Origin of the sequence: Bartonella rhinolophi (genome assembly GCF_036576165.1) — a bacterium.
Taxonomy (GTDB): domain Bacteria; phylum Pseudomonadota; class Alphaproteobacteria; order Rhizobiales; family Rhizobiaceae; genus Bartonella.
The window spans coordinates 1-57,671 of record NZ_JBAFWY010000003.1; the positions used below are offsets into that span (position 1 = coordinate 1).

42 protein-coding genes, 2 tRNA genes, 1 other RNA gene and 2 pseudogenes (1 of these 47 running past the window's edge) are annotated in these 57,671 nt (G+C 37.4%); 17 read left to right on the forward strand and 30 right to left on the reverse strand.

Features of this window, described 5'->3' with window-relative positions:
* Positions 1-307: 307 nt before the first annotated feature.
* The 4 genes and pseudogenes from V5N67_RS03045 to ilvA form a co-directional block, all read right to left on the reverse strand.
* A pseudogene (locus V5N67_RS03045) lies at positions 308-779 on the reverse strand (late control protein); the annotation flags it as partial.
* A gap of 358 nt (positions 780-1,137) precedes the next feature.
* A complete protein-coding gene (locus tag V5N67_RS03050; RefSeq protein ID WP_332060438.1) occupies positions 1,138-2,532 on the reverse strand; it encodes a DEAD/DEAH box helicase in 1,395 nt (464 codons plus the stop codon).
* A gap of 291 nt (positions 2,533-2,823) precedes the next feature.
* Positions 2,824-3,354 carry a hypothetical protein gene (locus V5N67_RS03055; RefSeq protein WP_332060547.1) on the reverse strand — a complete coding sequence of 177 codons (531 nt, stop codon included), beginning with the start codon at positions 3,352-3,354 and terminating at the stop codon, positions 2,824-2,826.
* A gap of 45 nt (positions 3,355-3,399) precedes the next feature.
* The gene (gene ilvA, locus V5N67_RS03060) at positions 3,400-4,665 is read right to left on the reverse strand and encodes a threonine ammonia-lyase IlvA (protein ID WP_332060439.1); all 1,266 of its coding nucleotides are present in this window, start codon (positions 4,663-4,665) and stop codon (positions 3,400-3,402) included.
* Between the two features lie 169 nt (positions 4,666-4,834).
* Here ilvA and V5N67_RS03065 point away from each other — a divergent pair.
* Positions 4,835-4,920: transfer RNA gene (locus V5N67_RS03065), tRNA-Leu, on the forward strand.
* Positions 4,921-5,162: 242 nt separating this feature from the next.
* Here the strand turns inward: V5N67_RS03065 and V5N67_RS03070 are convergent.
* From V5N67_RS03070 to V5N67_RS03080, 3 genes are all read right to left on the reverse strand, one after another.
* Positions 5,163-6,035, reverse strand: a complete 873-nt coding sequence (locus V5N67_RS03070; protein ID WP_332060440.1) for an outer membrane protein — start codon at positions 6,033-6,035, stop codon at positions 5,163-5,165.
* 680 nt (positions 6,036-6,715) lie between these two features.
* Positions 6,716-6,988 (reverse strand): hypothetical protein, encoded by a 273-nt coding sequence (locus V5N67_RS03075; protein ID WP_332060441.1) that lies wholly within the window; start codon positions 6,986-6,988, stop codon positions 6,716-6,718.
* Positions 6,982-9,363: a mechanosensitive ion channel domain-containing protein gene (locus V5N67_RS03080; protein WP_332060442.1), complete on the reverse strand. Its 2,382-nt coding sequence runs from the start codon at positions 9,361-9,363 to the stop codon at positions 6,982-6,984. Before V5N67_RS03080 ends, V5N67_RS03075 begins: the two co-directional genes overlap by 7 nt.
* A gap of 631 nt (positions 9,364-9,994) precedes the next feature.
* Between V5N67_RS03080 and secD the strand changes: the two genes are divergently transcribed.
* The 3 genes from secD (at position 9,995) to V5N67_RS03095 (ending at position 15,345) form a co-directional block, all read left to right on the forward strand.
* Entirely contained in the window at positions 9,995-12,505 is a 2,511-nt protein-coding gene (gene secD / locus V5N67_RS03085; protein ID WP_332060443.1) for a protein translocase subunit SecD, read from the forward strand.
* 107 nt (positions 12,506-12,612) lie between these two features.
* Positions 12,613-14,358 carry a cation:proton antiporter domain-containing protein gene (locus V5N67_RS03090; RefSeq protein WP_332060444.1) on the forward strand — a complete coding sequence of 582 codons (1,746 nt, stop codon included), beginning with the start codon at positions 12,613-12,615 and terminating at the stop codon, positions 14,356-14,358.
* Positions 14,359-14,391: 33 nt separating this feature from the next.
* The gene (locus V5N67_RS03095) at positions 14,392-15,345 is read left to right on the forward strand and encodes a lysylphosphatidylglycerol synthase transmembrane domain-containing protein (RefSeq protein WP_332060445.1); all 954 of its coding nucleotides are present in this window, start codon (positions 14,392-14,394) and stop codon (positions 15,343-15,345) included.
* A 694-nt stretch (positions 15,346-16,039) separates the two neighbouring features.
* Here V5N67_RS03095 and V5N67_RS03100 read toward each other — a convergent pair.
* Positions 16,040-17,611 (reverse strand): TerC family protein, encoded by a 1,572-nt coding sequence (locus tag V5N67_RS03100; RefSeq protein WP_332060446.1) that lies wholly within the window; start codon positions 17,609-17,611, stop codon positions 16,040-16,042.
* A gap of 470 nt (positions 17,612-18,081) precedes the next feature.
* Between V5N67_RS03100 and V5N67_RS03105 the strand changes: the two genes are divergently transcribed.
* The 3 genes from V5N67_RS03105 to V5N67_RS03115 all read left to right on the forward strand — a co-directional run bounded on the left by V5N67_RS03105 (position 18,082) and on the right by V5N67_RS03115 (position 20,659).
* Positions 18,082-18,157 (forward strand) — tRNA-Lys (locus V5N67_RS03105).
* A gap of 818 nt (positions 18,158-18,975) precedes the next feature.
* Positions 18,976-19,182 (forward strand): hypothetical protein, encoded by a 207-nt coding sequence (locus V5N67_RS03110; protein WP_332060447.1) that lies wholly within the window; start codon positions 18,976-18,978, stop codon positions 19,180-19,182.
* Positions 19,183-20,422: 1,240 nt separating this feature from the next.
* Positions 20,423-20,659: a GNAT family N-acetyltransferase gene (locus V5N67_RS03115; RefSeq protein ID WP_442879237.1), complete on the forward strand. Its 237-nt coding sequence runs from the start codon at positions 20,423-20,425 to the stop codon at positions 20,657-20,659.
* A gap of 534 nt (positions 20,660-21,193) precedes the next feature.
* Here V5N67_RS03115 and V5N67_RS03120 read toward each other — a convergent pair.
* The gene (locus tag V5N67_RS03120) at positions 21,194-21,391 is read right to left on the reverse strand and encodes a hypothetical protein (protein WP_332060448.1); all 198 of its coding nucleotides are present in this window, start codon (positions 21,389-21,391) and stop codon (positions 21,194-21,196) included.
* A 163-nt stretch (positions 21,392-21,554) separates the two neighbouring features.
* Here V5N67_RS03120 and V5N67_RS03125 point away from each other — a divergent pair, with 163 nt between their 5' ends.
* Positions 21,555-22,955 (forward strand): amino acid permease, encoded by a 1,401-nt coding sequence (locus tag V5N67_RS03125; protein ID WP_332060449.1) that lies wholly within the window; start codon positions 21,555-21,557, stop codon positions 22,953-22,955.
* A gap of 83 nt (positions 22,956-23,038) precedes the next feature.
* On the opposite strand, the gene ilvC is transcribed toward V5N67_RS03125, so the two are convergent.
* The 10 genes and pseudogenes from ilvC to V5N67_RS03175 all read right to left on the reverse strand — a co-directional run bounded on the left by ilvC (position 23,039) and on the right by V5N67_RS03175 (position 35,608).
* Complete coding sequence (gene ilvC, locus V5N67_RS03130) at positions 23,039-24,058, reverse strand: ketol-acid reductoisomerase (RefSeq protein WP_332060450.1); 1,020 nt, start codon at positions 24,056-24,058, stop codon at positions 23,039-23,041.
* Positions 24,059-24,748: 690 nt separating this feature from the next.
* On the reverse strand, positions 24,749-25,483 hold the full coding sequence (locus tag V5N67_RS03135; RefSeq protein ID WP_332060548.1) for a pyridoxine 5'-phosphate synthase: 735 nt from the start codon (positions 25,481-25,483) through the stop codon (positions 24,749-24,751).
* Between the two features lie 78 nt (positions 25,484-25,561).
* A complete protein-coding gene (locus V5N67_RS03140; protein WP_332060451.1) occupies positions 25,562-26,683 on the reverse strand; it encodes an ATP-dependent DNA helicase in 1,122 nt (373 codons plus the stop codon).
* A 298-nt stretch (positions 26,684-26,981) separates the two neighbouring features.
* On the reverse strand, positions 26,982-28,781 hold the full coding sequence (locus tag V5N67_RS03145; protein WP_332060452.1) for an acetolactate synthase 3 large subunit: 1,800 nt from the start codon (positions 28,779-28,781) through the stop codon (positions 26,982-26,984).
* Between the two features lie 192 nt (positions 28,782-28,973).
* Positions 28,974-29,900 (reverse strand): tRNA (adenosine(37)-N6)-dimethylallyltransferase MiaA, encoded by a 927-nt coding sequence (gene miaA, locus V5N67_RS03150; protein WP_332060453.1) that lies wholly within the window; start codon positions 29,898-29,900, stop codon positions 28,974-28,976.
* Positions 29,901-30,460: 560 nt separating this feature from the next.
* Positions 30,461-31,963, reverse strand: coding sequence for a Do family serine endopeptidase (locus V5N67_RS03155; RefSeq protein WP_332060454.1), 1,503 nt, complete (start codon positions 31,961-31,963; stop codon positions 30,461-30,463).
* Between the two features lie 150 nt (positions 31,964-32,113).
* Positions 32,114-33,048: pseudogene (hflC, locus tag V5N67_RS03160) on the reverse strand (protease modulator HflC).
* Between the two features lie 3 nt (positions 33,049-33,051).
* Positions 33,052-34,197 carry an FtsH protease activity modulator HflK gene (gene hflK, locus V5N67_RS03165; RefSeq protein WP_332060549.1) on the reverse strand — a complete coding sequence of 382 codons (1,146 nt, stop codon included), beginning with the start codon at positions 34,195-34,197 and terminating at the stop codon, positions 33,052-33,054.
* A 62-nt stretch (positions 34,198-34,259) separates the two neighbouring features.
* Positions 34,260-34,817, reverse strand: coding sequence for a dihydrofolate reductase (locus V5N67_RS03170; RefSeq protein WP_332060455.1), 558 nt, complete (start codon positions 34,815-34,817; stop codon positions 34,260-34,262).
* Entirely contained in the window at positions 34,814-35,608 is a 795-nt protein-coding gene (locus V5N67_RS03175; protein WP_332060456.1) for a thymidylate synthase, read from the reverse strand. The genes V5N67_RS03170 and V5N67_RS03175 overlap by 4 nt, the downstream gene beginning before the upstream one ends.
* Before the next feature lie 253 nt (positions 35,609-35,861).
* On the opposite strand from V5N67_RS03175, the gene V5N67_RS03180 reads away from it, so the two are divergent.
* Positions 35,862-37,166, forward strand: coding sequence for an MFS family transporter (locus V5N67_RS03180; RefSeq protein ID WP_332060457.1), 1,305 nt, complete (start codon positions 35,862-35,864; stop codon positions 37,164-37,166).
* 87 nt (positions 37,167-37,253) lie between these two features.
* Here V5N67_RS03180 and V5N67_RS03185 read toward each other — a convergent pair whose 3' ends face one another.
* Positions 37,254-37,559, reverse strand: a complete 306-nt coding sequence (locus V5N67_RS03185; protein ID WP_332060458.1) for a DUF2853 family protein — start codon at positions 37,557-37,559, stop codon at positions 37,254-37,256.
* A gap of 94 nt (positions 37,560-37,653) precedes the next feature.
* On the opposite strand from V5N67_RS03185, the gene ssrA reads away from it, so the two are divergent.
* The 5 genes from ssrA (at position 37,654) to V5N67_RS03210 (ending at position 41,651) form a co-directional block, all read left to right on the forward strand.
* Positions 37,654-38,012, forward strand: a transfer-messenger RNA (tmRNA) gene (gene ssrA / locus V5N67_RS03190).
* A gap of 164 nt (positions 38,013-38,176) precedes the next feature.
* Positions 38,177-38,725, forward strand: coding sequence for an SspB family protein (locus V5N67_RS03195; RefSeq protein ID WP_332060459.1), 549 nt, complete (start codon positions 38,177-38,179; stop codon positions 38,723-38,725).
* Between the two features lie 12 nt (positions 38,726-38,737).
* The gene (locus tag V5N67_RS03200; protein WP_332060460.1) at positions 38,738-38,920 is read left to right on the forward strand and encodes a DUF4169 family protein; all 183 of its coding nucleotides are present in this window, start codon (positions 38,738-38,740) and stop codon (positions 38,918-38,920) included.
* Between the two features lie 12 nt (positions 38,921-38,932).
* Positions 38,933-39,184 carry a ribbon-helix-helix domain-containing protein gene (locus V5N67_RS03205; RefSeq protein WP_332060461.1) on the forward strand — a complete coding sequence of 84 codons (252 nt, stop codon included), beginning with the start codon at positions 38,933-38,935 and terminating at the stop codon, positions 39,182-39,184.
* Positions 39,185-39,314: 130 nt separating this feature from the next.
* Positions 39,315-41,651, forward strand: a complete 2,337-nt coding sequence (locus V5N67_RS03210; protein WP_332060462.1) for an ATP-dependent helicase — start codon at positions 39,315-39,317, stop codon at positions 41,649-41,651.
* 62 nt (positions 41,652-41,713) lie between these two features.
* On the opposite strand, the gene V5N67_RS03215 is transcribed toward V5N67_RS03210, so the two are convergent.
* A complete protein-coding gene (locus V5N67_RS03215; protein WP_332060463.1) occupies positions 41,714-42,343 on the reverse strand; it encodes a DapH/DapD/GlmU-related protein in 630 nt (209 codons plus the stop codon).
* Between the two features lie 137 nt (positions 42,344-42,480).
* Here V5N67_RS03215 and V5N67_RS03220 point away from each other — a divergent pair, with 137 nt between their 5' ends.
* Genes V5N67_RS03220 through V5N67_RS03230 form a run of 3 tightly spaced genes read left to right on the forward strand, consistent with a single transcriptional unit; the run spans position 42,481 to position 45,805 of the window.
* Positions 42,481-43,062 (forward strand): SCO family protein, encoded by a 582-nt coding sequence (locus V5N67_RS03220; RefSeq protein WP_332060464.1) that lies wholly within the window; start codon positions 42,481-42,483, stop codon positions 43,060-43,062.
* A gap of 31 nt (positions 43,063-43,093) precedes the next feature.
* The gene (locus V5N67_RS03225) at positions 43,094-43,963 is read left to right on the forward strand and encodes a 50S ribosomal protein L11 methyltransferase (RefSeq protein WP_332060465.1); all 870 of its coding nucleotides are present in this window, start codon (positions 43,094-43,096) and stop codon (positions 43,961-43,963) included.
* A 15-nt stretch (positions 43,964-43,978) separates the two neighbouring features.
* Positions 43,979-45,805 (forward strand): aminopeptidase P family protein, encoded by a 1,827-nt coding sequence (locus tag V5N67_RS03230; protein ID WP_332060466.1) that lies wholly within the window; start codon positions 43,979-43,981, stop codon positions 45,803-45,805.
* A 288-nt stretch (positions 45,806-46,093) separates the two neighbouring features.
* Here V5N67_RS03230 and ligA read toward each other — a convergent pair whose 3' ends face one another.
* The 9 genes from ligA to murB all read right to left on the reverse strand — a co-directional run.
* Entirely contained in the window at positions 46,094-48,253 is a 2,160-nt protein-coding gene (gene ligA, locus V5N67_RS03235) for an NAD-dependent DNA ligase LigA (RefSeq protein ID WP_332060467.1), read from the reverse strand.
* 109 nt (positions 48,254-48,362) lie between these two features.
* Positions 48,363-50,030: a DNA repair protein RecN gene (gene recN, locus V5N67_RS03240; protein WP_332060468.1), complete on the reverse strand. Its 1,668-nt coding sequence runs from the start codon at positions 50,028-50,030 to the stop codon at positions 48,363-48,365.
* A gap of 6 nt (positions 50,031-50,036) precedes the next feature.
* Positions 50,037-50,930, reverse strand: coding sequence for an outer membrane protein assembly factor BamD (locus V5N67_RS03245; protein ID WP_332060469.1), 894 nt, complete (start codon positions 50,928-50,930; stop codon positions 50,037-50,039).
* Positions 50,931-51,098: 168 nt separating this feature from the next.
* On the reverse strand, positions 51,099-51,971 hold the full coding sequence (gene lpxC / locus V5N67_RS03250; RefSeq protein WP_332060470.1) for a UDP-3-O-acyl-N-acetylglucosamine deacetylase: 873 nt from the start codon (positions 51,969-51,971) through the stop codon (positions 51,099-51,101).
* A gap of 214 nt (positions 51,972-52,185) precedes the next feature.
* Positions 52,186-53,940, reverse strand: coding sequence for a cell division protein FtsZ (gene ftsZ, locus V5N67_RS03255; RefSeq protein WP_332060471.1), 1,755 nt, complete (start codon positions 53,938-53,940; stop codon positions 52,186-52,188).
* 69 nt (positions 53,941-54,009) lie between these two features.
* Complete coding sequence (gene ftsA, locus V5N67_RS03260) at positions 54,010-55,311, reverse strand: cell division protein FtsA (protein ID WP_332060472.1); 1,302 nt, start codon at positions 55,309-55,311, stop codon at positions 54,010-54,012.
* Entirely contained in the window at positions 55,308-56,216 is a 909-nt protein-coding gene (locus tag V5N67_RS03265) for a cell division protein FtsQ/DivIB (protein WP_332060473.1), read from the reverse strand. Before V5N67_RS03265 ends, ftsA begins: the two co-directional genes overlap by 4 nt.
* Positions 56,204-57,124 (reverse strand): D-alanine--D-alanine ligase, encoded by a 921-nt coding sequence (locus V5N67_RS03270; RefSeq protein WP_332060474.1) that lies wholly within the window; start codon positions 57,122-57,124, stop codon positions 56,204-56,206. Before V5N67_RS03270 ends, V5N67_RS03265 begins: the two co-directional genes overlap by 13 nt.
* Before the next feature lie 214 nt (positions 57,125-57,338).
* Positions 57,339-57,671, reverse strand: partial view of a UDP-N-acetylmuramate dehydrogenase gene (gene murB, locus V5N67_RS03275; protein WP_332060475.1) — the final stretch only. It continues 654 nt past the right edge of the window; the window shows 333 of its 987 coding nt (coding positions 655-987); the start codon falls outside the window, past its right edge; it ends in the stop codon at positions 57,339-57,341.

Consider the following 57,671-nt stretch of genomic DNA (forward strand, 5'->3'; position numbering starts at 1 on the left):
TAAGTTCCAATAACGCTTCGATTTTAAAATAATTAAACCGTGCACTACGATCCGTTGAAATGCAAAACGCGCGATTAACAACCTTACCACTAAAACCTAACCGCTGCAGATATAAAAACCGAAGAGCACACTCTAAATCAGTTAACGTAGATGAGTCTTACAGAGAGAGATGTTGAAACTCCTTCACGGCTACTGATCTGGAACTTCACCATATCCATAAATGGCTAATAATGGTGCTGTGACACCCGAAAAAATTTACCACATCGGCCTTAAGCGATCATTGATAATTTTTGCTGGTGGAATCAATTTGATCTGTGTGAACAACATAAGATAACGGTTTCTCATAGAACTCTGAGCTGATTTTTGCTTGGGAGCCATGGCGTTTGGCTAATGTCTCAACAATATCTCCAACGGTTTGGGAATCAAAATGCTTACTTGTCTGTTCCTTGATCTCTTTGCGCATCATGGAAGCACTCTTGCCACAGATGCGCAAGGTTTCTCCGTCACTACTACCAGAGCTCACAACAGATTCGACAATAAAACATCCCATCGAAGCACTGATGCTGTCCTCATAACCAAAGCTAACCTGTAGATCGCTTTTACTTTGGGGAATCTCTAAATCATTGCCGCTATCATCAAACTCTGCCTCGAATGTATCACATTCATTTTCCGCATGATCGATAATGGTGGCAGATAAAAGACATTGATAAAAAACCTCATGAACAAGTTTGTCACTCACTTTTTATTATAATAAAGGGGCATGTATACTTTAATCCCATAAGCGCCTCACCGTGCTTTTCTTATCAAGCACTGTAAATTCAGGTAGGAAAACACACAAACTACGGGGTAAAAACCGTATTAGGGTAACATAATATTACACCCTGCTCTTAAATTACAATGAATCTCCCACACAAATAACAAACTCATTCGATATTATCTCCAGAATTAAGAATGTGACACCAGCTAATTTATGGATATAAAAAGAAAATTTTGACCAATCATAATTTTCTCTTCATTATAAGGGGATATATGCGATAATGCTGTTTTAAAAGGAGCATTGTTCTATTTTTGTTGTCTCAAGTTCAAAATTGCAAAAAACAAAAAATTTTTCTCCTATATAGTTTCTAAACATTTGATTTAAGCTGCTTTTTTTACCGATTTACGAGAACGGAAAGATTTTGTACCTCTTATCACTGTTTTTTCTTTTTCGTATCTTTCGCTTGAAGATGGAGAATTTTTATTCTGTGACTGTGTAGCACTATTTTGGCGACTCAAAAGTCGCTTCTGACGTTTAGATTTTTTGAAACGACGTTCCTTACTATTTTCTTTACCATTTCCCTTTTCTTTATTTTTTAGTACAGATGGCTTTTTGGGAAACGCTGCAAACTGCACTGGAATGGATTCACGCACTATTTTCATACGAATCAATTTCTCTACGGCATGCAAGCGCGTCCTCTCTACTCCTTCATCAAAAAGTGTGATGGCATTACCAGATGCACCATTGCGTCCTGTGCGACCAATGCGATGCACGTAACTGTCAGCTTCATCTGGCAAGTCGTAATTAATAACATGGCTTATTTCTGGTATATCAATACCACGCGCCGCAATATCTGTCGCAACAAGAATCCGCACTGATCCTTCACGGAAAGCTTTTAATGCACACTGCCGAGCATTTTGCGATTTATTCCCATGAATCGTTGCAACAGAATACCCTACTCTTTCTAAACTACGTGTAACAGAATCAGCACCATGTTTGGTTCGGGTAAAAACAATAACCGAAGCGAAAACTGGATTTGTCAAAAGTTTAGCTAAAACACTCTTTTTTTCACCCATAGGAACGCAGTATATTTTTTGAGCGATGTCTGCAGCAGTAGTTCCTTGTGGAGCAACCTCTATTTTTACAGGCTCATTGAGCAGAGTATTTGCAAGTGCTGAAATTTCTTTCGGCATTGTTGCAGAAAAAAGCACTGTTTGACGCTCCTTATGCAAAAATTTTACAATTTTTTGTACGTCATTAATAAAGCCCATATCTAACATACGGTCTGCTTCATCCAGAACCAAAAAACGAGACTGGGAAAGATCAACGCACTTTTCACGAACAAGGTCTATTAAACGACCTGGCGTTGCTACTAAAATATCCACACCTGCTTCCATACGTTTAATTTGTTTTAAACGTGATACTCCACCAAAAATGAGGCATGTCGAAAGATGCGTTCCTTTTGCAACAATACGAATTGTTTCATCAATCTGAACAGCCAATTCACGCGTAGGAACCAAAATTAAAGCTCGAGCAGTTCTCGGACAGCGCTTATTACCCAAAGTCAAAATCTGACTCAAGACAGGTAAACTAAATGCCAAGGTCTTTCCAGAACCTGTCTGTGCAATCCCTAAAATATCGTGCCCTTTCAGCATCATTGGAATAGCTTGCTCTTGAATAAGTTTAGGTTTATTCATACCAGAAATGGATAAGTTCTTAATCAAAAGAGTAGACAAGCCCAATTTTATAAAACCATTTTCTCTATTTATATTCAAAATAAAACCTCTCTTCAGTTCAACAATTACTAAAAAATAATAAGCTGAACTCTACTTCAAGAATCCACATAATGGAGAGCTTGACATTTTAAACTTGCGGAACAACGCTTGAAATAGCAATCATGCAACCTACAAATAATTTAAAATAAGAATAAAGGTGCATAGATTTCACCTTACAAAGAACCAGCCATCCAATCCAAACACATTCACATGTACTATCGTGAGATTACAATAAAAAAGCAAGCACCTCGCAAGACATATTTATCATAGACAAGAAAAACAATACTTTAATCATTTATTTATTATCGTTTCCTTTGGTAAATATACTTTATCAAAACCAGGATAAATCTCAAGAAAAATTGGATTATGTATAGTTTTTTGACCCCCATAAATTAAATACCATTGCGTTTGATCGAAAATCGCCAAAGTCTTATATTGAATGATGCGATCTTTCGTCTCAATCGTAGTTGGAATCAAAGCATAAAAAGTACCGTTATCGGTTTGCAAATAATTTATACTTATTTCATCTAAATAATAAGCACCAGCAGGCAAATTTTCAAATTGAACACGCAGCTGTTTAAGAAAATTATTTCGTAAATCACTTTCTGTAGTATTTAATCGGCGCGCCATTTCTTTATAAAGCCGACTGGGCATATAAGAAAAAATAGATGAAAAGTTTTTACTTTTCACAGCATTATTAACATCAATAATTAAATTTGAAAGTTCAGCTTTTTGTATTGCTGTTGGCTCAATTGCTAAGCTCTGTTTGCCAAAATAAAAAAACAAAAACAAACTCAGCATGCAATAAAAAACAGATTTCATCGCTGTATCTCTTATTTCAACTGTTTCTATCAAAATTTTAACTGCTCAGATAACAAAATCAAATAATGTCTGATCATCCGTAATATCACGATAACGCCAACCTAATTCTTGAAACTTTTTTTCTAAAGAATAAAAATTATCGTATTTTTTTGTTTCAATTGCAACTAACACAGAGCCAAAACTTCTAGTTGATTTTTTAAGATATTCAAAACGCACAATATCATCATCTGGAGATAATTGAGCAAGAAAACTACGTAACGCACCAGGATGTTGCGGAAAACTGAAAATAAAATACTTTCTCAATCCCTGAAACCGCAGAGAACGCTCTTTAATATCTGGCAAACGCTCAAAATCAAAATTACCACCTGAAATAACGAGAATAATTTTTTTGCCCTTTATCTCCTGAGAAGAAATACTGTTAAGAGAATCAAGTGATAAAGCGCCAGCTGGTTCAAGCACTATACCTTCAACATTGAGCATCTCAAGCATTGTGGAACAAACGCGATTTTCAGGAACTGTGATAACAGAATCTGGTGAAAACTGTTTCAACATTGTGTAATTTAACGTGCCAATTTCCGCCACCGCAGCACCATCTACAAATGTATCAATATTTTTAAGTTTGACACGTTTTCCATTCTTCAAACAAGCAAGCAAACTTGCAGCACCTTGCGGCTCAACAAACTGAAGTTTTGTTTTCCAACCATATTCACGTAAAAATTTGCTCACACCACTAGCTAAACCACCTCCACCTACAGGTACAATCATCAAATCTGGCTCAGTATCTCCATTAAGTTTTTTCCATTGCACAACAGCCTCGCATAAGACTGTCGCCTGCCCCGTAATAATGCGAATATCATCAAATGGCGGTGCCATCACACCACCCCCCTCAGCGACAAAAGATTGCGCGGCAGCATAACATTGGTCAAACGTATTTCCAGTTAAACGGATATCAATAAACTCTTTACCAAAAATGCGTGTCTTATCAATTTTTTGTTGCGGAGTTGTCACAGGCATAAAAATCACGCCTTTACGTTTAAAATAGCGACAAACAAAAGAAACTCCTTGTGCATGATTTCCTGCTGATGCGCAAACAAATGCAGCATCTTGAGGTATCTTAGCAAGCATTTCTGAAACAAAATTGAAAGCACCACGAATTTTATATGATCTTACTGGTGTTAAATCTTCACGTTTCAGATAAATTTCTGCATCATACTTTTGACTAAGAAAATCATTTTTTTGAAGCGGTGTTTCAGCAAACACATTATGTAAAGCTGTCGTAGCCTTAGTTACGTCATGGATAAATTTGCTCATAACACCAACCATTTCATGCTACGTTAATATTATACAGGTTTCTTCTAGCCATAAAAACAATCATTAGCAATCACTGTCAGTCAAAAAATTACCAGAGAATGAAAAATTTTTCTCTCATTCATTAATTCTTGATTCAATGAAAAATATAGCTTATGAGAGAACTTTCATCGCGGACGTGATGAAATCGGTAAACATAGCAGACTTAAAATCTGCCGGTCTAAGACCTTGCGGGTTCAAGTCCCGCCGTCCGCACCATTTATATGAAATACGAATCATTCATTCTTTTTGAATTAGTGTTTTAATTACGCCAATGATCTCAAAAATCTTCATTTTTTAAAAGTGACGTTTTAGTAATTATTTCTCACTTTATCACGATCATTAAAAAATTGATGATCTCCTCTCAGCTATAAAGTAATATTTTATGGTATAAAAAATAAAGGCTCCATTAAAGATGGAACCTCTTAGAAATTTAATTTTGCAAAAATTAGGATTTATAATTAAAATTTGTAAGCTACACCCACACGAAAGTCATTAGTCTTGTAGCCAATTTCCATCTCATCTCCAAATTTCTTTTTACCAAAATCTGAATAACGATACTCTGCACGCACAATAACATCATCTGTTATTGCAAAATCAACACCACCACCAATAGCATAACCAATCATAGTCTTTGTATCATCTAGTGTACTACTAAAGCTATCGTCTCCTGTAATTGATACCGACAAGGTATCCTGAAACTGCCCATAAGCAATACCCCCAGAAACATAAGGCATAATACGACCTGCAGAAAAACCAACACGTCCCCGTGTAGCACCAGTCCATTTTTGTTTTAAAGTATGACTAAAAGTTATACGGTCTTCTGCCTCTCTCTGATCTCCAACAACTGGCAGAGAAACTTTGCTCGCTCCACTGTTTTCACCAGATTCGTCCCTTACAATCTGACTTCCATCAGATTCGCTGGTAATGGTGATAGTTTTTGTATTTTTCCTTCCAGACAAAAGCACATCCGTCTCAACCCCTAAGATAAAACCATTGCCAGAATCAACATTAGCACCTGCATAAAAACCACCTATAAAACCAGAAGGTTCAGGTACATATTTCTTCTCAAGTGGAACCCATTTTTTATTTTTACTATCTTCATTAGGAAAAAGAGGAATTTCCTTATCAGGAGTAAATGCAGAAACTTTACTCGAAAAGCCACCAACTTGACCTCCGAAATAAAATCCTGCCCAAGAAAAACTAGGAGAAGCAGCGTCTGTTGAAACTGGTAAAGCAACGCGTTCTGGCTGATGAGAAAGTACCACATCTGCTGCCTGCACTGCAGACGCTGAGAGAACAACAGATGCTGTTATTAAATATTTTAGCTTCATAATGATACCCGATTGTTGTTATTAAAATACCGATAAAATACATTACAAGTTAATATAAAGTATATTACAATTTTTTAAACACATAAAAAATGTAAAATATAATACAATTATCAACCTATATATTGTATAAAATTATCAAAATAAATTTTTAATCGTTTTTTTTGTGTAAAGCAATACCTTAAAATAATACAGATTATTTTTAACATATTGATATTTATAAAATAGGTTATAAATACACTATATAAAGCGTTAGAAAATAAATTAGCATGGACGCGTACATTTTTACTCGTAATAAATGGTCGCACCCATTGTCAAAATTTTATTGTAACCTTGGATGCAGCTAAAGCCGTGCACAAAAACCAATATATGGATAATGGCAATAACGCCTTAATGCCTTCAACCTGCAGCGTGCTTTATCTCATTAATAAATTTGTTTAAATATATATGTAAGTAAATTATAGTAGATATTATTATTTATATTTATAAGTTATAAAAATTCTTTTTCTTAAAGAGTAATCACACTTATTAAAAAGTTTTATTCAAAAAAAACAAAATATACTATTTATATAAAAAGTTAAAAATACCAATAATAATTTACTTTAATTAAAATAATATAATAGAAATTTTATTTTATAAATATTTTTTCAATAAAGTACATAAATAAAAAACTCTAAATAACTTTATTTAAAAAATGCTTTACCATTATTTATTTCTATATTATCCTCCGGCTTTATTGCAAAACGATCCTTATTGGGAAAAGTAATAAAACATCCCTTCGTACAGACTGTAGCAGTTTGATCAGCATTCAGAGAAATATTTGATAACGTGCTTCCTTCAGCAATGATAAGTGATTGTGCTTTTAAATCAGTATTCTTCACGGTTGCTGCAAAAACAACCATAGTTAAAATATTTAACAACATAGCTGCAATAAAAACATGAACATATTTTAGCATGCTAGGATTCCTTCCTCAGCGAAACGTTTATATAATACAAAACGAAGAGCATTAGCTACCTTAGAAGTAGAAGTAATGTTGGGCACGTAAATAGCCAAAGTAAATGAAAATTTCTTACTATCAAATGCAGTAAAATTTACCTGTGGCGCTGGACTTTTTAAAACACCCTCTGTAGCTGAAGCAATTTCTAATAAAATTTCCACAACGTGCTCTGGAGAAATATTGGATGAAACATCAACAGGGATATCAATCCGCCCTATTTTGGTACGTCGGGTCCAATTTGTTACATTATTATTGATGAGGCTTGAATTAGGAATAATAACAGTCTTATGTTGAAATGTTTCAAGTTCAGTTGCGCGCACATTGATTCGCTTGACAATACCACCTACAGATCCAGATTCTACGTAATCACCTAGTTTAAACGGTCTTCCAACCAAAATAATAAGACCAGATACAAAATTTTGAACAATATTTTGTAGACCAAAACCTATACCAAGCGAGAGTCCGCCAGCAATCAAGGCAAAATTTCTAAGATCCAAACCTGCCGTTGATAATCCTATCAAAACAGACACAACAATACCACCATAACTTATCACTGTTTTGATAGAATTACGCGCACCAGAATCAAGTTCTTCACGCACTAACACCATACCATCCAGCCAACTGATAAATCGGCGAACAAGGAACAAACAAGCAAAGAAAGCAACAATTCCTGTTGCAATAGAAATCAAAGAAATAGACACATTTCCAATTTGAAAACCAGTAACTAACTGCCACAACACTGCCTTCAAATCAGAATACGAAAACCCAAACTGAACAACAATTGGCATTGCACAAAATACAATAACAACTAAATTGAGAAAAATGCTAATAACAATTCCCAACTGATCCATAGTTCTCTTTTCTAAATGCAACCACTGCATTAAAGCTTGACCAGCGCTTGTTTTCATAAATTGGCCTTTAGATCCAATAGCTTGAGAACTTTTTATCCCCAAATACATTAAAACCAAAAATGCACTATCGATCACAATTTGTTGCATTATAAAACGTGCCAAACCGATATAACCCCAAAAGTCCATTACAATGAGCGATATCCCCAATACAATGAGAGGGACACGTATATAAAATGGCAAAAATAGTGGCTCTCTTTCTTCACTTTGAGAACCTCTACGTTTAAACTGCAGCGGCATAAATGAAATTATAAACAGCAATACCGCCACAACAAAAACAGCAATGAAACTTTTGAAAACTGTCAAAGAGAGAGAAGCGGAAACAACTTGATAAATACTATCAAAAACAGCATCAAATGCCAAAACTCCACCTAAAAAAGTGAGCAATATTACCAATTGTTTTGCCGCCAATGGTGCAATATTGATAAGTCGCATATGTGTCATGTTCGATGATAAAAGAACGACAGCTAAACGATTTATAAAAAAGATAAAAATAATTTGATGCCCAATCGCATGAAATACCGTTGTGAGTTTTCCTAAATCCAAACTAAAACTGCGAAACAAAAAAAACATGGAATAAACGCAAGCGATACATACAAGCGAAGGGAGAAGAATTGAAACAAAAGCGACTAATAAGCGCTGTAAATAAGATATTTCCTCATTACCATTACCGTTGGTAGCATGACGATATACACGTACAAGAGCTTTACGAGAAAAGTAAGAAAGACCACAAGCAATAAAAATTGGAATCAAAAAGGCAAGAAAAAGTTGTAGTAATTTGAAATGAAATACAAATTTCCACCAAGATTTTAACAGAAACACAAAATCAGATGAAGCTTCTCTAGTCTTTTCAATGAGGTGTTTAAACATTGATGTCGAAAACTCAAACTTGTACGTAAGTGTCCGTTTTAAAAGTTCCCGAGATTGAGCAGTCGCAAGTTCGGCCATTCTATTTGTAGCCAGAAATACTTCTTCAAACCGAAGCACTGTACCATTAATTTTAGCTCTTAGCTCTATCAAATTGGAGCGCTTTTGACTTTGACTGCTTAAGCTTTTTTGGTCATCATGAAGCTCTGTTATTTGATCCAGAAGTGCATTAATATCATTAAGAGGAGTACGCAAAATAAATGCTGCTTCTATAGCACGTCTACTGATATCTCGCGCTCGTAACCGCAACTCTGCTAAAGCATGTTCATCTTCTAACTCACGCTCAAAATCTTTTTTTAAAGTCTCTGTATCTTGTTCAAGAGTCTTGGCAATTGACTGCTGTTGTTCAATAATTTCATCAATTGAATGCGTAGTGAGTGATTGTTTAGCTATTGCATTTTGTGATATTAAATGCCCCCATGCACAAGAGCTAAATACGACAATAATCTTAAAAATGAAGAAAAGAATGCATAATCTCTTTTTAAAAAATGAATACATATCTGCCTTATATAAATATGAGCAATTCCCTCCTATTTTAAAATATGGCATGAAGCAAATATTTTCAACTTCCGCAAAATAATCTATAATGAATAACACTAAATTATAAAGCTTTCCCTCATCCTATAATACTGATAAAAGAAAGAATAATAGTAAGCTAAAATCATAAAATAAAGAAAGCGTTCTCGCATGTTTTTTTTGCACCTATATTGCAAAAAAGGAAATTTTCTCTCTTTCACGAGTGGATTTTTTCTGTCCTACTTTGGCATGTTGCTGAAGAGTGCCCTAGGAGCGAGGAGCAACTTGATCAATCAGCCACATGCCAACGATATTAAAGCTAATACACTTCATCAAGAAAACAAGCGTGATCAATTTAATGTTACAATGGATGCAAATAAAAAATTCGTAACACTTCATACAAAACACGTTTTGCCTGTCAATGCTTTTCAAAGTATTCTAACATTGAATACATTTTTAATAATCACCGTGGTTACTTGCACACAACTTCGTCATCTTCAAATGCAATATTTTTCAAACAAACGTGCTCCTCCTATTTGCGAGCTATATTATTCTATTTTATTCCTGCCTTTAACCTTGATAACCATTAGATTACCTATTAGCGGAATACATCATGCGTACACCTAGTTGGTTGACTACTCTTTATTGTTTTATCATTTTAAGCAGCATCTACATTGCTTTGCCCAATTTATTTTCGCAAGAACAAATTGAAAATTCAAAATTCTTACCAAACACTCATGTAACACTTGGGCTTGATCTTCAAGGAGGCTCTTCTCTCTTACTCGAAGTCGATACCAAAACATTAAAGCGCGATCAACTACACATAATTTTGGGTAGTGTACGTAATAAACTACGTGAAAAACAAATCCGTACATCGAGCGTCCGCATCGTTGACAATAGCGTAGTTGCTATCATTTCTGATCCAACACAAAGTGAAAAAGCTCTTTCTGCTTTAAAGACATTGATTACACCTATACACAGCAGCTTTGGCACTACAGCCGATGATATTACTATCAGTGCTCAAAATGAGACTATCCGTATAGTATTAACTGAAGCGAGTATTAAAGACCGTATAAGCAATGCTATTGAACAAAGCTTAGAAATCATACGTCGTCGTATAGATCAAGTTGGTGTGACCGAGCCTGCCATCCAAAAGGTAGGCACTGACCGTATTATGGTTCAACTGCCTGGTTTACAAGATCCAAAGCAATTGCGTGATCTTTTAGGAACTACTGCTAAGATGACCTTTCATCTTGTCCCTCTCAATGTAGATATAAATAATCCACCTGTAGGGGTTTCAATCCTTCCTGGATATATTGATGATGGACAACGCTATGCAGTTTATGACCAAGTCGCTTTGGATGGAAATGTGCTCAAAGATGCCCGTGCAGGTTTCGACCCGCAAATGCCAGGACGTTCGATTATATCATTCACCATGAATTCCACTGGTTCAAAAATATTTGCAGATATAACACGACAGAACATTAACCGCCCCTTTGCAATTGTTCTTGATAATAAAGTTTTAACCGCACCCATTATTAATGGTGTTATTCCTAACGGACAAGGACAAATTACGGGAAATTTTGACCCCAAAGAAGCATCAACTTTGGCAGCTCTACTGCGAGCTGGCTCTTTGCCCGCACCACTAACCGTAATTGAAGAGAGAACCGTAGGCCCCAACCTTGGTGCTGACGCCATTCAAATGGGACTTTACACAGGTATTATAGGTTTTGTTCTCGTTACGATTTTTATTTTTTTTCTTTATGGGATGTGGGGTATCATTGCAAATATAGCGTTGGCACTGCATACCGTTTTAACACTTGCAGCGCTAAGTCTTCTTGGTGCTACACTCACATTACCAGGAATTGCTGGGATTATTTTAGGTATCGGAATTTCTGTTGATGCCAATATTCTAATCAATGAACGAATCCGCGAAGAAAGTCGAAAAGGGATCAGCGCCTTTGCTGCTTTGGATCGTGGCTTTAAACAAGCTTTTGCAACCATCGTTGATGCCAATGTGACTGCAATTATTGCAACTATTTTGCTATTTTGGTTTGGCACTGGTCCTGTTCGCGGTTTTGCTGTAACAATGTTGCTTGGTATTATCATTTCCATGTTTACAAATATCACCATTGTGCGCATCATCATGATTTGGGTAGTTCGTAAGTGGAAAATTAAAACTCTTCATTTTCGCTCTATTTTCAACATTATCTCTCAAAATACGACTTTTCGTTTTATGAAAGCTCGTTTTATTGGTATCGGTGTATCAATTGTTTTATCACTTGCTTCAGTTTTTCTGTTTTTTAAACCTGGCTTAAATTTGGGTATTGATTTTATTGGTGGCAGCCAAATAAGTATTACCACAAAAGCACCAGCAAACTTGGCAACTTTACGCTCCGAGCTTTCCACCCTTAACATTGGTGAAGTGACACTGCAAAATGTTGATAACACAAACAACGTTTTGATTCGCATTCAGAAACAAAATGGCAGCGAAGCACAACAAACTATTGCTATTGATAAGGTAAAAAAAGCTATACACAATATCTACCCAGATACTATATTCGATCAAATAGAGGTTGTTGGTCCTAAAATTTCAGGTGAACTTGCCACAGCTGCTTTTACTGCTGTTGTTTTAGCGGCAATTGCCATGTCACTCTATATATGGTTACGCTTTGAATGGTTTTTTGCAATTGGAGCAATCGTTACACTCATATTAGACACCACAAAAATGATTGGTTTTTTTGCTTTATTTAAACTCGATTTTAATTTAACTGCCATTGCCGCCCTGTTAACGATTGTTGGCTATTCCATAAATGATAAAGTTGTTGTCTATGATCGAATGCGTGAAAATATGCGTCTTTATAAAAAAATGCCACTGCGTGAATTGATTGATTCTTCAATTAATCAGGTTCTTATACGCTGTATCTTTACATCAGCCACCACAGTTTTAGCTATGCTCCCTATGGCGATATGGGGCGGAAGCGCTGTGCATAATTTTGCATTCCCCATGGTCTTTGGAATTATTATTGCAACATCATCTTCAATCTTTATCGCAGCTCCTATTTTATTACTACTAGGGAATTGGTGGAATAAACGAAATAATCATACAAAAACGCTAAACTAAAATGAAAATACCATGCTAATTTATATGATATGCCATTCTCTTTTTTTCATAAAAAAATTATAACCGCTTCAATTAGTTAACTTTTTTAAAAAGAATCGTAAATAATTATGCTCCATGATACGCCACTTATTACAACTATTGTTGCGGGTTTATGTTTAGCATTTCTTTTGGGAATGATTGCTAATCGTTTGCGCATTTCACCACTCGTAGGATACTTATTAGCGGGTGTTATTGTGGGACCCAATACAGGTGGATTTGAAATAGATTCCGTTATTATCAATCAACTTGCCGAAATTGGTATAATTTTGCTAATGTTTGGTGTTGGACTACATTTTTCATTAAAAGACCTTTTATCTGTCAAAGCTATTGCTATCCCTGCTGCTATTGCACAGATGGCATTTTCTACTTTTTTAGGCTTATTGCTCAGCCTGACCATGGGGTGGGGATTTAGTAGCGGCATCGTTTTCGGTTTAGCTTTATCAACAGCAAGTACTGTTATCCTGCTACGCGCTTTGCAAGAACGCCATCTTATTGAAACAGAAAAAGGGCGTATTGCTGTAGGTTGGTTGATCATTGAAGATCTTGCTATGGTTCTTATACTTGTTCTCATCCCTTCACTAGCAACCATCTTTGGTAATACAAAAAAAGAAGCCATTGATCCTCTTGTTCAATGGCTAGACTTAGATATTAGAGGAGTTTTTGGTCTTACCATCCTAAAAGTTATTGTATTTATCGCTCTCATGCTTGTTATTGGGAGACGCGTTATTCCATGGTTACTAAAAGTAAGTGCACAATCAGGATCACGTGAATTATTTCGTCTTAGCGTCTTTGCAATTGCGCTAGGAGTAGCTTTTGGAGCTGCTCATTTATTTGGTGTTTCTCTTTCTCTTGGTGCCTTTTTTGCAGGTATGGTTATGAGTGAATCAGAACTCAGTCATCGTGCAGCAGAAGAATCTTTACCATTGCGAGATGCGTTCTCTGTTCTCTTTTTTGTTTCTGTAGGCATGTTATTTGATCCAGGGAAAATATTGACCAACTTTTTTCCTCTTCTCGCAACATTATTAATTATCATATTAGGAAAATCTATTGTTTCCTTCTTCATTATTAAAGCTTTTGGCTATTCTAATAAAACTGCTTTAACCATCTCTGCTAGCCTCGCACAAATTGGAGAATTTTCTTTTATCCTTGCAGGACTAAGTTTGAATTTTGGGCTCTTAAACAACGATGCTCATGATTTAATTCTTGGGGGAGCAATTCTCTCTATCTTACTCAATCCCTTTGTTTTCACCGCCTGTGACAAAATTAAAAAATATCTAGAAAATTTTCCTGCAAATTTACAAGATACACAAACAATTATTAATATTGATCCAGAGGATTCTGACCAAGAATTTGTGCCAATTACCTCAAAAACCAATCATATTGTCGTTATTGGTTATGGTCGTATTGGTAAATATGTTGCATTATCCTTAATGAAGAAAGGCGAACCTGTAATAGTAGTGGAAGAATCAAGACGCCTTGCTGATAAAGCAATTAAAGATGGAATTGAGGCAATTTGCGGCAACATTATACAACAAGAAATAATAAATGCAGCAAATATTAGTAACGCGTGCAAAATTGTTATTACAATGCGCAACAGCATTGAGGTAGGACAATGTATAACAAATATACGTGATATTAAGAAAGATATTCCAATCATCACTCATGCGCTATCCAATACAGAAACAACCTATCTCATTGATTTAGGTGCAGATATTGTAGTAACTGATGATGATGAAATCGCTAACGGTGTTATTGAATATGTAACTGGACAACGATCTTTATCACATACAAGTAACCATGAACTAAGTTTATAAAAAGCATAAATGCAAAAAAGCGGATGACGAAGCATGAAAATAAAGCAATTTATATGGCCATTTATTGGTATTTTAGCAATGCTAATATCTATCCGTATTCTTTATATCAAGTTATCTGCTATTTCTTTCAACGATGTACTAGAACGCCTGGGTAATTTGAATGCACAGCACTGGCTATTAGCCTGTTTATGTTCTCTGATAGCTTATGCTTCTCTCGCTGGGTATGACAGAATCGCCTTACAACATCTCGGTCATAAAATTTCTTGGGTTTTTATCGCTATATGTTCGTTTACCACCTATGCACTTTCACACAATATTGGCGCTTCAGTTTTTTCTGGTGCAATCGTGCGCTATCGTGCCTATAAAATGAAAGGATTAAACGGGACAGAAATCGCAATATTAGTAGGATTTTGCTCTTTTACTTTTATAATAGGCACAATCTTACTTTTTGGTATTGTTTTGATTCTGCAACCTGAAATTATCACTCTCATTCATAAGGACCTTCCTGAATGGCTTGGCACGATGGTTGGTGCAATTTTACTCGTCTGCATAGCACTCTACATTTTTGGCAGCTGGCTTCAGTTAAAGCCTTTACGTTTAGGCAAAAAAATTCAACTTTCTTACCCCCAGCTGAAAGTTGTTATTCAACAGCTGCTCATTAGTCCGCTAGAACTTTTAGGAGCAGCAGGAATTATATATGCTGTGCTTCCACATAACGCGGATATTCATTTTATTTCTGTTCTTGGTGTTTTCCTTGCATCGTTTACTATAACCATTCTTTCTAATGCTCCTGCAGGAGGAGTTGGCGTTCTTGAAGCCCTATTCATAACAGGTATGCCCAATACAGATCCAACTGATGTTATCGCAGCGCTTATTGTGTTTAGGATGCTTTATTTGATTATACCGTTCATTATCTCATTATTCGTTGTAGCAATTTTTGAGTTTCAACAATATCGAAAACGAACACAAAAGACATCACCAAAATAAAAAAGGATACATCTCCATTATTCTTTTTTGCGCACACGTAAATAACAAAGACGATATCACTTTCGATTTTACATGGAAATTAATGCAATTATTGCCTTTATCATATCCTTTTTAGATTTAGTATAAATTATACTTGCAGTGCCTTTATTTCTATACAAACTTCCCGTTTAAAAATATGTAGCAATATTCAATATTTCAATTTTTCTTAAAAAAAGCTGTCTATAAGCTTACCTAATAAAAACTGTACGGAAAAGTAACAACTTAATAACCTTCATTGGATTTTAAATGTAGATATTTAATCACTATTTTGTAGTATAGTACATGCTGTAACGCCTTTAGAGAAAGAAGAAAATAAAAATAAGCTTCGTAAACGATCACATAAAATACAAACAATAATTTCACAAAATTTGTTATATTAAAAAACACACAAAAAGTGTACACGTAATTATTATTTCGTTTACAAATGACTCTACATCATTTTGTTCTCGAATCCTTATGCTGATCGTCGATTAAAGCTTTTTTTTTATCATAAAAAAAATCACTAGACTTCACCATCTTCGCACATCCATCACTACACACTCTAAAATCTTTCATCAAAAATAATTTTTAAAACAATAACCAAACAGCCACTCCCCGATCAGCTTTTGATTTTCTATAATAGTGATAAATTTTTTCTTTTGCTTAGCGCGAATTACTAGCTTTTTTCCTGCAAAACAAGTCGAGAAATAAGAATTTTAGATATATTTCGGCGATCCATCTCTATAACTTTAAAACGCAAACCATCAGACTCAAAGCTCTCACCTTCGTTGGGCAAATGACCAAAACGCCAAAGCATAAATCCTGCTAAGGTAGTATAACGATCTGCTTCATCAACAAGATTACGCTCAAGATAACCACTTAAACGGCGAATGTCAGCATATCCCTCAACAAGAAAACTTCCATCTTCAAGCTGTTCTGCCACCACAGGTTGTTCTTCATCATCATCAGGAAAATCCCCTGCAATAGCTTCAAGAATATCTGTCGGCGTTGCAATTCCTTCAAAAGATCCATGCTCGTCAACAATAATTGCAAGCTGAATTGAAGAACGCCGTAATTGCTCCATCAATCGTAAAACGCTTGTATTTTCATGAACAACGAGTGGTTCACGCATAGCTTTTTTCCAATTGATTTTTTTGCCCTCAGCCAAACTCAAAAGAAGATCTTTGGTCAAAGCAACACCAACAAATTCATCCACTTTTTCACGTGCAAGAATTAAACGACTATGCTTAACTTGTTGCAACTCTTCACGCATTTCATTTTCATCACTATTTAAATCTAACCACTCAATCTCATTACGCGGCGACATAATAGAACGAACAGGACGATCTGCTAAATCAAGAACACCACGAATCATCTCCTTTTCTTCTGGTCGAAAAATCTCAGAAGCTGCAGCCTGCTCAGCAATCACATCCACAGTTTCACTAAGATTTCCGTCCTTTTTTCCGCCCCCTAAAAGCCTCAAAACAGCATCAGCTGTTCGACTACGTAAATCATTTGTTGTAATCATTTTTTCACGATTACGACGTCCAATTTGATTAAAAGCTTCAATGAGAACAGAAAAACCTATAGCCGCATACAAATACCCTTTTGGAATATGGAAGCCAAATCCTTCAACAATCAAAGTAAAACCAATCATCATCAAAAAACCAAGACAAAGAATTACAATAGTATTATGGCGATTAATAAAACGCATGAGAGTGCCAGACCCATACATCATCACACCCATAGCAACGATCACTGCTACATACATAACCATTGCTTGCTCTTTGGCAATCATACCCGTTGCAGTAATAATACTATCAAGAGAAAACACTGCATCAAGTACAACGATTTGAACTATTACTTGCCAAAAAACAGCATAAGTGACACCTGTTTCTTTTTCATGCGTGGTACCTTCTAACCTTTCATGTAATTCTAGTGTTCCTTTTGCCAGCAAAAAAGCTCCACCACCAATCAAGATGAAACTATGCCAACTAAACACAAAGGATGAAATAGAAAGAATCATTGTCTCAAGATTCATCACCCATCCAATAATCGTCAAAAGAAAAATTCGCATAACTAATGCTAAAGTTAAACCTATCAAGCGTGCACGATCACGCAAATGCAAAGGCAATTTTTCTGCTAAAATTGCAATAAAAACAAGGTTATCTATTCCCAAAACAATTTCGAGAAAAATCAACGTAACCAAGCCAAACCACGCATTGGGATCAGCGATCCATTCCATCATAGTTCACCCTTTAAAAGCGTCTTGAAAAGCTTAAATGCGTGCGGCTGACAAAACAAATTCATGAGCTTTCATTCGCACAATTGATCAAAAACATTGAACATCAGATTGAGTCTAGAAGCAAAAAAATACACGACATTACTTAAATGCACATGGTTATTGATAAAGTTTATAAAACAGAACGGCAAATCATACCGCTTGCAACCACAAGAAGGTTTTTCTGAATTTTGCTCGGGCATTACGCTCGACGATCCTCCAACTACAGTTCCAACTTACAATCAGAACATTTATTTATAGAGACCTCTATAATGGTTCTGTTTTTGTATAAGATCAAGAGGCAGTAGCATATTTTAAATTGTACAACCAGTTTAGCTATAACTTCTACTATTTTATATAAAAAGCAACGAGACTATCTAGACATCTTTCCTCAAGAGCGTTATAGAGCCATTCATTCTCATCTTTTGAGAATAAGTGGGTGATTAGCTCAGTTGGTAGAGCAGCTGACTCTTAATCAGCGGGTCGTGGGTTCGATCCCCTCATCACCCACCAATAAAATCAATAAGTTAGCAATTTTTCTTCAATCATAAAAGATGTTTTTAGTTGCTGGGTGCTCTACCGCACCATCTAAATGAAACTATTGGGAAATTTATAGGAATAATGATATTTGAATGGTTAATACAATAAAATATCAGTTTGATATCCAATTTTAGACAGTAATATAGGGATGAATTATTAATAACTGGTAGCACTGATTCGTGACAATTAATAAATTATCTTTAAAGAAATTTTTTTTACACAGCTATAGCATCAATCTGTTATTCATCGTCAAATTAGAGATTTCATAGATCTTACCTCTTAAAAAACGTAAACAATGTCTTAAAATAATTATCCATCGTGATTTCTAAAATACTAAAATTATAAATATCGTATTCCTCAATTTAGTAGATGCCCAGCATTATTTTCGCACCTATTTTTGGTGTATTGTGACAGATAAATACAATAATAAAATGCAAATTATCGTTTCAAATCTTGTTAGAGGTTTAGTTATCATGAGTTGAGTAATATTAAGGCATTTATATATAGCAATAAAATTGATGTTGCTGTGTGCCTTCTTAAGTATTTTTATCTGTTTTTATATGTCATCAGCTGTTCCTTTAAATCCAAAGCATCATTCTGAAAGAACATCTAATTAATGCGAACACAAAAATCGATATAATTTATTAAGCTTGGCACTATCATAGGCATAGGGTTAAGTGGATTTACATTCTCATATGCAAAAATAAAAGGAGCCCTTTTGATAGGTATATTATGTTTTTATAGTTGTAGTTTTTTTAGCCTTCTAATGAAAGTACCTAAAACCGCACAAAATGAAAGCCAAAATCAACAAAATTGGTGGAATAGCTATATTTCATCACTCAGCTACTTTAGACAAAACCCAAATTTTCTATGCCTTACTTCAACTAGATGATAATTATGACTCTTTTGATGATACAACCCCTATTGTTCCCGTTTTTTATACACGAGAAATATTGAATGCCAATATCAAAATTTTTGCAATATTTGAAGCACTATAATTCATTAGGCGTATTTACGAGCGCACTTTTTGCTCCGATATTTTATCAAGAAAAAAACAAGCAAAAGAATAAGCTTAATTTAAATACTGTAAATATGCACTACTCTATACAGTACTGCCCTAATGTAAGCATATGTTTTTATCATTCAATTAATTAGCCTTTCTTAAAAAAAAATTAAACAAATACCAAAATTGGAAATTTCAATGAACAAAGATTCTATATATATCATCAAATGCTGGTAGCTTTTTTGCTAAACTACCAAAAAATGTTAACGCATCTTTTCAATCAAATTTCTATTGTGAAAAAACAATAATGCAGTATTTTGAAATTTTTTAATTTGCTGAATCAAAGCTTCTTTACCCAACAAATATAAATTGCTTTGTCGGATCACATAGAAAAAATATGTGATTTTTTACTAGCGAACTGTTTGTTTAAAACAATCATCATTAACAAATAAAATCAATAAGTTGAAATTTTTTTTTCATTATAAAAATTATGTTACTTTTCTATAGCTTATCAGCAAATTTTGTACTAGGTTATGTTTTTTAGCTTAAAAAAACTCTTAGAAGATCACCACCAAAAATGGCAAATCATTTTTGAACTAGATCAATATTTGAGGAAAAATAGTGGCTTTATAATTGGTAAAACTTTGAGTTATAAATACCACCATTGTGTCCACCTATATAAGACTAATTTTAGTATCAGTTAGATTTTTGCTAATAGTTGACATTATACATTAACTCCTTTAGGCTTTCCAAGAAGTAAATCAAGTAAAATCTTCTTATCAGCAATTTGAATGTCTATGACATTTAAATTGCTGATAAATTGCTAGTAGATGGATTTGCAGAAAACTACTGATTGCACCTAGGTAAAAAGAAAAGTGCTAACCACAAAAATGGTTTCTTCTGGTCTATCTACTTACTCTAAAGATTTACTGCATAGGGATGCAAATCTATATGTTGATGAAAATATCGTGCTAACAGTAGCATCTGCAAAATTTTTCTCCATTCTTTATGAAATCATTAACTTCAACAGAGAACATTTCAGCCAATTGATGGCTTGGCCAAGTTTCGTAAACCATGAAAAAATACATCCAATTTTCTTAATTCATGTTTACGCACGCATAAAAACAATGAAAGTAAAACATACGTTATTTGTTTAATAACAATCCAGTCAATTTGCTTTCTTTTATAGCACCGATACAGGAAATAAAACCGCGTATATTAGATACTGGCTCGATATAAGAGCTCAGGATAAAGGAATTATCAGACGTGCGATTAAAACATTAATTGATTACTATGCATCACATTGCATTATAAAGCGCTTTGTAATCAAATGCTTCACTGCAAATCAGAAAAGCAATAAAGTTGCTCAGCATTGTGGCTTTGTATATGAAGGAACACTTAGAAAAGCGGAATATTTAAATGGTTTTTTTCATAATCAAAATATTTACAGTTGGATTTCACCAAATATGTAATAAATTGACCATAAGCGATTATAATTAAAGTATATTTATAAATCTCATGATCATAAATTTGACTAATAAATACTTAAAAAAATTAAATTACAGAAATCTTCTATGCTCACAAAAAATTTGTAATAATCAGTCTTATATCTAAAAGGTTACGATATCACACCGTCATTTTGCACCTTAAAGCAACAAATGCTGCATCAGCCATAATATAAAGCACTAGGAGTAAACTGTTTACAGTTAGCTATCTTCATATAATATTCAATAAAAGATGCTCTTTGCTCTACGCATTAAATTAAACAGTATTAGTGGAGTAGCTTCATCTTGCACAATAAAAGTTATAAACACTTTATTCACTTCACTAACAAACAAAACGCTTGAATAGCTTGTCTCGTTACGCACCGAATTTTTTCAAAACTCATACTTGAATTATACACTTAATGATCGCAACAATCTCTTCTATACAAAATTGCATTTTTCTATAATATATATATGCAATACATAAATATTTATTTTCTAAAGTTTATACCCTAGATTCAATTAATTTGTAATACCTTGTTGTTCTAAAAACCTTGCTAACATTAGAAGAATAACCTCTATTTTGTTATGACTTTGCTTTTTAGAAAAAATTTTATCTATTTTCTCAGCGTCAACTTCCATAATTTTGCGAAACAACACTGCATAAATAATTAAATGAGCAGACAAAACATCACCTTTGTAGCGATTTCGTTGTACCACATTATTACTGCGTTCTAAAGGTTTCAAAAATAGTTTATTTGAAATCATAAGAATTATTAAAATATTTTTCTCCTTTACGACTCACTCTTAACATGCTTCCATAGAGGGGATTACCTTTTTTTGAGTAATTTTAGTTTTAATAATTAAAGGGAACTTCCCAAAAATGGATTATAAACAAAATTCCAACGAAAATCATCGCAGCAAACTACAACGTGGACTAGATACTCGCCATGTGCAACTCATTGCCATTGGTGGCGCTATTGGAACAGGTCTTTTCATGGGGTCGGGAAAGACAATCAGTGTTGCAGGTCCTTCAATTATATTAGTTTATGCTATTATTGGCTGTGTTCTCTATTTTGTGATGCGCGCTATGGGAGAATTACTGCTTTCCAATATACAATACCGCTCTTTTATTGATTTTTCTGCTGATCTGCTAAGACCAGGAATTGGTTTTTTTATTGGTTGGACTTATTGGTTATGCTGGGTTGTAACTGGAACTGCAGAGATTATTGCTATCATAAGTTATACACATTTTTGGTGGCCTTCACTCAATGCATGGGGAATTGCTTTCATTTGTGTTATTTTCTTTTTAATGTTTAATCTTTTAGCAGTAAAATTGTTCGGTGAACTTGAATTCTGGTTTGGTCTTATAAAAATCATAGCAATATTAGCATTAATTATTGTTGGGTGTTTTATGATTTGTACAGGCTTTACCTCTCCAAATGGTACTGTTGCTTCTCTTAGTAATGTTTGGAACGACGGGAATATCTTTCCTAGAGGGCTTACAGGTTTTTTTGCTGGATTTCAAATTGCTCTTTTTTCTTTTGTTGGCATCGAGCTTACTGGAACAACTGCAGCTGAGGTCAAAGAACCTAAAAAAATTCTGCCAATGGCAATTAACTCAATACCTCTTCGTATTGTATTATTTTATATATTTTCTCTCGTTGTGATTATGTCAGTTACACCTTGGGATCAAATTATTCCAGACAAAAGTCCATTTGTTGCAATGTTTTGGCTTATTGGTATTCCAATAGCTGCTAGTTTGGTAAATTTTGTTGTTCTTACATCAGCAGCGTCTTCCGCCAATAGCGGTATTTTTTCTACCAGCCGCATGGTGTATGGGCTTGCAACTAAGCGAGGAGCGCCTCATCTTTTTGGAAAGCTTTCCAGCAACCGTGTTCCAGCCAATGCGCTACTCTTTTCTTGCATATGCATTTTATTAGGATATACAGTCTCATCGCTATCTTCGAGCGTTATACACGCGTTTACAATTGTAACCACTATCGCATCGATCTTATTTATATTTGTATGGTCTGTAATTTTAATTAGTTATATTATGTATCGTCATAATCGTCCTGCACAACACGCAACTTCCATCTATAAAATGCCAGGAGGCGTTATCGTATGTTGGGCAATTTTGGTGTTCTTTGCTTTCATAATCTTCTTGTTGACGTTAGAAACTGATACTTTAATAGCTTTAAAATATATTCCATTATGGTTTATCTTCTTAGGTGCGATGTATTTAATATTTGCAAAAAAGAACTTTATTAAAGATAAGAAATAAAATTTATATATAAAAAAATATAATAATAAAGGGCAACTTCTGTTGCCCTTTATTATTTAGTGTATACGTTCAAAAATAAAAATTTAATTACGCTCTTTATTAACTAAAGCGTTAGATTTAATCCAAGGCATCATCGCACGAAGTTTTTTTCCAACTTCTTCAATAGGATGGCGATCATTTAAGCGTCGCATAGTTTTAAAATGAGCGGCACCAGCCTTGTATTCTTGAATCCAATTCGATGTAAACTTACCCGTTTGAATATCTTTTAAAATACGCTTCATCTCTGCTTTAGTTGCATCAGTAATCACACGTGGACCAGACATATACTCGCCCCATTCAGCTGTATTGGAAATTGAATAATTCATGTTTGCAATGCCGCCTTCATACATAAGATCAACAACAAGTTTAACTTCATGCAAACACTCAAAATAAGCCATTTCTGGCGCATATCCTGCTTCTGTTAATGTTTCAAAACCTGCACGAACAAGCTCAACAAGTCCGCCACAAAGAACAGCTTGTTCACCAAAAAGATCTGTTTCACATTCTTCTCTAAAAGTTGTTCCAATGATACCAGCGCGTCCACCACCAATACCACAAGCATAAGATAAAGCTATATCATGAGCATGTCCTGAAGCATCTTGCGCAACCGCAATCAAGCAAGGAATGCCACCACCATGTTGATATTCATTGCGAACTGTATGACCTGGACCTTTAGGAGCAATCATTACAACATCAACTGTTTTCTTAGCTTCAATTAAGCCAAAATGAACACTCAAACCATGAGCAAAAGCAATCACTGCCCCATCACGTAAATGATCATGAATATGTTCTTTATAAATATCAGCCTGCAACTCATCGGGTGTTACCATCATAATCAGATCTGCCCACTTTGCCGCTTCAGCAACATTAACAACCTCAAAACCATCTGCAATAGCCTTTTTAGCTGTCCCCGAATCTGGACGCAAAGCAATTTGCACATTTTGAACACCAGAATCTCTTAAATTTAAGGCATGCGCACGCCCTTGTGAGCCATAACCGACAATGGCTACTTTTTGTCCTTTAATTAAATTAATGTCCGCATCATGATCATAATAAATATCCATGAAAACACTTCCTTATATTTACATTACGCTAAACTTTAAATATTTTTATTGAATAAAAGTCAAACCTCTCATCATCACTTCGTGCATAATGAATAACAAAATCATTATTCATAACACTACAGTAATTGAATAGTCTTTACATATTGCATAAAAAAATACGGCCCCCCCCCAAATCTTGCAAAAACACACCCAAGTTTAAAGATAAATTTCACCCGCTGCTCAAAACGATGTATTATACAAGACAATATTATGAAGAAGAATACATACTTTATACTCTTCGCTCTACGTAATAAATCCTTATATCCTTAAAATAAAAATACATCATGCAATTTCTTGAGCATGAACCAAATTAAAGCGGATAGCAAGAAAAATCATAAAATAAGCATACTAGCTTTTTATACTTTAACACAAAAAGCCAATTTCGCTTATTTCACGATACAAAATATCCATCCATACAATCTTGCGCACTATTTTAATAAAAACAATATTTTCAAAATTTTATTTTTATTTCTTTTTAAAGATCACATAAGAAGATCTCATTAACTATCTTCACAACGATAAGCATCTTTACAAAAATATTTAACGCACTAAACCACACAGAAGAATAAAGATTTATAAATGAATACATCAGCCAAATAGTGTCACAATACTATTTATCTTAGGCATATGCAAAACTGTTCTTAAAAAAGATTACGACAATAATCGAATGAACCGCTGAACAGTTTCATGCATTCCATATTCTAATGCATCAGCAATAAGCCCATGACCAATTGAAACTTCATTAAGCCAAGGAATATGATTAACAAGGGTAGGAAGATTAGTAATTGTCAAATCATGACCTGCATTAACACCTAATTGCAATTCTTTGGCTTTTGTTGCTGCTAAAATAAGTTTATTCAATTCTTGCTCCTGCTTTGTCTTATCTTTAAACGCACCACCATAAGGTCCAGTATAAAATTCTACACGATCAGCACCAATCGCTTTGGCAATATCAAGACCATCTGCAACAGGATTAGCAAATAACGATACACGAATTTTTTTTTCTTTTAAGCGCTGAACAATGGGCATCAAAAATTCCGCATTATGAATAAAATCCCAACCATGATCAGAAGTTGATTGAGCTGGATCATCAGGGACAAGGGTAATCTGATCAGCATACTTTTCTGCCAAATTCAAAAATGTATCACTTGGATAACCTTCAATATTAAACTCTGCAGTAGGAAAAGCGCTAGTAATTAAACAATGTATGTCTGGTAAATCAACAAAACGAATATGTCGTTCATCTGGTCGTGGATGAACCGTCAAACCTGCCGCGCCAGCTGTAAGCGCTATATGCCCAATATCCTTGATATTAGGCCACGGAAGATCACGCCGATTACGCAAAACAGCAACAGCATTGAGATTAACCGAGAGTTTCACCATTATGCACATTTCCATATATAATTTTAAAGGCAGAAAAAAGATACACACCCCAGCATAATTTTAAACAACAAAAATATTTTTTTATCGAACAATTGTCAAATGCTCTGCCGCACGTGTAATTCCAGTATAAAGCCAGCGTGCATACATATCACGAAATGCAAAACTTTCATCAAATAAAACCACATTATCCCATTGAGATCCTTGCGCTTTGTGAACAGTTAATGCATATCCATAATCAAAATCATCATATCTTTTTTTCAATTGCCATGAAATCTCATTATCAGGATTTTCAAACACTGCTTTTAAAAGCTTAATCTTTACCACTCCACGCTCACTCTCTTCTGGTTTAATGAGAAGATTAATATTCGGTTTCACAGTTTCCTTCTGTGAAGTCATGACTTTCCATAAAGAACCATTCAACAAGCCCTTAGCAGGATCATTGCGCAAACACACAAGTTTGTCACCCGCTTGTGGATAATCTGCTGTAAATCCCTTCAACTCACGCAAACGCTTATTATAAAGGTGACGTGTTCGGTTAACCCCTACCAAAAGCTGATCAGCATCCAAAACCAATTGTTGATCCAATTCTTTACGCGTAACAACACGAGCTCTCCCATAGTCACCATAAGCAATATCACGTCCTTCACGCACATCCATTGCTAAACGAACAATCGGATTATCACGCGCTTGTCGATGAATTTCTGAAAGAAGAAAATCTGGCGTACCATTGGAAAAAAAACCACCTCCTGATATCGGGGGCAACTGACCTGGATCACCAAGAACAAGTATTGGCGTCCGAAAGCTCATTAAATCGCGCCCTAATTGCTCATCCACCATTGAACACTCATCGACAATAATAAGCTTAACCTGTGCAGCCGAACTTCTTCGATTTAGTGCAAATGTAGGCGCAACAGATTTCTTTCCCGTAACCTCATCGGCAACTTCTTCCTCTCCACGTGGACAATAAATCAACGAATGAATAGTACAGGCATTGCTCGCACCTTTAGAACGCAAAACCTGTGCCGCCTTACCTGTAAACGCAGCAAACTGGACAGAGCCATCAACTGTTTCAGCAAAATAGCGAGCAAGTGTTGTCTTCCCCGTTCCCGCATAGCCAAAGAGACGAAAAATAGGAGAACGCCCATCCTTTAACCATGCAGCAACAGCCTTCAATGCATTATCTTGTTCCGGTGAAAACTGCATAATTTATCAAAATAAGATTCGCATAAAAAGAGCAAGCATTTTGAAAACAAAGCAAATACCAAGGAAAATCTTTGTCATTAAAATTTTTTGATACATGGACATCCAACCACTCTCAAAATGCTTCCACGGTCTAAAAATTTGCACCCACGTAAACTTGCACAACCATCTAGATCAAATCTCATTTTTGTTGATCAAAATATTTTATTTTACAATAACATACAAACAGCAAAATTAATACATGCAGTAAACTTAAAAAGTTTGCATATAAACTACTGCTAAATCATATACGTCAAATACCTTATACACAAAATTGTCCTTCAGTAGGAATAGCATTCGCGACTGCTTCATCGTTAGCCTCATCAGGCAATAACATATCATTATGCGCACACCCAGACGGAATCATTGGAAAACAATTTTCTAAATTATGAATACGACAATCGAAAAAAACTGGCTTATCACAGTTAATCATCTGCTGTATTTTATCATCAAGCTCCTCTGGTTTGGAACAATGAATACCAACCGCTCCATAAGCTTCCGCCAGTTTAACAAAATCAGGCATTGATTCTGTATAAGAATGAGAAAGACGATTGCCATGCAGCAATTGCTGCCATTGGCGAACCATGCCCATATACTGATTATTTAAAATAAAAATTTTCACAGGTGCATTATGTTGAACTGCTGTTGCAAGTTCTTGAATATTCATCTGAATTGAAGCATCACCAGAAACACATACAACAAGCGCATCAGGATGTGCGATTTGCACACCAATAGCAGCAGGCAAGCCATACCCCATAGTCCCAAGACCACCAGAAGTCATCCAATGATGGGGTTGATCAAAATGATAATATTGTGCAGCCCACATCTGGTGCTGCCCAACATCAGTTGTGATATAAGCGTTCATATCTTTAGTAAGGGTATAAAGTCGTTCAAGAGCGTATTGCGGCATAATAACATCTTTTTTCTCTGCATATGCCAATGAATTTCGAGATTTCCAGCGATTAATTTGTGCCCACCATACGTCACGGCTTTCGTTCTTAAATATTGGTTGATGCATACGCAAGCACCGCATCATATCTCCTAAGACATAAGCCACATCGCCCACAATAGGAACCTCTACTTTCACTATCTTATTTATGACAGAAGGATCAATATCAATATGAATAATACGTGCATGAGGTGCAAACGCATCAAGTCTCCCAGTGATACGATCATCAAACCGTGCACCAACAGCCAACATAACATCACAATCATGCATAGCCATATTCGCTTCATAAGTTCCATGCATCCCAAGCATTCCAAGCCAATTTTTCCCAGAAGCGGGATAAGCGCCAAGTCCCATTAATGTTGAAGTAATCGGAAAATCCCCTAATTGAATCAATTCACGCAAAAGCTGCACAGCTTCAAGGCCTGATGAAATAACACCACCACCAGAATAAATAACAGGACGTTTTGCTTCTGCCAAAAGAGAAACAGCACATTCGATAGCTTTCGTATCTCCTTTTGGTTGCGGATAAGAATGCATAGATGTCAGTATTTGAGGCGCTCTATAAATGCCTGAAGCAAACTGAACATCTTTAGGAATATCAACCAAAACTGGTCCTGGACGCCCTGATTGAGCAATATAGAAAGCCTCATGAATGGCTGCCGCAAGATCATTTACATCCTCAACAAGACAATTATGTTTAGTGCAGGGTTTTGTAATACTAACCGTATTCGCCTCTTGAAACGCGTTTGTTCCAATCACCGTTGTTGGCACTTGACCAGAAAAACAGACAATAGGAATAGAATCCATTAATGCATCTTGCAGAGGTGTCACAGCGTTAGTTGCGCCTGGACCCGAAGTTACAAGCATAACGCCTACCTTCCCTGTACTGCGTGCATAACCTTCAGCAGCATGACCTGCTGCCTGTTCATGACGTACCAAAATATGCTGAAGTGAATCTTGTTGATAAATGACATCAAAAATAGGAAGAACAGCTCCACCAGGATAACCAAAGAGATGTTTAACTCCTTGATCAATAAGAGCTTGAATTACCATTTCAGCTCCCGACATTCTTTTGCCGTCCGCACTCTCTTTTACTCTTAGATAATCTGTCATTTTTCCCACTCATATTTTATAGATAATAAAAAAGGCTCCTAATGGAGCCTATTACACGCAAAAAGCATATATCGTATACCCCCCAATTTTCAATGCGCAACGCAGCATAAGAAAGATATTCCCTATGGTAAAAACTTTAATTCCATCAGTATAAATCGTCAATCAAAAACTACCATTCTAAAAATTTTCCATTTAAAGTGCTCTCTCTTTCTTGAGCTCCCTTTTAATTTTCTGCAATTCTTTATACGAAGAAATGAGTGTCCATTTCTCATCAAATTGATTGCGAAACCACGTCATCTGCCTCTTTGCATATCGCCTTGTTTGTGTCTTTGCTATTTCAACAGCATCATCAAAACTTTTATATCCATCTAAATAAGCCATCAGCTCACGTATACCGATAGCTTTCATCGCTGGCAATAAAGGAGAAAGCATGAACTTTTTCATAGCAGAAACCTCTTCTAAAGCTCCTTTCTCAATCATGCAATGAAACCGTTGATTAATGCGCTCATAAAGCAACTGGCGCGGTGGAATGAGAAGAATTTTTTCTGAACAATCTGATGCAATCAAGGGTGTTGTTTTTTTCTTTTGCCACCAACTTAACCTTTTTCCAGTCGCTTCATAAACTTCCAAAGCGCGTATAATACGTTGACCATCTTGCGGAGAGATTTTTTCTGATAAAAGAGTATCAACCTGTAATAACTGGCGATAAAGACTTTCAGCTCCCTCTTCATTAAGCCGAAGTCGCCATTTCTGCCGCACAACATCTGGAACATGAGGAATTTCTGAAATCCCTTCTAAAAGGGCACGAAAATAAAGTCCTGTCCCTCCCACAAAAATAAGTGACTTCGACGTAAATGTAGTTACAATTTTATTAACATCACACAACCACTGCCCCACTGAATAATGAAGAGCAGGATTGACATAACCGTAAAGATAGTGCGGAGCGATTGCCATATCCGTCTTTGTTGGTCGTGCCGTTAAAATATTCAAAACATCATAAATTTGCATAGAATCAGTATTGATAATGATAGCATTTTTTTCTTGCGCCATCCTCAACGCCAGTGCTGACTTACCACTTGCAGTAGGACCTGCTATCAATGTGACTGTTCTTTGTGTCATGAATGGAAACCTCTTATGTCCATCAATCAACAACTTATCGCAATACCCATGGATTTCTCCAAAATTTAGCACTACACTAGCATTAGGAATATTAAATTTTCAAAGCGAAAATATAAGCGATATCTGCCTGCTCACTTAAATAAAAAAGATATATGGAAGCAACCCTTTATTTTTTACATGATAAAAACCAGCACAACAAAAACTCCCCAAAAAAACACAAAAGCAATCCATTTTGAGGTCATCAATTTATAATAAACATCTGCCACAAAAAACTGCTCCGCAACTGCTAAAAATAAATACCAATTGCAAAATTATTATGCAAAATGACGCTAGCTCATCACTCATATCAGGTAATTTTCTTTTTTATATAAAAAAAGGAAAGATATCTCTTAACCCTGACACAACATCATATAAATCACGAAGAGAACAATTTTTAAAAGTCAAATAAGCTCTGTTTACAAAAACACACAAAAAAGAGCAAAATAGAGCACGTAATACCTCTAAATTACCGATCTTATATCATCATTCCGTATAATGAACTTTCCTTAAACTAAGGAGCATTAATCCATTTGAATCGTTACAACTCGTAATTCTCCATCTGAACGAGCAACAACGAATGAAGCGTATTTGCGTCCAGCCTCACGTAGCTTATGAAGTCGTTTTTTTGCTTCATCAATCGTTGTAACTGCACTCTGATTGATATCGACAATCACCTCACCAATGCGAATACGCTTTTTGTCCGCTACACTATTTTGCGCAACAGATGTCACAACCAACCCACTAAGCTTATCAGCAATTGAATAATGCTTACGCAAATCATCTGTCAACTCAGATAATGTCATTCCCATAAATTGCATTACCATGCTTTTCAATACAGCATCATTTTTTTTATCATCAGATCCTTCCAGCGTATTTTCATTTACATCTGTCTCAACTAAACGACCAAGCTTAACTTTTACTGTTTTTTCTTGTCCATTACGAAAAACTGTGACTTCTACCACCTTTCCTGCTGGACTTTCCGCGACTAAACGCGGCAAATCACGCGCGCTCTTAATCTTGACGTTCCCAAAACGAAGGATAACATCTCCAACATGCAACTGGCTATTATCTACCTCTGTATGTTTCATTTTTCCTGCAATCAAGGCACCCACAGCGTTGTCTAGTTTTAAATTTTTTGCAATATCCTCTGTCACTGGTTGAATACGAACAGCCAACCAACCACGCCTTATTTCTCCAAAATCACGCAACTGATTAATAACAGAAAGTGCCAGATCGGATGGTATAGCAAAGCCAATACCAATCGATCCTCCAGAGGGGGAAACAATTGCTGTATTAATCCCAATTACCTCACCATTTCTATCAAATAATGGGCCTCCAGAATTGCCCCTATTAATCGCGGCATCCGTCTGAATAAAATTATCATAAGGACCAGCATTAAGATCACGATTGCGAGCAGAAACAATACCAACGGTTACACTTCCACCAAAACCATAAGGATTTCCGATAGCCATAACCCATTCACCAATGCGCACTTTTTCTGAATCACCAAAACGCACGGCTGTTAATTTTTTTCTTCCTGCCTCTACTTGAAGTAACGCCAAATCAGTTTTGCTATCTTTGCCAAGCAGCTTTGCCTTTAGCTTTGTACCATCAGTAAAATTAACGACAATATCATCAGCCTCAACGATGACGTGGTAATTGGTAACAATAAGCCCCTTTTGCGCATCAATTACAAAACCAGACCCCAAAGAACGCACCTTTTGAAGTTGACTACCCTTTTGTCCTTCTTTGGGAGAAAAAAAATCACTAAAATATTCCTGCAACAATGAATCTTGTGGAATAACAGGGACAGAAGTATTTTCATCCTGCTCAGTTCCCTCAATTATCTGCACTGTAGAAATATTTACAACTGTCTTCAAAAGTTCAGCAGCTAAATCAGGAATAGAGGGAGGCATACTGGTAAGCGGAACAGCACCAGACCAACTCGTTGCTCCTGATAAAAACAAAAAAACACAGATAACAATTTTTGTGACAAAATGCTTCAGAGACGTATTTTTATCCATGATATATTTTTAACCAATACTGCAAATAGAACCACTAAATCCATTAATGCGAAATCAGCATAGCCTTATAACATATACTCTATCTTCACCATACAAAAACACACACTAAGCCTTTTATGAAAAGCTTACGGTCACAATCCATTGCCCCATCTATTTTTCCACAGATTTTGAACCAATATTATTAAAGCCAGTATTCATTGTTGGAGAAAACGCTCTGTTTTTTGCGGGGGATTACGAAAATAAAAAAAGAACGTCTCATTTGGTGAAATCACCATTGAAGTACGCTCCAAATTCCTGTACTGCTCCATCGCCAACCAAAAGTCGTAAAAAGATGGATTAGTTTCCCGCGCATTTAATAAAATGCGAATACTTTCAGCCTGACCTTCACCATGAGTAATTTCTGCATCGCGTTTTGCCGCCGCTACAATTTCCTCATATTCACGATTAGCTTCCGCCACGATACGATCCCGCTCTTGCTGACCACGCGCACGAATATTTTCTGCCGCAGCCTCACGTTCAGCTGCCATTTGCCGATATACGTCTTCTGAAACAGCATCCGTCAAATCGGTTTTGCGAATACGCACATCAACAATGGTAATACCCAATGAACCAGCATCTACAGAAAACTGCCTCTGGACTTCAGCCATCATCACACCCCGTTCATCCGATAAAGCAGCTTTAAATTCTCGCTTACCATAAACGGCACGCAAAGCATCAATAAAACGTGGCGCAAGATTTTCACGCGCTGCAATATGTGGACGTCCCGACGCAATACGCTGTAAAAACAATTTAGGATCTGCAATACGATAAATAAAGAACGCATCTACTTCATAATAAGCACCACCACGAACCTGTACAGATTGTGTAGGCACATCATAGCGCAACAATCGATTATCGATAATAACCTTCTTATCCAAAAATGGCACCTTCAAATAAATACCAGGATCAGACTCTACCTTAACAATTTGTCCAAAGCGTTTAATTGCCACCTGCTGACGAGGATAGACAATAAAAATGGACATCCACAAAGCCATCAAAACAAGCAGTACGGCACTCAATATAAACAAGAAACGGGATTGCTGCATAATTTAGCGTCCTCCAGAAATGCTAAAATCCAATGGCGATGCGGGATGCGTTGATGTTGTCTTAGCTTGTTCTGATAAATTTTTCTGTAGTAATTCATTCAGAGGTAAATAGGGTACCGCTGGAGAATTTGTTTGATCAAAAACTAACTTATTCGGTGAAGAAAGAAGACGCCCCATCATCTCCATATAAAGACGATAACGAACGGCCTCTGGTGAAATCGCAGCCTCACGAGCTATAGCCTGAAAACGCTCAGCACGTCCTGTTGCTTCTTCAACCATTTGCGCCTTTTTACCTTTTGCAATTTCCCGTGTACGCGACGCTTCCCCATTCGCTAAACCAATTTTAGTAAAACGCACACGATTCCCCTCTTCAATCATCCGTCCACGTTCTTGCTCTGCCTGCTGAACAGAGTTAAATGCAGCAGCAACCTTAGTAGGAGGAGCAGCTTCACTAATCGATACACGGTTTATTTCAACACCAAGTTGATATTTATCCACTGTCAACTGAATAATCTTTCTAACATCATCAGCAACTTCTTCTTTTTTATCACGTAAAACATCATCAACAGGACGAGAACCAATGACTTCACGCATCGCGCTCTCAGCAACTTGACGCACAGTCCCCTCTTGATCATTCACATTGAATAAAAATTGACTAGGATGTGAAATTCGATAATAAACAGAAAAGTTGACATTAACAATATTCTGATCACTCGAAAGCATCAAACCTTCACTTTGTTGCATCTGACCAGACTGACCACCAATCGCTATCGTTTTTTCTGTTAAAGGTACCTTCATATAGGTCTCAATTGGCCAAAAGTGAAAATGCAAACCATCACCAATAACCCCTGCTTTAGGCACACCAAAACGCAATTCCACAGCTTGTTCATTTTGCTGGACAATGTAAATAGATTGGTACAACCAAAGAAATACAGCAAGCAGAAACAATAAAACAAAAAGGCCGCCCCCACCAAATTGCTTGAGCTGATCCTGTCCTTTACGCAAGATATCATCAAGGTTGGAATTATCACCACCACCACTGTTACCACTAGAACCAAAAAGATTCTTAGATGATGCCTTTTTGTCACCACCAAGTTTATTTTTATCGCCATTCCATGGGCCACTGCCATTTTGATTTGTCCAGGGCATCATTACCTCTTTAACTTAGTACCGTTAATACCAATCATTCATCTGATCTTATAGGGCGCCTCTTATCTGATTACAATACAATCAGTAGTCTTTTCACTTAATGACGAACGGTTCCCTCTCTCATAAACCACAAAGCGTGTTTGATGACTATCTTTATCTCCATCTGGAATATATTGTGTTTGCACAATAGTCCATTTTTCTTTATCAAACACAGGAAAAAAACTATCACCTTCAATGGAAGCTAAAATTTCTGTCAGAAACATTTTATCAGCAATATCCAACCCTTGTTGAAAAATTTCACCTCCACCAATAATAAAAATTGCATCTGCACCATTTTGGATAGCTGCATCTTTTGCGATAGAACAAGCTTGAGACAAAGAATGTGTGATAACAGCGCCTTCTGCTGTAAATGTGCAATCGCGAGTAATTACAATATTTGTGCGCCCCGGCAAAGGACGTCCAAGAGAATCCCAAGTTTTTCTCCCCATAATGATGGGTTTACCGAAAGTTAAAGCCTTAAAACGCTGCAAATCCGTCGATAGATGCCAAGGCATCGTACCATTACGACCGATAACACCATTTTCTGCAACAGCTGCAATTAAACAGATTGGAAAAGTCATATCGCTACTGATGCCTTTATGTGCGGCTGCGCTTCATAATTAAGCAACTCAAAATCCTCAAATTTAAAAGAAAAAAGATCTTTTACCTCTGAATTTATATGCATCAGCGGCAAAGTATTTGGCACACGAGACAACTGTAATTTAGCCTGTTCAAAATGATTAGAATAGAGATGAGCATCACCAAGAGTATGAATAAAATCACATGCTGTAAGACCGCTTACTTGCGCAATCATCATCGTTAGTAAAGCGTAGGAAGCAATATTGAATGGAACACCTAAAAAAATATCCGCTGAACGCTGATAAAGTTGGCAAGATAACTTACCATCAGCAACGTAAAACTGAAAAAAACAATGACACGGCGGCAAAGCCATTTCTTCTACTAATGCAGGATTCCATGCAGATACAATCAATCGACGAGAATGAGGCACTTCCTTAATCATAGTCAAAAGATTACTGATTTGATCAATATGGCGCCCATCAGGAGCTGGCCAAGAACGCCACTGATAGCCATAAATAGGACCAAGATTCCCCTTTTCATCAGCCCATTCGTCCCAAATTGATACACCATGTTCCTTTAACCATGCAATATTTGTATCACCTTTAAGAAACCACAAAAGCTCATAAATGATCGAGCGCAAATGCAATTTTTTCGTTGTCAGCAAAGGGAATCCAGCCTGCAAATTAAACCGCATCTGATACCCAAAAACCGACCGTGTCCCCACACCAGTTCGATCTATGCGATCAACGCCATTATTTAAAACATGAGATAAAAGATCAAGATAAGTTTTCATAGTAAGTATTATGGCCGATTCTATTAATTACAGAAAATAAAAATTACAAATTTCATAAAAATATAATCTCATTTTCTCTTTTTACACATCCTACACAAGAAATTATCATGATACGATTAAAGCTTTGACGCAAGTGATAAAATACTGTAATCAGCTTTTAAAGAGTATAATGAAGATTTTGGCGCGATAAATACTGTAATCACCTTGTTTGAAAAGTAAACATACATAAAAATACAAGAGGGGAAATAACTTTATGGAAAGTCAAACAGCTTTAGCACCAAATGATACAAAAAAACGCGTTCTGTCCATCATATCTAGCGCATCAGGCAATCTAGTAGAGTGGTATGATTTTTATGTCTATTCTTTCACATCTATCTACTTTGCATCACAGTTTTTTCCTTCCGATGGCGATGTTGTTACCGAACTTTTAAAGTCTTCCGCTGTCTTTTTTATCGGTTTCCTCATGCGTCCAATCGGCGGTTGGCTTTTCGGATTTATTGCTGATCGTTATGGACGAAAGCGTTCAATGCTTATTTCTATTTTTATGATGTGCGGTGGATCCTTTTTGATTGCCATACTTCCTACTTATGAAGCTATTGGAGGCGCTGCAGCAGTTTTGCTTCTTTTACTCCGCATGATGCAAGGACTTTCTGTTGGTGGCGAATATGGTACAACAGCAACCTATATGAGTGAAGTTGCTCTCAAAAATCGTCGTGGTTTCTTTAGCTCTTTCCAATATGCTACGCTCATTGGTGGTCAACTTTTGGCTAGTTTGGTTATGTTCGTTTTAGCACTTTATTTGACAGAAGATCAATTAAAGTCATGGGGTTGGCGTATTCCTTTCGCAATTGGTGGGCTGGGAGCAATTGTTGCAATTTATCTACGCCGTTCACTGCATGAAACAACTACAAAAGAGAGCCGTGCTAAACAACAAGCTGGCAGCCTTAGAGGACTTCTACGCAATCATGGAAAAGCTTTCTTGCTGGTTATGTGCTTTACAGCCGGAGGATCGCTCACATTTTATACATACACAACTTATATGCAAAAATATCTGATTACAACAACTGGATTTGATAAGCATACTGCCACGACTATAATGACTATTGCACTTTTTGTTTTCATGCTCATCCAACCGATGTTTGGTTTTTTGGCTGATAAAATTGGAACAAAAATTTCACTGCTTATCTGGAGCACCTTATCCATCATTTGTACAATTCCAGCACTTAAAATCATTGGTAGCACTGATAATAGATGGGTTGCACTGCTGATTATTGTTGGAATGTTTTGTATTATGAGTTTTTACACATCCGTTTCTGGTATCGTAAAAGCAGAAATGTTTCCTTCTTCAGTACGAGCAATGGGAGTTGGCTTATCTTATGCTATTGCCAATGCACTATTTGGTGGCTCTGCTGAATCTGTAGCACTTCAATTTAAAAAAATGGGATATGATGTATTTCATTTTTATATAGTCGGTATGATGATTATTGCATTCACCGCAATTGCTTTGATGCCAGATGCTCGAAAAAAAGGATATCTGCAAGGAGATGATATTCATTAAATCTTCTATATGAGTATGTAAGTAAAAAAGCCCAATAAATTGGGCTTTTTTTGTAACTATTGCATAAAAATTTAATTTTGATACCATTTACAATTTATCAAGTGCATTTAATTTTTTCGCAACCAAATAATAAAAAGTCATACGACTTTTTCTCCGATTTTCAGACATCATATCTGCAACTTTTGAAACAGCTGTTTTAGCGTTCTTCTGATCAGCACCTAATACATCTTGAACCCATTTTTCAACGCGCTCTAATTCTTTTGGATCCGATGTGGCAACTAACGATGCATCCTGCTTTCTCATTACTAAAGCTAAACGATGATGAAGCCGTTTTATTGCAGCTTCATCGGGATTTGGGTCGTATAATTTAATATCTGCTAGATCATCTTTCATTCTGTAATTCTCCTCCCAAAAATTAACGGCTGTATTCTACAGCCGCATCATCTAGATTAATAAATAACTAGAGGATTTAAAATATTAACAACCCCCCCTTTCCCAAAGACGGTTCTTCGTTTATATTTAAAGAGCTGGCTTGCCAGCTATGGTAATAAATGAACAATGAAATAAACTCATTGGACCCGGGGGCGGTACCCGGCGCCTCCACCAAAATATAACAAGTAAAGTTATATTTTAGTGGGGGCGAAATAGGATCGACAAGAGCGTAAAGATTGCTTTTTTACTCGGCATAGTACCACCGTTATCGGACTAAATAAGTAGTTGCAAATGACAACAACTATGCGGGAGCACGTCTCGCTGCTTAATGCAGTGCGAATGCTTCAAATTAAGTCTTAAATCATCGCAGGTTTAAGCGGGGTTCGGAGGCACCTGGCAACAGAAGCCTTCATTTTGTAAGTATTATGAATTGATCTTTCAGACATTATTTGCCATAAATTTTTTTCTCGATTAATTTAGGTGCATCGTAGATAAAATATTGTTAGTTTAAAGAAACATTTTATTGCACGATATTATTCACCCTTAGCTATTGTATGAAATAAAAGGAATAAACTTCGATGGTTCAAGATCAAATCCGTTACGATGTTCTTGTTCAAGATGCACTCCGTGGAGTTATCCGTAAGGTTTTATTAGAAGTTGCCACAGCAGGTCTTCCAGGAAATCACCATTTTTTTATTACTTTTTTGACAACTGCACCAGGAATAAAAATTTCTAATCGACTTAAAAGTCGCTATCCTGAGCAAATGACAATAGTATTACAACATCAATTTCGAGATTTAAGCGTATCAGAAACTGCTTTCGAAGTGACACTCTCTTTTAAAGAAGTTTCTGAAAAATTGGTGATTCCTTTTTCTTCTATCCAAGTGTTTTATGATCCTGTAGCAGCATTTGAAGCAGCATTTGACTTACCTTCAAATCTCACCTCTAAAGAAAACAAAGGTTTAGAAAATACCACGTGCACACCTGTAATGTTATCGGACAAACAAAAAAAAGAAGCAAACATATTTACAAAAGAACAAATTTCTAAAACAAATAAAAAACCCTCAAACAATGACGTCAAACAAAGTGCTGACGTTGTATCCTTGGATTCTTTTCGAAAAAAATAAATAAATTTTCTCATGACTGAACCGATTAACCTTCGTCATTTTCGCAAACAAAAAAAACGTGCAGAACAAGCCGTTCATGCAGAGGAGAATCGCTATCGTTTTGGACGAACAAAAGTGGAGAAACGTTTAGAGAAAAAAGAAGCTCTAAAAACTCAAAAATTTCTTGATCAGAATCGTTTATGTCACGATGAATAAGAGTAAAAAAGAATGCAGATGAACGATTTTATCGATTGGTCAGAAGTAATTTCGCAAAAAATATCCGTTCGAATTAATGGACATTCAACTAGCATTTCTTTAGAAAAACCATTTTTAGACATTCTTAAAGCCATAGCGCACAAAGAAGGGCAGTCTTTAACCTCTATTATCACCAATATTGACAAAAAAAGACCGCAGCAAGTGAATCTTTCAGCTTCATTACGTATTTATGTACTCCAAAGCATTCTCGCCCAACGTCTTTAATAATTTATTCTATCTTTTCTTTTTTGCGCTCTCTATAATATCTATTCAACCAAAGGTGTTGTGGCTTTCTTGAGAAAAGATTTTTTAGACCTAGCACTTAAATCAAAAAAATACTACACAATAAGGTATAATGAATAATTTTTTTGATCACATACCATTTTTTGAAGATGACCCCCTTTCTCGTAAGCACGACAATAATTCTGGATTATCTGATCATGCGACACAAGTAAAAGAAAAAAACCTGTGTGATGCGGACTATCTAAAAAAACTTAATCCTGAACAACGACAAGCTGTCATGAATACCGAAGGGTCTCTTTTGGTGCTTGCCGGTGCTGGTACTGGAAAAACGCGTGTTTTGACTACCCGCATTTCTCACATTTTACGCTCTGGACTTGCCTTCCCTAAACAAATACTAGCTGTAACTTTCACCAATAAAGCAGCGCGCGAAATGAAAATGCGTATTGGTGAACTTATTGGTGAAACTGTTGAAGGCATGCCTTGGCTTGGAACTTTTCATTCCACTGGCGCGAAGATTTTGCGCCGCCACGCAGAACTTGTCGGCTTAAAAAGAAATTTTACAATCCTTGATAGCGATGATGTTATTCGTCTTTTAAAACAACTTATTCAAGCTGAAGGATTGGATGATAAGCGTTGGCCAGCACGTCGCTTTGCAATGATGATTGATTCTTGGAAAAATCAAGGATTTTTACCAGAACATATTTCAGAAAGTGATGCCCATTCCTTTGGCAACGGTATGGGACGCAAACTTTACCGCAGTTATCAAGATCGATTAAAAAATCTTAACGCTTGTGACTTTGGCGATCTGCTGCTGCATTCCATTTCTATCTTCCAAAATAATCCAGATATTCTTCGCGAATATCATTCCAAATTTCGCTATATTTTAGTAGACGAGTATCAAGATACAAATACAGCACAATATCTTTGGCTTCGTCTTTTGGCGCAACGTCCTAAAGATCAAATCGTTAATCTTTGTTGTGTCGGAGATGATGATCAATCCATTTACGGGTGGCGTGGTGCTCAAATTGACAATATATTACGTTTTGAAAAAGATTTTCCTCTCGCAAAAATTATTCGTTTAGAACGCAATTATCGCTCAACATCACATATTCTCAAAACCGCTTCTCATCTTATTTCTCATAACCAAGGAAGGCTTGGAAAAGAACTATTTTCTGATCAAATAAATACTGAAGAAGAAAAAGTAAAAATTCATTCAGCATGGGATTCGAAAGAAGAAGCGCGCGCAATTGGAGAAGAAATTGAACAAGCACAACAAGCTGGTCATTCGTTAAATCATATAGCTATATTAGTGCGTGCATCATTCCAGATGCGTGAATTTGAAGATCGCTTTGTAACACTTGGTCTTAACTACCGCGTTATCGGTGGTCCACGCTTTTATGAACGGATGGAAATACGTGATGCCATGGCTTATTTACGCGTTGTTGTTCAACCAGCAGACGATTTAGCTTTTGAACGCATTATCAACACACCAAAGCGCGGTTTAGGAGATGCGACCTTACGCTACCTTTATGAAAGTGCACGTGCACGCTCTATTCCTCTTTTATCTGCTGCTGCTGAAATAATTGAAACTGATGAGCTAAAACCCAAAGCACGCAGTGCTTTGCGAAACATTGTTGAAGATTTTCGCCGCTGGCAAAGTATGTTGCAATGTACACCTCATAGAGAGCTTTCTGAAATAATCCTCGATGAATCAGGCTACACAGCTATGTGGCTAGAAGATCGTTCTCCAGAAGCACCAACACGACTAGAAAATCTTAAAGAAATGATCCGTTCTATGGAACAATTTGAAAGCCTCCACAGCTTTTTAGAACATGTTGCACTGGTTATGGATTCTGAAAATAATGAAAATATGGATGCGGTCAACATTATGACCCTCCATTCAGCCAAGGGGCTTGAATTTGAAACAGTTTTTCTTCCTGGTTGGGAAGAAGGACTCTTTCCCCACCAACGCTCATTAGATGAAGGCGGACGCTCAGGATTAGAAGAAGAACGACGATTAGCGTATGTAGGGCTGACAAGAGCAAAAAAACATCTGCATATATGGTTTGTATCAAATAGAAGAGTTCATGGGCTTTGGCAGTCTACACTTCCCTCCCGTTTTCTGGATGAATTACCGCAAGAACATATAGAAGTGGTAGAAATGGAAACATCTTATGGCGGTTATGGGAAACCACGCTTTAAGCAGCAAAATCCCTTTTATAATAATTATTCAACACCAAAATGGAAGCACGCACAAAAAAACATTGAAGGGGAAATCATCGCTCAATCAATATCTGATACACCCTCCAATTTTTCAATTAATGATCGAATTTTTCACATAAAATTTGGTTATGGTCATATCTCAGCAATAGATGGTCATAAATTAACTATTATGTTTGATAAAGCTGGAGAAAAGCGTGTGCTCGACAATTTTGTAAGTAAAGCTTAAGTTCAAACAGAGTGAAACCACCTTTCCAAACAGGAAGTTATTTTATCATTTTACTTTGAATGCTATTTCCATTTGCGAATAAAAGTCTCGATCGGCAAATTTTGCATATCAGGCAATGCGTTGTAAATTTTATCAAGCGGCCAATTCCACCAAGTCATATCTAAAAGTGTTTGGATCACATCATCTGAAAAACGCATCCGTAGCCGCTTTGCAGGAACACCAGCGACAATCGCATAAGGTGTAACGTCTTTCGTTATAACAGCGTTGGCACCAATAATAGCGCCATGTCCAATTGTTACCCCCGGCATAATAACTGCACCATGTCCAATCCATACATCATGTCCAACGGTAACACGTTTTGCACAACGCCTTTCACGAAAAGAACTATCTAGCGGCATATAGCGAAAATATTCATTAGGGCGATATGTTATTTTATGCGTTGAAACCCGTTCTATAGGATGCTCTAAAGCATTTACACACACATGGGATGCAATAGAACAAAAACGCCCAATATCGCTATAAATAGCCTCACTGTTTCGTTCAAAATAAGAAAAATCCCCAATGGTTACATCGCGCAAAACCACCCGCTCACTAATTGCCACATAGCGTCCCAATTTACAACCATGTAATCGTGCCGTCGTATTGATACAAGGTTCACTCTCATGAAATCGAAGATCTTTCTGAGTATCCATTCATCTTTCACCAATTGTTTTTCATAGATAACGTGAAAAAACATACCTACTGTGCGAACAAAATCAATCATAAAACAAATATTGCAAAATTAACCTGCTAATGCTAGACTTTCTAAGTATTTTAAGAGGATCAAACTATGAAAAATGTAATACGCATCTTTGGGCTAACAGTCATATTTCTTGCGGGTGTTTTTATCTATGATGCGTTAAACAATAAACCTTTAGGGGATAATTTTATACTTACTGATTCCAACGGTAAAACCGTTACTGAAGCTGACATTCGAAGCAAGCCTGCAGTAATTTTCTTTGGATTTACTATGTGTCCTGAGACCTGCCCTACTACACTGAGCAATCTTGATCGCTGGCTTACAACAATTGGGCCAGAAGCTAATAAATTGGGATTATGGTTTGTTACTGTTGATCCTGAACGTGATACACCAGAAGTACTCCATGATTATTTGAGTAATTTTACCAGTGGAATTACTGGCATCACTGGAGATCCTGAAAAAGTTCGTAAAATGGTGGATTCTTTCAACGTTGTTGCTGAAAAAGTTCCTGGAACGAATGGGAATTATACCTATAATCACACAGCAGCCATTTTTTTACTAAAAAAAGGGGGAAAATTAGCTGGCATTATTCCTTATGATATTCAAGAAAACGACAATGAGTTAAAAGACGACATTGCTATTGAACGGCTAAAAAAACTCGTCTCAAATTAAATTGAAAAATTGCTTTCAGAGAAAAAATGGCATGTCGCAACAAGTTCGTCTGTATTATACTGCTTTCAAAAGTGAAGCAGAGCGACTTTATACTCTTATGGAAATAGCCTTTGACGAAGAAGGATATCCTCTTGCACTCGCAGAGATAGATGAGCGAGAGAGTATACATGAACTTTCGCTTTATGTAGACGACGAAAACAAAAAAAGTGCTTTAGAGCGTTTTGCACACATTCTTTCTACAACCCCTGATAAAATTAATATGGAGATTTTACCCGATATTGATTGGGTTCAACAAAGCTTGGAAGGTTTAACGCCTGTGCGTGCAGGTCCTTTTTTTCTTCATGGAAGTCATAATCGAAACGAAATTCCATCTAATGTTTTGCCTATTGAAATTGAAGCTAATCAAGCCTTTGGTACAGGACATCATGGAACGACAGCCGGTTGCTTAGAAATGATTGCTAAGGTGATGCAAAATGAAAATCCACAAAATGCTCTTGATCTTGGCACTGGTAGCGGTGTACTCGCCATTGGCATTACAATGCTTAAGCCTATTGCTGTACTTGCATCTGACATTGATCCAGTTGCGATTCAAGTTGCAGAACACAATATCCAACTCAATGGCGTAAAAAAATATATCACAGCTATCACAGCGACAAATTTTAACCATGACCAAATTATATCATGCTCACCCTTTGATCTCATTGTCGCTAACATTCTTGCTAATCCTCTCATTGAGCTTGCACAAGAAATGGTACAAATACTTCAAAAAGGCGGATCACTCATATTATCTGGAATTCTTGAAGAACAACATGCTCATGTTTTGGAAGCTTATGTAAAACAGGGTTTAAGGCATATTGAAACATACCACCGTCAAGGATGGGTCACTATACATCTAAAATAAAAGAAAAACGCTGCTATGTATCAATCTTTTGAAGCAACAACAAATCCAGCCTATGCTAAAGAACGTATTTCCTCTCTTCGCAAAGAACTTGATCGCCTCGAGCTAGATGGCTTTCTTGTTCCGCGTACAGACGAACATCAAGGAGAATATGTTCCCCCACATGCTCAACGCCTTAGCTGGCTAACTGGTTTTACTGGATCATCTGGTATCGCATTAATTTTAAAAAACAAAGCCATCATATTCACAGATGGACGTTATAAACTCCAAGTTCGCCAACAAACTGATCCTCATATTTTTGATTATGGAGATCTCGTAACTTGCCCACTATCACGGTGGTTTGAAGAAAATAAGCAAAAACTTTCTATCGGCTTTGATCCATGGCTTCATACCATTGCTGCCACAGATATATTGAGAAAAGCGCTAGAATGTAAAGCAGGCGGAAAACTTATAGCGATTCACCCCAATCCCATTGATCTTATCTGGCATGAGCAACCACAATTACCGCAATCTGCCTTATCAATTCATCCTCTTCAGTATGCAGGCTGCAATACCGATGAAAAGTTAGCATTAATTCGCAAAAATATACAACAAACCAATGCAAATGCTTTTATTTTTACAGACCCTTCTTCTATTGCATGGACATTCAATATACGTGGCAATGATGTTTCTAATACACCTTTTGTCCTTTGTTTCGCCCTCATTCCAATCAAAGAAGTACCTGCCTTATTCATTGATAGTAAGAAGCTTGGTGAAGAACAGAAACGATATCTGGAAAATTATGCAAAATTGTATGAACCAGAACAACTCGTTGCAAAAATCAAAGATTATGTTCAAAAAGGAACAATTTTTGCCTTAGATCCGCGGCTAACATGCGAAAAATTACGCGCTATTATTGAAGAAGAAGGCAGTTCTTTTACTACGCTTACCGATCCCGCAGCTCTACCACGTGCTATTAAAAATACCACAGAACTAAACGGCGCACGCAAAGCGCATCTGCGCGATGGCGTAGCACTTACCCGTTTTTTTGCTTGGTTAGATAAACAAGCACTAGGCACACTAAATGAAATTTCTGCTGCTCAAAAATTAGAAGAATTTCGCATAATGACAGCAAAAGAAATGGGAGAAAAACTTGCAGATTTGTCTTTTGATACAATCTCAGCGGCAGGTGCGAATGGTGCAATTGTTCATTATCGTGTAACTACCCAAACAAATAAACAAATAAATGCTGGTGAACTTTATCTTGTTGATTCAGGCGGACAATATCGCGATGGCACCACAGATGTTACGCGCACAGTAGCAATTGGGAATGTTGGAGAAAAAGAAAAACACTGTTTTACTCTTGTCCTCAAAGGCATGATTGCTCTTTCAACTGCACGATTTCCAAAAGGTACACGTGGACAAGACATTGATGTCCTCGCACGCATCGCATTGTGGAAAGCTGGCTTTGATTATGCCCATGGCACTGGTCATGGAGTTGGATCTTATCTCTCTGTTCACGAAGGACCACAAAATCTTTCACGTTACGGCAATCAAGAACTCATCCCTGGAATGATTATTTCTAATGAGCCTGGATATTATCGCGAAGGTGCTTTTGGTATCCGTATTGAAAATTTGATGATCGTGCAACCAGCACAAAAAATTAACGGTGGTGATATAGAAATGCTATCGTTTGAGACACTCACAAATTGTCCTATTGATCGACGGTTAATCTTACCAGAGCTTTTGACAATCCAAGAAAAGCAATGGCTTAATGATTACCATGCCCATGTTTATCACATGAATGCACCCTACTTAAATGAAGAAGACAAAAAGTGGGCGAAAGAAGCAACAATGCCTCTTTAAATGAATGAGCATACAATTTTACTCTTTTTAAAAACATCACCACTTTTTCTCTTTTTAAGAAAAAGGTGCGTATTTACAATCAAAGGATACAGAAAATTATTTTTTATACAAAGAGCTGTACTTAAAATATTTAAAAATTAATGCTTTCTATAAAAGTAAGATTGATTATACAAACCTAAAGAGAAGAAAAATTATAAACATTCATCATTATAGCATATGAAAAAAAATTTATGCCTCACATAAAATGAACAATAGTGTTGGTATATTCATTGTCCTTTAAAGAAAAAACTAAGCATAATGTCCCTCAATCAACTGCAACCAAGTCTCTTCATCCATAATCTCAACACCCAATTCTTGCGCTTTAGTCAATTTTGATCCTGCTCCAAGTCCTGCCACAAGAAGATCTGTCTTTTTAGAAATAGAGCTAGACGTCTTAGCACCTAATCGCTCTGCCAACGCTTTTGCTTCATCGCGTGACATCCGCTCTAAAGTACCTGTAAAAACAATTACCTTTCCTGCTACTAGTGAATAAGATGTCATAAGAGGCTCCTCTTGAAGAAGCATTACTTCTCTAAGCAGAGCAGACAAAACTTTGCGATTATGTGCTTCTTGATAAAAATCAATAATTGCTTTCCCTACATGTGATCCAATTCCCTCAATATCAGTAAGTTCTCTCCAAGCCTCATTGCCTTCTTCACCGACTTTGTCGCATGGCATAATAGCTGTCATTGCTGCAGTTTCAAAAGCTGTATAATTTTGATAAACGCGTGCAAGACGTCGTGCATTAACTTCTCCAACATGACGAATTCCTAACGCAAATAAAAAACGACTTAAAGAAACTTTTCGGCGAGCATTAATAGCGTCATAAAGCTTACGAACTGAAACAACACCAAAACCTTCCATATTTTCTAAACGGGTCAGAGATTTTTCTTGGCGTTGTTGTAAAGTAAAAATATCGGCTGGTGTATGAATACAAAGCGTCTCATCTTGAACATGAAAGAAGAACTCTACCTGCTTTTTACCAAGCCCCTCAATATCAAAAGCATTGCGTGAAACAAAGTGACGAATACGCTCAATTGCTTGTGCTGGACAAATAAGTCCACCTGTGCATCGGCGCACAGCTTCTCCTACTTCACGAACAGCATGGCTTCCACAGGCTGGACATAGACGAGGAAAAATAAAAGCAGGAGCATCATTTGGACGATTTTCAGCAACAATATCAACAATCTGAGGAATCACATCACCAGCACGCTGCACAACCACTGTATCCCCAACACGGATATCACGCCCTTCACGAATTGGTTCACCTTTATGACCAACACCTTTAATATAATCCTCATTATGCAAACTTGCATTAGTAATCACCACACCACCAACAGTAATGGGTGCAAGACGCGCAACAGGAGTTAATGCTCCCGTCCGTCCTACTTGAATATCAATGCCCTCCAAAAGCGTCATAGCTTTTTCTGCTGGAAATTTATGCGCTATTGCCCAACGTGGCGAACGAGATACAAACCCCAAACGCGTTTGTAGCATCAAATCATTTACCTTATAGACAATTCCATCAATATCATAATTTAAACAATGACGGTGTTCTTCGATATCATGATAATATGAAATAATCTCTTCTATTGTCTTAAAAACTTTTGTTAATGGATTGATAACAAAGCCATATTCTTTTAGCTTGTTCATCATACCCATTTGACTTTTTGCAAATATTTCGCTTACCTCACCACAAGCATAAGCAAAAAAATGGAGCTTTCTTCTAGCGGTTATCCGTGAATCAAGCTGACGCAAAGAACCTGCTGCTGCATTTCTAGGATTAGCAAAAGCTAATTTACTCTTCTCCTGCTGAAGCATATTAAGTGCTTGGAAATCTTCCCTTTTCATATAAACTTCACCGCGAACCTCAATAATATCAGGAAATTCCCCCTGCAAGACCTTTGGAATATCAGAAATTGTCCGCGCATTCGCAGTGACATTTTCACCTACATATCCATCACCACGCGTTGCAGCATGCACAAGCCTTCCTTTTTCATAGCGCAAAGACAAAGATAAACCATCAATTTTTGGCTCAGCAATTATTTCCAAAGCTTGTGTTTCTGGGAGTCGTAAAAAACGACGAATTCGCTCAATAAATTCACTGACATCTTCAAAATTAAACGCATTATCAAGTGAAAGCATCGGCTGTGCATGAACAGATTTTTCAAATTTTTCAGAGACTGGTGCTCCGATTTTATATGAAGGAGAATCTGAGCGAGTTAACTCAGGAAACAGAGCTTCAATTTCTGCATTACGACGACGAAGAGCATCATATTCTGCATCAGAAATTTCAGGCTGATCGTTACTATTATAGAGCACATCATGACGCGCAATTTCTTTTGCTAACCATTCTAATTCATTTTCTGCTTCAAGAGCAGTCAAGTTTTCAATTGCATTCTTTTTCATAAAATTTATTTCAAATTATGGACTATAACCGTAAAAAACCCCACTCTCGTGTCACGAATAAAATCCAAACAAACACGGGACTCATCAGTATCTTTATCGCTTAAATCAACTATATCTGAGTAAGAAGCTTTTGAGCAGCCGCACGTGCTTCCTCAGTGATCCGTTCTCCTGCCAACATGCGTGCAATTTCTTCTGCACGCTCATGCTCTTCCATTTTATGGATAGCTGTAATAAAACATCCTTTATCACGACTTTCACTTTTCGAAATAAGAAAGTGACTACGTGCCTTAGATGCTACCTGCGGTGCATGCGTAATTGCAAACACCTGAACACTTTTTGATAAACACTGCAACCTTTTTCCAATGGCAGCTGCAACAGCTCCACCAACCCCTGTATCAATTTCATCAAAGATTAACGTAGGAGCTGATCCACGGTCAGACAAGACAACCTTTAATGCCAATAAAAAGCGAGATAGTTCACCACCAGAAGCAACACTAAGCATTGGTCCAGCCCGTGTTCCAGGATTTGTCCGAACCCAATACTCAACGCGATCTATACCTTCTGCACTACGTTTCCCAGCATCACTTTGCATTTCAACGATAAATTCTGCCTTTTCTAATTTCAACGCAGGTAACTCAGCCATAACGCTTTTAGACAAGCGATTTGCTGCCTCTCTACGTTTCATCGACAGCGCTTGCGCCAAAGTATCATAATTTTTTTGTGCTTCACGCGCCTCATCTTCAAAACGCTTTAATGTAATCTGAGCTTCCTCAAAATCAACAAGTTCAGTATCCATTTTATCACGCAACTGAGTTAATTCATCCGCAGAAACGTGGTATTTGCGAGCAATCCCCCGAAGAGCAAAAAGACGCTCTTCTATTCGTTCCAATTCACCAGTATCAAAATCCAACGCCCGCATTGCCGCTTCGATACCATCTTGTGCTGTTGCAAGTGCGTGCAATGCATCATCAATGGATTTCACTACAGGTGCAATTAGCGCTTGCGCTTCAGGGATTTTCCGCTCCAAACGTCTCACCAAATTAGAAAGCACAGGAATTGGCGATTTCGAGCCACTCAAAAGATCATCAGCCTCCTTAATATCCGCTGCTATTTTTTCTAACTTAAGCATATCTGCACGGCGAAGAGACAGTGCATCTTCTTCCCCCACTTGAAAATCAAGCTTATCAAGCTCTTCCAAACAAGCACGAAGATAATCAACTTCACGCACAGCATCTTCTACTTTGATACGCTGCTGCTGCAAACGCTCCTCAAATTCACACCATATCCGATAGCACTGACGCAAATTTTCCGTTTCACCCTCCAGCCCACCAAAGGCATCTAATAACTGGCGATGCGTAGTAATATCAACAAGCGCACGATCATCATGCTGCCCATGGATTTCAACTAATACACGACCAACATTCCGCATCAATGTAACACTTGCCACTTGATCATTGATAAAAACACGACTACGGCCATCACTTGATTGCACACGCCGTAAAATAATATCACCTTCATCATCAAAACCATTTTCACGGATAATCTGACGTGCAGGATGTGAAACAGGCACATCAAAAACAGCTGTTACTTGCCCTTGCGTCGCACCATGACGCACAAGCGAAGCATCTCCACGCCCACCAAGAGCCAGTGACAATGCATCCAGCAAAATAGATTTTCCCGCGCCCGTTTCCCCAGTCAAAACCGACAAACCCGCTGCAAAGTGAATATCGAGCGTTTCGATCAAAACAATATTATGAATCGAAAGCTGTACTAGCATATAAAATCAACGTGCCCTATTTTTATCACCACTTAAAGCATTTGATATCCAAGAAGATTTATGCTCTTGTGGTGATACGCTATTTTTTTGTAATAAATTGTAAGACAATCTATACCACTCACTTTTCGGATAATTACGCCCTAAAATAGCTGCCGCTGTTTGAGCTTCCGCAGTTAAACCAAGAGCAAGATTAACCTCTGTTAAGCGAAAAAGTGCTTCCTCAATTTGGTTGGTATCTGAATATTCTTCAATTACCGTACGAAATCTTCTACTCGCAGCAAGATACCGCCGACCTTCTTCATAGTAACGACCAATTTGCATTTCTTTACCAGCAAGCTGTTCGCGCCCAAAACGTATTTTAGCTTTAGCATCCTGAACATACTTAGAATTCGGGTAGCGTTCCACAACAAGTTGCATAGCAGCAATAGCACGCTTAGTGTCCCGCTGATCACGTGTCACATCAGGAATCTGATGAAAAGAAGAAAGGCCAATAATATAATAAGCATAAGCTAAATCATCTGATCCTGGATAAAGAGTAATATAGCGCTGAGCCATGCTAATCGCATCATCATACTTAGCAAGCCGGTAATTTGTGAAAGCACCCATCACTAAAGATTTGCGACCCCAGTCAGTATAAGCATACTGCTTCTCAATCGTAAGAAACTTTTTTGCTGCCTCTTCAAGTTGCCCATTATCAAGATTTACACGCGCCTGATTGTACAAGACATCTGGTGGATCTATTTTCAAAACATATGCAGATGAAGGAAGGGTATTTTTATCTTTAAATAAACAACCTGCCAGCAAAACAGTACACCCTAAAAGTCCCCCACCTAATACTTTGTACACAATATCAGATTTTTTATATGCCATACTTTTAACACATGCATGAAATTTTATCATAGTTTTTTTGGCCTCCAGAGAACATCACCTTGTAGCGAGACTGACTTATAAAAATTCTTATACCACACCACTTAAAAACCCACTAACCAATTTAGTGGCTGAAAATCAATCATCCCCTTAAAAATCAAATAGATCGCAACAAAATCTTTATAATTTTTTTCACTTTACCTATAAATAACCTATCTCGTAACATGATTCGTCTGCTAAAAGAGCTTTAACCAATTGCAAATTGATCCTATGTCCACTGCAATATGAACGAAATAATCCTATAAAAGGTGCTCCAAGCAAAGCAACATCACCAATTGCGTCAAGCATTTTGTGTCGAACAAATTCATTTTTCCAATGGAGACCATCTGGATTTATAATCTGATCATTAAGGTCAATAATAAGAGAATTTTCCAAAGAAGCACCCAATCCCTTCCCAGAAGCCCATAATGTTTCCACATCTTTGATAAAACCAAAAGTACGCGCACGTGATACATCATCTCGAAACCCTTGTGAGGTAAGATCAAAACTAAAATGCTGCTTTCCAATAGCAGGAGAGGAAAAAGAAATCATGACATCAAAACGACACCCATCAAACGGCAAAAATTCTGCAAAACTACTACCTACTTCAACTCGCAGCGGCTTCTTGATAATGAAATAAGAGCGCAACGCACCTTGCTGCACAACACCGACTTCTTCAAAAGCTTGACAATATTGCCACGAAGAGCCATCCAAAATAGGGATTTCCTTATTCGATACTTCAATAGCAAGGTTATCCAGATTATAAGCCGAAATTGCGGCCATCAAATGCTCAATTGTTTCAATTTTTACATTTCCATGTCCAAGCACTGTTGATAATTCAAGTGCTCCTGTCTGTGAGGCATGCGCTTGAAATATTTGCTCTCCTTCCATTTCACAACGCTTAAAAATAATCCCACACCCAACATCAGCTGGACAAATTTTTACCACAGACGAACATCCACTGTGAATGCCATGGCCTTTAAATGTTACTTCCTTTTTAAGGGTAGACTGATATTTTTGCATTAATTTTATCATATTACTTCATTCAACTTTTTGTGCCTTCTAGAATATGAATAAAACCACAACAACTATATCCATAATGAATAACAAACCCGCTTATAAATAATAAGCGGGCTTATATAAAATACAGAAGCTCCTCAAAAAAACACTGCACGTTCCATTGCACAACGCCCTTCTCCAGCCACAAAAGAGGTATAAAAACTTTTCTTCTTGATTACTTTTTCCAAAATTAGTTCGCTTGACGACGTAAAAACGCTGGGATTTCAAGCTGATCTTCTTCACTGACAAAAGTACGCTGATCTTGTGGAACACGTGGATGTAACTCACCAGAACGACGCGGAACATAAACAGAAGCATCTTGAGAAAATGGTTGAGAATTTTTATTATAAACATGAGATTCTTGCTGTTGAGAAGATCTTACCGCAGGTTCTAACCGCGCCTCTTGCTCAGCTTCTTCACGAGATGTCAAGCTCTGCTTCAAGCGTTGCCAAAGATTGCGAGGGCCTTGATCAGTAGCAGATACTCTCTGACTTTCGCCATGAGCAACAGAGGGAAAATCTTTTAAATTTGGCATACGCACAGGCGCTGAACGAGGCTGCATCTGTTGTATTTGCTTTTCACCTTGCCTTACCTCCCCCATCACATTACCGAGAACATGCGCTGCTGCTTCCGTGTTTACTGCTACGTTCATAGACTGCTGCGAAGCACGATTCACCTGCATACGTGGCGCATTTTGCATCTGCCCATGTACAGCACTTGATCCAGAAGGAGCTAAATTCATATTCCGTGCAGGAGTTGTATCTGTAGGCTGTGAAAAAATGCGACTTTTGGGATGAAATTGCTCTTCAGCTGACTTACTCATTTCCATTTCAAGTGCTTCCATCACCTCTACCATTGAATCAGAACGTGATGAAGGAGACTGAGGATGAAAAGAAGTTTGTGATGTTCTAGCATCGCTCTTACGAACTGAAGCTGCAGGTTTCTGTTTAGGATGAGAAGGCTGAACCACATCACTAGCCTCACGGTCAATCCCTGTTGCAACCACTGATACACGAATAACGCCCTCTAATGATTCATCATCAATGGCACCAAAAATAACATTTGCATCAGCATCAACTTCTTCACGAATACGATTAGCAGCTTGATCCACTTCAAATAAAGTCATATCACGACCACCAGTAATGGAAATCAGAAGACCACGAGCACCACGCATAGAAGTATCATCCAACAGCGGATTTGCAATAGCAGCTTCAGCAGCATTCAAAGCACGTCCTTCACCAGACGCCTCACCAGTTCCCATCATAGCGCGACCCATTTCGTGCATAACAGAACGAACATCAGCGAAATCAAGATTAATGAGCCCCTCTTTAATCATCAGATCGGTAATGGAAGCAACACCAGAATAAAGCACTTGATCAGCCATAGCAAAAGCATCAGAAAACGTTGTCTTTTCATTTGCAATACGAAAGAGATTTTGATTAGGAATAACAATTAATGTATCAACAGATTTTTGTAATTCTTCAATACCAATCTCTGCTGTTTTCATACGGCGAGCACCTTCAAACTGAAACGGTTTTGTCACAACACCAACGGTCAAAATACCTTTGTCTCGTGCTGCACGAGCAACGACAGGTGCCGCCCCCGTTCCAGTACCTCCTCCCATACCTGCAGTAATAAAAACCATATGGGAGCCTGCAATATGGTCGAGAATTTCATCAATACATTCATCTGCAGCTGCTTTCCCAACTTCCGGCAAAGCCCCAGCACCTAAACCTTCCGTAACTGCCGCACCAAGCTGGATCACACGTTCAGCTTTTGACATTGCCAAAGCCTGTGCATCCGTATTAGCAACAACAAAATCAACTCCCTGAAGACCAGCATGAATCATATTATTCACGGCATTTCCTCCACCACCGCCAACACCAAAAACGGTGATGCGTGGTTTCAATTCCGCGATATCTGGCCGATGCAGATTAATCGTCATTTTCTTTTCCTTCTCATAAGACATCGCAAGCCAAAGCGATGAAAATTAACTTGACCTGAATAGACTCACTTAAAAACTCTCACGCAACCACTGAGCAACACGCCTAAAACACCCACGCGTACCCATAGACAAATGATTTACCTCAGCCTGTACTGTCTTTTCCTCAAAACCCACTAATTGCGGATAAATTAACAATCCAACAGCAGACGAAAATGCCGCCCCTTTTGCAAGAGAAGGAAGCCTCGAAATACCCAAAGGCCGCCCCACACGAACATTTCTTCCCAATATAGTGCGTGCCATCTCTGGCAATCCCGTCAACTGGCTTGCCCCCCCAGTCAAAATAACACGCTTCCCAATAATGTGACCAAAACCAGAGCGGTTCAAACAATCACGTACCATTTCCAATATTTCTTCAACACGTGCACGAATAATACGACTAAGAACAGCACGTGGATATTGAGTTTCACGATACTCGCTCCCAATCTCTGCCACATTAATCATGCGCCGATCATCAACACTGGCCAAAAGTGCTGAACCATACACAACCTTTAAACGCTCTGCTTCTTGAATAGACATAGAGAACCCACGCGCAACATCAAGGGTCACATGATGTCCACCAACCGCAAGCGCATCTGCATGGACAAACTTTCCCTCAGAAAATACTGAAAATGTCGTTGTCCCACCACCAAAATCAATACACGCCGCACCTAAGTGCGCTTCATCATTAACTAAAACAGAAAGACCACTTGCGAAAGGCGTTGCAACCATTGCTTCAACACTCAAATGCGCACGATTAATGCAAGCTTCTAAATTACGCAAAGATGCTGTTTCTGCCGTTACAACATGCACATCTACACCAAACAATTCCCCCATCATCCCAACAGGGTCAGAAATTCCTTTATCTCCATCCAAAACATAAGATACTGGAACTGAATGCACAACATGACGCTCAACATCAAAAGCTTTGCGCGAAACATCTGCCAATGCCATACGCACATCACGCGTAGTAACTTCACGACCATTCAAACATACCATACCATTAATAAGGGCACTTTGTAATCGACTTGAAGAAAAGTTTACAATCACAGAATCCACTACCAAGCCAGCCATTTTTTCTGCCGCATCAACAGCCAACCGTATTGATTGCTCTGCTGCAAACATATCCATCACAACACCAGATTTAATCCCGCGTGAACGCTGTACTCCAAAGCCTAAAATTTCCATAGAATGCGTACGACCATGTAAATGTTGCGTATGCTTTAAAGGACGCAAACAAGCAATAAGACAAACAATCTTACTTGATCCCACATCGAGAACCGTCAAAAAACGCGTTTTGCGCACCCCTACATGATGTGACCCTAGCAGCATCATAAGCTCCCTGCCTTTCGCGCCTTTAAAACGCGCTCTTCTGCCGCCACAACAACACCACGACGTTCCAATGCCTCATCCGACAAGGAAACTGTAATCCGGTCAGAAAGACGTAAATCAACACTCAAAACATCACGCGAAAAAAGATCTTGTGCCACACCTGTCTCAATAAGAGAAGCAAGTCTTGTCAATGCACCATTTTCAGGCAACATAATGCGCACCCCATTATCTAAGACAAGATCCCAACGCCGATTAGCTACACGAACATAAGCACGAACATGATTATATAATTGCGGATATACCGAAAATGCTTGAATAAATATTTTTGCAGCATTTTGCGCCCCCTGACCAACTACAAGAGGCAACCCCTGCGTCATCCCTCTCTGAAAAGGCACAATTACACGCCCTGTATTATCAACAATATCCACCATACCATCATGTTGCCAAATTGCATATGGCTCACGCTCTACAACTGAAATACGCACGCGATTAGGATAAATTTTCTGAACATGAGCCGACTGAACCCAAGCTTGCTGCTCTAAAACAGAACGCGCCCAATCAACATCAAAAACAAATATTGATGGAGAAACATCAAGTCCTAAAATTTTCAAAATTTTCTGCTTCATTATGCGCTTATTGCCGCTGACATCAACATCGGTAACAACAAAACCAATATCTGATACCGCAGTCTTCATAATCATTTCCATATGACCACTCGATAAAGTTCCATAAAGCAGCGTAACAAAGAAAAAAAGCAAAACCGCGAAAGAACCGAAATGACGAGGCACATGAATAACAGTAAAGACGAATTCGAACATAAATCGAAAAAAGCGACGATAAAGACGCGGCAAAGCTGGCACTGACCGCACCATAGAAAAATTTGCTTTATCAACATTTAACGCATACATGACGCGTCCTCCACCATCCACTGAACGATATCGCTATAAGTACGGCCACTTGCTTTTGCGATATCAGGAAAAAGAGAAGTTGATGTCATACCAGGTTGCGTATTAATTTCGAGCCAAACCAACTCTCCCGTCTCCTCATTAAAACGAAAATCAGAACGGCTAACACCTCGACAACCTATTGCCTGATGTGCCGCTAAAGACATTCTTTGCACCTTTTGGTAAATATTTGGTGAAAGTTGTGCAGGACAAATATGAAGAGAACCATTAGACTTATATTTTGAGTCATAATTATAAAATTTGAAACGCGGCTCGGGGAAAATTTCACAAACATCCAAAACCTCATTTCCTAAAACAGCACAAGTGAGTTCACGCCCAAGGATATATTTTTCGACCATCACTTCATCTGCATAAGCCCACTCATCTCCCACAATATTACGCGGCGGCAAGGTTTCTCGCTCATCTACAATCACAACACCAAAACTTGACCCTTCACACACGGGCTTAATGACATAAGGAGGATCCATGGGATGCGCCCCCTCCACAGCAAAGCGGCTCATCACACAAGAAGGAGCGACAGAAACACCAACATTGGCAACAATAATTTTTGCGCGCCCTTTATCCATTGCCAGTGCTGATGCCATCACACCAGAATGGGTATAAGGAATTTTTAAATACTCCAAAATACCTTGAATACGACCATCCTCACCAAATGGTCCATGCAACGCATTAAAAGCGATATCAGGCTGCAATTTTTCAAGAACAGAAGCAATATGACCATCAACATCCACACGGCTAACACGATACCCTTGAGTTTCAAGAACATCAGCACAAGCAGTACCTGAAGACAAACTTACAGACCGCTCCGAGGAGAGCCCCCCCATCAACACAGCTATATGCTTATCCCTCATAATAACTTATCCTTTTATACTATATATAGACTACATAGAAATCCACAATACCACATACAGAGAAAGATAAAATTTATCCTTGCGAATCAACAGCCTAGCATTGCTCTTAATGAATCAGACTCAGACGCATGACGCAAGAGTTTATCTGTTAATTTATTGATTTTTAATAGATTTTTTTATTATCTCTTTGAAATGACTCAATTTTTTATTTCTGTTAAATAGAGGAATTAAGCTGATCAAAAGAAAGAACTATACGATCTTGTTCAAATTGACCAATACGCTGAATTTCCCACTGTAATAAATGGGATGAATGACTAAAAACACGAGCACGCACTGTTTCACCCAATGTTTCAAGATCATAACCTGTTGCTTGACCCGTATTAACCATAAAATTACAGTGCATTTCACTCATTTGAGCACCACCAATCTGCAAACCACGACACCCCGCTTTATCAATAACGTGCCATGCAGATGTCCCTTCAGGATTTCGGAAAGTTGATCCACCTGTTTTTTCGCGAACGGGCTGTACTGTTTCCCTATGCAGAGA

Excerpts from the sequence above, each read along its gene's own strand:
- V5N67_RS03055 (WP_332060547.1), bottom strand. The coding sequence starts at position 3,354 with ATGAAATCTGTTTTTTATTGCATGCTGAGTTTGTTTTTGTTTTTTTAT.
- ilvA (WP_332060439.1), bottom strand. The coding sequence starts at position 4,665 with ATGAGCAAATTTATCCATGACGTAACTAAGGCTACGACAGCTTTACAT.
- V5N67_RS03070 (WP_332060440.1), bottom strand. The coding sequence starts at position 6,035 with ATGAAGCTAAAATATTTAATAACAGCATCTGTTGTTCTCTCAGCGTCT.
- V5N67_RS03075 (WP_332060441.1), bottom strand. The coding sequence starts at position 6,988 with ATGCTAAAATATGTTCATGTTTTTATTGCAGCTATGTTGTTAAATATT.
- V5N67_RS03080 (WP_332060442.1), bottom strand. The coding sequence starts at position 9,363 with ATGTATTCATTTTTTAAAAAGAGATTATGCATTCTTTTCTTCATTTTT.
- secD (WP_332060443.1), top strand. The coding sequence starts at position 9,995 with ATGCGTACACCTAGTTGGTTGACTACTCTTTATTGTTTTATCATTTTA.
- V5N67_RS03090 (WP_332060444.1), top strand. The coding sequence starts at position 12,613 with ATGCTCCATGATACGCCACTTATTACAACTATTGTTGCGGGTTTATGT.
- V5N67_RS03095 (WP_332060445.1), top strand. The coding sequence starts at position 14,392 with ATGAAAATAAAGCAATTTATATGGCCATTTATTGGTATTTTAGCAATG.
- V5N67_RS03100 (WP_332060446.1), bottom strand. The coding sequence starts at position 17,611 with ATGATGGAATGGATCGCTGATCCCAATGCGTGGTTTGGCTTGGTTACG.
- V5N67_RS03110 (WP_332060447.1), top strand. The coding sequence starts at position 18,976 with ATGAAAGCCAAAATCAACAAAATTGGTGGAATAGCTATATTTCATCAC.
- V5N67_RS03125 (WP_332060449.1), top strand. The coding sequence starts at position 21,555 with ATGGATTATAAACAAAATTCCAACGAAAATCATCGCAGCAAACTACAA.
- ilvC (WP_332060450.1), bottom strand. The coding sequence starts at position 24,058 with ATGGATATTTATTATGATCATGATGCGGACATTAATTTAATTAAAGGA.
- V5N67_RS03140 (WP_332060451.1), bottom strand. The coding sequence starts at position 26,683 with ATGCAGTTTTCACCGGAACAAGATAATGCATTGAAGGCTGTTGCTGCA.
- V5N67_RS03145 (WP_332060452.1), bottom strand. The coding sequence starts at position 28,781 with ATGACAGATTATCTAAGAGTAAAAGAGAGTGCGGACGGCAAAAGAATG.
- miaA (WP_332060453.1), bottom strand. The coding sequence starts at position 29,900 with ATGACACAAAGAACAGTCACATTGATAGCAGGTCCTACTGCAAGTGGT.
- V5N67_RS03155 (WP_332060454.1), bottom strand. The coding sequence starts at position 31,963 with ATGGATAAAAATACGTCTCTGAAGCATTTTGTCACAAAAATTGTTATC.
- hflK (WP_332060549.1), bottom strand. The coding sequence starts at position 34,197 with ATGCCCTGGACAAATCAAAATGGCAGTGGCCCATGGAATGGCGATAAA.
- V5N67_RS03170 (WP_332060455.1), bottom strand. The coding sequence starts at position 34,817 with ATGACTTTTCCAATCTGTTTAATTGCAGCTGTTGCAGAAAATGGTGTT.
- V5N67_RS03175 (WP_332060456.1), bottom strand. The coding sequence starts at position 35,608 with ATGAAAACTTATCTTGATCTTTTATCTCATGTTTTAAATAATGGCGTT.
- V5N67_RS03180 (WP_332060457.1), top strand. The coding sequence starts at position 35,862 with ATGGAAAGTCAAACAGCTTTAGCACCAAATGATACAAAAAAACGCGTT.
- V5N67_RS03185 (WP_332060458.1), bottom strand. The coding sequence starts at position 37,559 with ATGAAAGATGATCTAGCAGATATTAAATTATACGACCCAAATCCCGAT.
- V5N67_RS03195 (WP_332060459.1), top strand. The coding sequence starts at position 38,177 with ATGGTTCAAGATCAAATCCGTTACGATGTTCTTGTTCAAGATGCACTC.
- V5N67_RS03200 (WP_332060460.1), top strand. The coding sequence starts at position 38,738 with ATGACTGAACCGATTAACCTTCGTCATTTTCGCAAACAAAAAAAACGT.
- V5N67_RS03205 (WP_332060461.1), top strand. The coding sequence starts at position 38,933 with ATGCAGATGAACGATTTTATCGATTGGTCAGAAGTAATTTCGCAAAAA.
- V5N67_RS03210 (WP_332060462.1), top strand. The coding sequence starts at position 39,315 with ATGAATAATTTTTTTGATCACATACCATTTTTTGAAGATGACCCCCTT.
- V5N67_RS03215 (WP_332060463.1), bottom strand. The coding sequence starts at position 42,343 with ATGGATACTCAGAAAGATCTTCGATTTCATGAGAGTGAACCTTGTATC.
- V5N67_RS03220 (WP_332060464.1), top strand. The coding sequence starts at position 42,481 with ATGAAAAATGTAATACGCATCTTTGGGCTAACAGTCATATTTCTTGCG.
- V5N67_RS03225 (WP_332060465.1), top strand. The coding sequence starts at position 43,094 with ATGTCGCAACAAGTTCGTCTGTATTATACTGCTTTCAAAAGTGAAGCA.
- V5N67_RS03230 (WP_332060466.1), top strand. The coding sequence starts at position 43,979 with ATGTATCAATCTTTTGAAGCAACAACAAATCCAGCCTATGCTAAAGAA.
- ligA (WP_332060467.1), bottom strand. The coding sequence starts at position 48,253 with ATGAAAAAGAATGCAATTGAAAACTTGACTGCTCTTGAAGCAGAAAAT.
- recN (WP_332060468.1), bottom strand. The coding sequence starts at position 50,030 with ATGCTAGTACAGCTTTCGATTCATAATATTGTTTTGATCGAAACGCTC.
- V5N67_RS03245 (WP_332060469.1), bottom strand. The coding sequence starts at position 50,930 with ATGATAAAATTTCATGCATGTGTTAAAAGTATGGCATATAAAAAATCT.
- lpxC (WP_332060470.1), bottom strand. The coding sequence starts at position 51,971 with ATGATAAAATTAATGCAAAAATATCAGTCTACCCTTAAAAAGGAAGTA.
- ftsZ (WP_332060471.1), bottom strand. The coding sequence starts at position 53,940 with ATGACGATTAATCTGCATCGGCCAGATATCGCGGAATTGAAACCACGC.
- ftsA (WP_332060472.1), bottom strand. The coding sequence starts at position 55,311 with ATGATGCTGCTAGGGTCACATCATGTAGGGGTGCGCAAAACGCGTTTT.
- V5N67_RS03265 (WP_332060473.1), bottom strand. The coding sequence starts at position 56,216 with ATGTATGCGTTAAATGTTGATAAAGCAAATTTTTCTATGGTGCGGTCA.
- V5N67_RS03270 (WP_332060474.1), bottom strand. The coding sequence starts at position 57,124 with ATGAGGGATAAGCATATAGCTGTGTTGATGGGGGGGCTCTCCTCGGAG.